Annotated in this window: 55 protein-coding genes and 1 rRNA gene (1 of these 56 only partly in view); 35 read left to right on the plus strand and 21 right to left on the minus strand. The window is 68.9% G+C overall.

Features of this window, described 5'->3' with window-relative positions; translation table 11 throughout:
* The first annotated feature begins 6 nt into the window (after window positions 1-6).
* The 4 genes from rrf to NRB56_RS39545 all read left to right on the plus strand — a co-directional run bounded on the left by rrf (window position 7) and on the right by NRB56_RS39545 (window position 2,545).
* Window positions 7-123: ribosomal RNA gene (gene rrf / locus NRB56_RS36175) — 5S ribosomal RNA — on the plus strand.
* Between the two features lie 617 nt (window positions 124-740).
* Complete coding sequence (locus NRB56_RS36180; RefSeq protein ID WP_153348885.1) at window positions 741-1,478, plus strand: rhomboid-like protein; 738 nt, start codon at window positions 741-743, stop codon at window positions 1,476-1,478.
* A 52-nt stretch (window positions 1,479-1,530) separates the two neighbouring features.
* On the plus strand, window positions 1,531-2,229 hold the full coding sequence (nucS, locus tag NRB56_RS36185) for an endonuclease NucS (protein ID WP_319944037.1): 699 nt from the start codon (window positions 1,531-1,533) through the stop codon (window positions 2,227-2,229).
* Between the two features lie 10 nt (window positions 2,230-2,239).
* Window positions 2,240-2,545 (plus strand): ATP/GTP-binding protein, encoded by a 306-nt coding sequence (locus NRB56_RS39545; RefSeq protein WP_227838630.1) that lies wholly within the window; start codon window positions 2,240-2,242, stop codon window positions 2,543-2,545.
* 91 nt (window positions 2,546-2,636) lie between these two features.
* Here NRB56_RS39545 and NRB56_RS36190 read toward each other — a convergent pair whose 3' ends face one another.
* Both NRB56_RS36190 and mce read right to left on the minus strand, forming a co-directional pair.
* Window positions 2,637-3,638 (minus strand): coiled-coil domain-containing protein, encoded by a 1,002-nt coding sequence (locus NRB56_RS36190; RefSeq protein ID WP_153348886.1) that lies wholly within the window; start codon window positions 3,636-3,638, stop codon window positions 2,637-2,639.
* Between the two features lie 88 nt (window positions 3,639-3,726).
* Window positions 3,727-4,206, minus strand: coding sequence for a methylmalonyl-CoA epimerase (gene mce / locus NRB56_RS36195; protein WP_319944038.1), 480 nt, complete (start codon window positions 4,204-4,206; stop codon window positions 3,727-3,729).
* Window positions 4,207-4,315: 109 nt separating this feature from the next.
* Here mce and NRB56_RS36200 point away from each other — a divergent pair, with 109 nt between their 5' ends.
* The 4 genes from NRB56_RS36200 (at window position 4,316) to NRB56_RS36215 (ending at window position 7,516) form a co-directional block, all read left to right on the plus strand.
* Entirely contained in the window at window positions 4,316-5,497 is a 1,182-nt protein-coding gene (locus tag NRB56_RS36200) for an acetyl-CoA C-acetyltransferase (RefSeq protein WP_319944039.1), read from the plus strand.
* A gap of 122 nt (window positions 5,498-5,619) precedes the next feature.
* Window positions 5,620-5,973 (plus strand): DUF3817 domain-containing protein, encoded by a 354-nt coding sequence (locus NRB56_RS36205; RefSeq protein WP_153348887.1) that lies wholly within the window; start codon window positions 5,620-5,622, stop codon window positions 5,971-5,973.
* A gap of 61 nt (window positions 5,974-6,034) precedes the next feature.
* Window positions 6,035-6,883: a tetratricopeptide repeat protein gene (locus tag NRB56_RS36210; RefSeq protein ID WP_153348938.1), complete on the plus strand. Its 849-nt coding sequence runs from the start codon at window positions 6,035-6,037 to the stop codon at window positions 6,881-6,883.
* 294 nt (window positions 6,884-7,177) lie between these two features.
* The gene (locus NRB56_RS36215; RefSeq protein WP_153348888.1) at window positions 7,178-7,516 is read left to right on the plus strand and encodes an SSI family serine proteinase inhibitor; all 339 of its coding nucleotides are present in this window, start codon (window positions 7,178-7,180) and stop codon (window positions 7,514-7,516) included.
* A gap of 4 nt (window positions 7,517-7,520) precedes the next feature.
* Here NRB56_RS36215 and glgB read toward each other — a convergent pair whose 3' ends face one another.
* Both glgB and NRB56_RS36225 read right to left on the minus strand, forming a co-directional pair.
* Window positions 7,521-9,674 (minus strand): 1,4-alpha-glucan branching protein GlgB, encoded by a 2,154-nt coding sequence (gene glgB, locus NRB56_RS36220; protein ID WP_153348889.1) that lies wholly within the window; start codon window positions 9,672-9,674, stop codon window positions 7,521-7,523.
* A 242-nt stretch (window positions 9,675-9,916) separates the two neighbouring features.
* Window positions 9,917-11,917 carry an alpha-1,4-glucan--maltose-1-phosphate maltosyltransferase gene (locus NRB56_RS36225; RefSeq protein WP_319944040.1) on the minus strand — a complete coding sequence of 667 codons (2,001 nt, stop codon included), beginning with the start codon at window positions 11,915-11,917 and terminating at the stop codon, window positions 9,917-9,919.
* Window positions 11,918-12,065: 148 nt separating this feature from the next.
* On the opposite strand from NRB56_RS36225, the gene NRB56_RS36230 reads away from it, so the two are divergent.
* Window positions 12,066-12,824 carry a dienelactone hydrolase family protein gene (locus NRB56_RS36230; protein ID WP_153348890.1) on the plus strand — a complete coding sequence of 253 codons (759 nt, stop codon included), beginning with the start codon at window positions 12,066-12,068 and terminating at the stop codon, window positions 12,822-12,824.
* Between the two features lie 10 nt (window positions 12,825-12,834).
* Here the strand turns inward: NRB56_RS36230 and NRB56_RS36235 are convergent, their stop codons facing one another.
* Entirely contained in the window at window positions 12,835-13,209 is a 375-nt protein-coding gene (locus NRB56_RS36235) for a DUF2255 family protein (RefSeq protein WP_153348891.1), read from the minus strand.
* Between the two features lie 215 nt (window positions 13,210-13,424).
* On the opposite strand from NRB56_RS36235, the gene glgP reads away from it, so the two are divergent.
* On the plus strand, window positions 13,425-15,992 hold the full coding sequence (glgP, locus tag NRB56_RS36240; protein WP_153348892.1) for an alpha-glucan family phosphorylase: 2,568 nt from the start codon (window positions 13,425-13,427) through the stop codon (window positions 15,990-15,992).
* 58 nt (window positions 15,993-16,050) lie between these two features.
* Here glgP and NRB56_RS36245 read toward each other — a convergent pair whose 3' ends face one another.
* Entirely contained in the window at window positions 16,051-18,093 is a 2,043-nt protein-coding gene (locus NRB56_RS36245) for an AMP-binding protein (protein WP_153348893.1), read from the minus strand.
* A gap of 268 nt (window positions 18,094-18,361) precedes the next feature.
* Here NRB56_RS36245 and NRB56_RS36250 point away from each other — a divergent pair, with 268 nt between their 5' ends.
* Window positions 18,362-19,726: an NCS2 family permease gene (locus tag NRB56_RS36250; protein WP_153348894.1), complete on the plus strand. Its 1,365-nt coding sequence runs from the start codon at window positions 18,362-18,364 to the stop codon at window positions 19,724-19,726.
* A gap of 155 nt (window positions 19,727-19,881) precedes the next feature.
* On the opposite strand, the gene NRB56_RS36255 is transcribed toward NRB56_RS36250, so the two are convergent.
* From NRB56_RS36255 to NRB56_RS36265, 3 genes are read right to left on the minus strand one after another with little or no spacing between them, the layout of a single operon-like run.
* Window positions 19,882-21,927: an ATP-dependent DNA helicase gene (locus NRB56_RS36255; protein WP_319944041.1), complete on the minus strand. Its 2,046-nt coding sequence runs from the start codon at window positions 21,925-21,927 to the stop codon at window positions 19,882-19,884.
* Between the two features lie 34 nt (window positions 21,928-21,961).
* The gene (locus NRB56_RS36260; RefSeq protein WP_153348895.1) at window positions 21,962-22,543 is read right to left on the minus strand and encodes a nicotinamidase; all 582 of its coding nucleotides are present in this window, start codon (window positions 22,541-22,543) and stop codon (window positions 21,962-21,964) included.
* 43 nt (window positions 22,544-22,586) lie between these two features.
* Window positions 22,587-23,912, minus strand: coding sequence for a nicotinate phosphoribosyltransferase (locus NRB56_RS36265; protein ID WP_319944042.1), 1,326 nt, complete (start codon window positions 23,910-23,912; stop codon window positions 22,587-22,589).
* A gap of 122 nt (window positions 23,913-24,034) precedes the next feature.
* Between NRB56_RS36265 and clpS the strand changes: the two genes are divergently transcribed.
* From clpS to rdgB, 10 genes are all read left to right on the plus strand, one after another.
* Window positions 24,035-24,379 carry an ATP-dependent Clp protease adapter ClpS gene (clpS, locus tag NRB56_RS36270; RefSeq protein ID WP_194291122.1) on the plus strand — a complete coding sequence of 115 codons (345 nt, stop codon included), beginning with the start codon at window positions 24,035-24,037 and terminating at the stop codon, window positions 24,377-24,379.
* Between the two features lie 22 nt (window positions 24,380-24,401).
* Window positions 24,402-24,971 carry an oxidative stress transcriptional regulator AosR gene (gene aosR / locus NRB56_RS36275; RefSeq protein ID WP_319944043.1) on the plus strand — a complete coding sequence of 190 codons (570 nt, stop codon included), beginning with the start codon at window positions 24,402-24,404 and terminating at the stop codon, window positions 24,969-24,971.
* 80 nt (window positions 24,972-25,051) lie between these two features.
* Entirely contained in the window at window positions 25,052-26,113 is a 1,062-nt protein-coding gene (locus NRB56_RS36280; protein WP_153348897.1) for a P1 family peptidase, read from the plus strand.
* Between the two features lie 477 nt (window positions 26,114-26,590).
* On the plus strand, window positions 26,591-27,019 hold the full coding sequence (locus NRB56_RS36285) for a M67 family metallopeptidase (protein WP_319944044.1): 429 nt from the start codon (window positions 26,591-26,593) through the stop codon (window positions 27,017-27,019).
* Between the two features lie 44 nt (window positions 27,020-27,063).
* Window positions 27,064-27,390: a MoaD/ThiS family protein gene (locus tag NRB56_RS36290; protein WP_153348899.1), complete on the plus strand. Its 327-nt coding sequence runs from the start codon at window positions 27,064-27,066 to the stop codon at window positions 27,388-27,390.
* Window positions 27,391-27,394: 4 nt separating this feature from the next.
* Window positions 27,395-28,357, plus strand: a complete 963-nt coding sequence (locus NRB56_RS36295) for a PLP-dependent cysteine synthase family protein (RefSeq protein WP_319944045.1) — start codon at window positions 27,395-27,397, stop codon at window positions 28,355-28,357.
* A gap of 47 nt (window positions 28,358-28,404) precedes the next feature.
* The gene (locus tag NRB56_RS36300; protein WP_319944046.1) at window positions 28,405-29,046 is read left to right on the plus strand and encodes a rhomboid family intramembrane serine protease; all 642 of its coding nucleotides are present in this window, start codon (window positions 28,405-28,407) and stop codon (window positions 29,044-29,046) included.
* A 60-nt stretch (window positions 29,047-29,106) separates the two neighbouring features.
* The gene (locus NRB56_RS36305) at window positions 29,107-29,874 is read left to right on the plus strand and encodes a cyclic nucleotide-degrading phosphodiesterase (protein WP_153348944.1); all 768 of its coding nucleotides are present in this window, start codon (window positions 29,107-29,109) and stop codon (window positions 29,872-29,874) included.
* A gap of 113 nt (window positions 29,875-29,987) precedes the next feature.
* Window positions 29,988-30,749: a ribonuclease PH gene (gene rph, locus NRB56_RS36310; RefSeq protein ID WP_319944047.1), complete on the plus strand. Its 762-nt coding sequence runs from the start codon at window positions 29,988-29,990 to the stop codon at window positions 30,747-30,749.
* On the plus strand, window positions 30,746-31,354 hold the full coding sequence (rdgB, locus tag NRB56_RS36315; protein ID WP_153348900.1) for an RdgB/HAM1 family non-canonical purine NTP pyrophosphatase: 609 nt from the start codon (window positions 30,746-30,748) through the stop codon (window positions 31,352-31,354). Before rph ends, rdgB begins: the two co-directional genes overlap by 4 nt.
* Window positions 31,355-31,366: 12 nt before the next feature.
* Here rdgB and NRB56_RS36320 read toward each other — a convergent pair whose 3' ends face one another.
* From NRB56_RS36320 to NRB56_RS36330, 3 genes are read right to left on the minus strand one after another with little or no spacing between them, the layout of a single operon-like run.
* The gene (locus NRB56_RS36320; RefSeq protein ID WP_319944057.1) at window positions 31,367-31,702 is read right to left on the minus strand and encodes a DUF3817 domain-containing protein; all 336 of its coding nucleotides are present in this window, start codon (window positions 31,700-31,702) and stop codon (window positions 31,367-31,369) included.
* Window positions 31,703-31,743: 41 nt separating this feature from the next.
* Window positions 31,744-32,202 (minus strand): transcriptional regulator, encoded by a 459-nt coding sequence (locus NRB56_RS36325; protein ID WP_319944048.1) that lies wholly within the window; start codon window positions 32,200-32,202, stop codon window positions 31,744-31,746.
* 40 nt (window positions 32,203-32,242) lie between these two features.
* Window positions 32,243-33,118: an oxidoreductase gene (locus tag NRB56_RS36330; RefSeq protein WP_153348902.1), complete on the minus strand. Its 876-nt coding sequence runs from the start codon at window positions 33,116-33,118 to the stop codon at window positions 32,243-32,245.
* Window positions 33,119-33,309: 191 nt separating this feature from the next.
* Here NRB56_RS36330 and NRB56_RS36335 point away from each other — a divergent pair, with 191 nt between their 5' ends.
* From NRB56_RS36335 to NRB56_RS36360, 6 genes are all read left to right on the plus strand, one after another.
* Entirely contained in the window at window positions 33,310-35,319 is a 2,010-nt protein-coding gene (locus NRB56_RS36335) for an MDR family MFS transporter (RefSeq protein WP_194291119.1), read from the plus strand.
* Window positions 35,320-35,564: 245 nt separating this feature from the next.
* Window positions 35,565-36,077 carry a DUF3558 domain-containing protein gene (locus tag NRB56_RS36340; RefSeq protein ID WP_153348947.1) on the plus strand — a complete coding sequence of 171 codons (513 nt, stop codon included), beginning with the start codon at window positions 35,565-35,567 and terminating at the stop codon, window positions 36,075-36,077.
* A gap of 54 nt (window positions 36,078-36,131) precedes the next feature.
* Window positions 36,132-36,641, plus strand: coding sequence for a hypothetical protein (locus NRB56_RS36345; protein ID WP_153348903.1), 510 nt, complete (start codon window positions 36,132-36,134; stop codon window positions 36,639-36,641).
* Entirely contained in the window at window positions 36,638-37,852 is a 1,215-nt protein-coding gene (locus NRB56_RS36350; protein ID WP_153348904.1) for a hypothetical protein, read from the plus strand. The genes NRB56_RS36345 and NRB56_RS36350 overlap by 4 nt, the downstream gene beginning before the upstream one ends.
* Window positions 37,853-37,855: 3 nt before the next feature.
* Window positions 37,856-38,608, plus strand: a complete 753-nt coding sequence (locus NRB56_RS36355) for an ESX secretion-associated protein EspG (protein ID WP_153348905.1) — start codon at window positions 37,856-37,858, stop codon at window positions 38,606-38,608.
* A gap of 199 nt (window positions 38,609-38,807) precedes the next feature.
* Entirely contained in the window at window positions 38,808-39,980 is a 1,173-nt protein-coding gene (locus NRB56_RS36360) for an epoxide hydrolase family protein (protein ID WP_153348906.1), read from the plus strand.
* Between the two features lie 22 nt (window positions 39,981-40,002).
* On the opposite strand, the gene NRB56_RS36365 is transcribed toward NRB56_RS36360, so the two are convergent.
* Complete coding sequence (locus NRB56_RS36365; RefSeq protein ID WP_153348907.1) at window positions 40,003-40,266, minus strand: LysR family transcriptional regulator; 264 nt, start codon at window positions 40,264-40,266, stop codon at window positions 40,003-40,005.
* 71 nt (window positions 40,267-40,337) lie between these two features.
* Between NRB56_RS36365 and NRB56_RS36370 the strand changes: the two genes are divergently transcribed.
* The 3 genes from NRB56_RS36370 to NRB56_RS36380 all read left to right on the plus strand — a co-directional run bounded on the left by NRB56_RS36370 (window position 40,338) and on the right by NRB56_RS36380 (window position 43,216).
* Window positions 40,338-40,808, plus strand: a complete 471-nt coding sequence (locus tag NRB56_RS36370; protein ID WP_194291120.1) for a nuclear transport factor 2 family protein — start codon at window positions 40,338-40,340, stop codon at window positions 40,806-40,808.
* 176 nt (window positions 40,809-40,984) lie between these two features.
* Window positions 40,985-42,499, plus strand: a complete 1,515-nt coding sequence (locus tag NRB56_RS36375; protein ID WP_319944049.1) for an FAD-dependent monooxygenase — start codon at window positions 40,985-40,987, stop codon at window positions 42,497-42,499.
* A 69-nt stretch (window positions 42,500-42,568) separates the two neighbouring features.
* On the plus strand, window positions 42,569-43,216 hold the full coding sequence (locus tag NRB56_RS36380; protein ID WP_153348910.1) for a CatB-related O-acetyltransferase: 648 nt from the start codon (window positions 42,569-42,571) through the stop codon (window positions 43,214-43,216).
* Window positions 43,217-43,339: 123 nt separating this feature from the next.
* Here the strand turns inward: NRB56_RS36380 and NRB56_RS36385 are convergent, their stop codons facing one another.
* From NRB56_RS36385 to NRB56_RS36415, 7 genes are all read right to left on the minus strand, one after another.
* Window positions 43,340-46,507: an ATP-binding protein gene (locus tag NRB56_RS36385; protein ID WP_153348911.1), complete on the minus strand. Its 3,168-nt coding sequence runs from the start codon at window positions 46,505-46,507 to the stop codon at window positions 43,340-43,342.
* A complete protein-coding gene (locus NRB56_RS36390; protein WP_153348912.1) occupies window positions 46,504-47,112 on the minus strand; it encodes a hypothetical protein in 609 nt (202 codons plus the stop codon). The genes NRB56_RS36385 and NRB56_RS36390 overlap by 4 nt, the downstream gene beginning before the upstream one ends.
* A 20-nt stretch (window positions 47,113-47,132) precedes the next feature.
* A complete protein-coding gene (locus NRB56_RS36395) occupies window positions 47,133-48,191 on the minus strand; it encodes a hypothetical protein (protein WP_153348913.1) in 1,059 nt (352 codons plus the stop codon).
* 6 nt (window positions 48,192-48,197) lie between these two features.
* Entirely contained in the window at window positions 48,198-48,710 is a 513-nt protein-coding gene (locus NRB56_RS36400) for a DUF4365 domain-containing protein (RefSeq protein ID WP_319944050.1), read from the minus strand.
* Window positions 48,711-48,889: 179 nt separating this feature from the next.
* Window positions 48,890-50,095, minus strand: coding sequence for an FAD-dependent monooxygenase (locus NRB56_RS36405; RefSeq protein ID WP_153348914.1), 1,206 nt, complete (start codon window positions 50,093-50,095; stop codon window positions 48,890-48,892).
* 184 nt (window positions 50,096-50,279) lie between these two features.
* Window positions 50,280-50,966, minus strand: coding sequence for a PadR family transcriptional regulator (locus tag NRB56_RS36410; RefSeq protein ID WP_153348915.1), 687 nt, complete (start codon window positions 50,964-50,966; stop codon window positions 50,280-50,282).
* A 75-nt stretch (window positions 50,967-51,041) separates the two neighbouring features.
* On the minus strand, window positions 51,042-51,830 hold the full coding sequence (locus NRB56_RS36415) for a helix-turn-helix domain-containing protein (RefSeq protein ID WP_319944051.1): 789 nt from the start codon (window positions 51,828-51,830) through the stop codon (window positions 51,042-51,044).
* Window positions 51,831-51,917: 87 nt separating this feature from the next.
* On the opposite strand from NRB56_RS36415, the gene NRB56_RS36420 reads away from it, so the two are divergent.
* Genes NRB56_RS36420 through NRB56_RS36430 form a run of 3 tightly spaced genes read left to right on the plus strand, consistent with a single transcriptional unit; the run spans window position 51,918 to window position 53,775 of the window.
* The gene (locus NRB56_RS36420) at window positions 51,918-52,355 is read left to right on the plus strand and encodes a hypothetical protein (RefSeq protein ID WP_153348916.1); all 438 of its coding nucleotides are present in this window, start codon (window positions 51,918-51,920) and stop codon (window positions 52,353-52,355) included.
* Window positions 52,352-52,765: a cupin domain-containing protein gene (locus tag NRB56_RS36425; RefSeq protein ID WP_153348917.1), complete on the plus strand. Its 414-nt coding sequence runs from the start codon at window positions 52,352-52,354 to the stop codon at window positions 52,763-52,765. The genes NRB56_RS36420 and NRB56_RS36425 overlap by 4 nt, the downstream gene beginning before the upstream one ends.
* Complete coding sequence (locus tag NRB56_RS36430; protein WP_153348918.1) at window positions 52,762-53,775, plus strand: zinc-dependent alcohol dehydrogenase family protein; 1,014 nt, start codon at window positions 52,762-52,764, stop codon at window positions 53,773-53,775. Before NRB56_RS36425 ends, NRB56_RS36430 begins: the two co-directional genes overlap by 4 nt.
* A gap of 1 nt (window position 53,776) precedes the next feature.
* Here the strand turns inward: NRB56_RS36430 and mmuM are convergent, their stop codons facing one another.
* On the minus strand, window positions 53,777-54,649 hold the full coding sequence (mmuM, locus tag NRB56_RS36435; protein WP_319944058.1) for a homocysteine S-methyltransferase: 873 nt from the start codon (window positions 54,647-54,649) through the stop codon (window positions 53,777-53,779).
* A 52-nt stretch (window positions 54,650-54,701) separates the two neighbouring features.
* On the opposite strand from mmuM, the gene NRB56_RS36440 reads away from it, so the two are divergent.
* Complete coding sequence (locus NRB56_RS36440; protein WP_153348919.1) at window positions 54,702-55,094, plus strand: nitroreductase/quinone reductase family protein; 393 nt, start codon at window positions 54,702-54,704, stop codon at window positions 55,092-55,094.
* A gap of 101 nt (window positions 55,095-55,195) precedes the next feature.
* Window positions 55,196-55,830 carry the 5' portion of a hypothetical protein gene (locus NRB56_RS36445; protein ID WP_153348920.1) on the plus strand. The gene runs 133 nt beyond the window's last position, so only the first 635 of its 768 coding nucleotides appear in the window; its start codon is at window positions 55,196-55,198; the stop codon falls past the right edge of the window.

Below are 55,830 nucleotides of genomic sequence, written 5' to 3' on the forward strand. Positions count from 1 at the left end.
TAGAGTTACGGCGGTTATAGCGGTGGGGAAACGCCCGGTCCCATTCCGAACCCGGAAGCTAAGCCTGCCAGCGCCGATGGTACTGCACTCGCCAGGGTGTGGGAGAGTAGGACACCGCCGGAACATACATTCCCGTGAGGGGGACCCGAGATCGGGTCCCCCTCACGGCGTTTCACGTGTAGACGAGGGGGACCCAGTGATGGGTCTCCTTCACTCGTTCCACGAGGAGACACGAACGGCCGCCGGCACACGTGCCGGCGGCCGTTACCTGTACCGACGGCTCCCAGCGCATCGCGGCCGGGAACCATCTTTCGCGTCCACAGTGCAATTCTCCGAGGATCTACTGCCACAACGCAGTTCATCAGGGGCCGTATCCGCGGGCTCACTGTGATTTATCGAGTGCCGGCGGCTGCCCGTCGGCGCCTTCGCCTCGAGGCCGATTGCGCGCCTGGCACGATCCGAACCGGCACGATTGCACCGTTCACGCGCCGCCTGCGATCGCCAGTGCACCACAGGTCATGGCTTGCCGCTATCTGCGCAGGCTGTGCGGGCTGCTCCGGGATCGGCGGCGGTTTCGATGGCCACCGGAGTGGTATGCCTCACCCACAACAGGCGGCGACCCGGGGGTTTGCGCACTTCTCAGAGTCCTCTCGAGGAACAACCAGCCCCTCGAAAGCCGTTTTGTGGATCATGGAAGTGTAGGTCCGGCGTGATCGGACAGTGATGGGGAAGGAGTGCTCATGGTCGTGCTCGAAGAAGCACCCGTCCAGCGAGCATCGCTGGAGAGCGGCGTGGTGGCAGTCCCGCGCTGGCGACGGTTCTTCCTCCCGGTCACGTATACCTATGCCGCTCTGCTGGTGGCCGTCACCGTGCTCGTTTCCGAGCTCAGCGACGTCGACCAGTCCCGCGTGGTCCTGCACGCCAGCACCAACCTGCACAACCTGTTGCACGGCCGCATCGGAACGCTGCTGTCGAGCGCGTTCGTCATCGGCGACAGCAATGCCGCCCTCATGATCATTCCGCTGCTCGGCTGCGTGCTGGCCCTGGCCGAGCTGAGATTCGGCTCGCGGCGCCTGTTGCGAGTCTTCGTCGCCGGCCATATCGGCGCGACCCTGCTGGTGGCGATCGGCCTGTGGGTGGCCGTCGAGGCCGAGTGGCTGCCGTGGAGCATCAGCCAGGCCGAGGACGTCGGTATCAGCTACGGCGCCATGGCCCTCATCGGGGCCTTCATCGCGCTGCTCCCGTCCCGCTGGCGGCCCACCTGGGCGATCTGCTGGGTCGCCGTGGCGGTCGCGGGGGTCGTCATGGGACGGACCTTCACGAATGTCGGGCATCTGCTCGCCGTGGCCATCGGGCTGGCCGCGGGTTTCTGGTGGATCCGCAGCGGCCGGCTCGACGCTCTGCGCCGGCTCAGCTGGCCGGAATCCGGACTTCTCGGAACCGGCGCACTTCTCGGATATCTGCTCCTGGTCGGATGAAATTGGCCTGCCGGATATCAATTTCATCGTCTATTGGCCTAGAGTTTCACGCGTGCGTTTAGTCATCGCTACGTGCCAGGTCGACTATGCCGGACGGCTCACCGCTCATCTCCCGATGGCCCGCCGTTTGATCATGATCAAAGCCGACGGTTCCGTTCTCATCCATTCCGACGGCGGTTCGTACAAACCGCTGAACTGGATGAGTCCGCCGTGCTGGCTGAAGGAGGAGGTCGATGCCGGCGGTGAATCCGGCGCTACCGAGAAGCCGCCGACTCGATGGATCGTCACCAACAAGGGTGGTGAGCAGTTGCAGATCACCATCGAGAACATCGAGCACGATTCGGCCTTCGAACTCGGCGTGGATCCGGGCCTGCAGAAGGACGGCGTGGAGGCGCACCTGCAGGTGCTGCTCGCCGAGCACATCGAGACCCTGGGGGCCGGCTACGAACTGATCTCCCGCGAGTACATGACGGCGATCGGCCCGGTCGACATCCTGTGCCGCGACGATCGCGGTGCGACGGTGGCGGTGGAGATCAAGCGCCGCGGGGAGATCGACGGCGTGGAGCAGCTGACCCGCTACCTGGAGTTGCTCAATCGCGATCCGCTGCTGACACCGGTGGCCGGGGTCTTCGCGGCCCAGTTGATCAAGCCGCAGGCGCGGACGCTGGCGGAGGACCGCGGAATCCGTTGCCTGACGCTCGATTACGATGCCCTCCGCGGCATGCAGAGCACCGATTTCCGCTTGTTCTAAGCTCGAAAGCATGCCCCGCCGGAAGCCGCGCCCACAGCAGCCCTCAGCGCGGTTCTCCTCGGAACCGCGTCCGATGGGTGATGTGTTCGGCCGCAAGGAAACCGGGCCGGACGGTGAGGACTACGCGGTCCGGACCGTACCGGGTGCGCGTGCGGTGAAGACATACCGATGCCCGGGGTGCGACCACGAGATCCCACCCGGGACCGCGCACATCGTCGCGTGGGCGGTATACGGCGGCGAGGACGATCGCCGGCACTGGCACACCGGGTGCTGGCGTGGCCGGAACACACGCTCCATCACCCGGCGCTGGTCCTGAAGGATCCCGACACGCCCGGAAGGCCGTCCCGGTAGGGGGCGGCCTTCCAGCGGTCGGTCAATCGTGTCGCCCGGCGGTGTTCGGGAGTCTGCTAGCCCGAGATGTCAACGTTCTGGCGGTGGTCGTCGAGGATGTCGTCCTCGTCGCTGGCAGCCTCCGGGATCGCCTTCTGCTGACGGCTCTGGGCGGGCTTGGGGGAGCCACTGTTCAGCGAGCGCGTCTCGGAGGACCCGTCGAGCAGCTCGCTCTCCCGGTTGACGGCTGCGAGCATGGCCGGCACCGAGTCGAGCTGGCCACGGATGCCCAGCAGCTGCGCCAGGACGCGGCCACGCAGCACCCGCATCTCCTCCGCCAGTTCCTTGGCGTGCGCGATCTTGCGATCGGCCTGCTGGGTGGCGGTGGAGACGAGCCGGTTGGACTCGTCGGTGGCTTCCTTGATGCGCTGCGCGGCATCGCTGCGGCTGGACGCCTCGAGCTCCTCCATGGCGCGCGTCAGCTTGGTGCGACGCTCGGCCATGGTGACCTCGAAGTCCTGCTGCGCGGCCTTGCGCTTGGCCTCGGCCTCCTTGGTGATCCGGTCGGCCTCGGCCTTGGCAGCCTCGTTGATCTTCTGAGACTCGTTGCGCGCGTTGGCGAGGGTCTGCTCGAACTCGACCTCGAGCGCCTCGCGCTTCTCCTTGGTCTCCGACAGCAGCGACTCGTACTTGCCGCGCATCTCGGTGGCCTGCTGCTCCGCGATGGAGATCATCTCGGCGGCCTCGGCCTGCGCCTGGGCGCGGACCTCGGAGGCCTCGTCGGAGGCCAGCCGCAGCATGCGCGAGATGCGATCGCTCATGCCCTCCGCCGTGGTCGGCGGTACGGACAGACGATCGACCTCCTTGCGCAGCTCGTCGATTTCGTCGCGCGCGTCCTCGAGCTGCGCGGCCAGGTTACGGGCCTGCGCGGCAGCGGCATCGCGGTCGGTTGCCGTAACTCTTAGTTCGGCATCGAATCGGTCGAAGTAATTGCGCACTTCGTCGCGGTCGTACCCTTTACGAACAACGGTAAAGGGCAACGCGACGAAGCGGTTGCGATCGGGCTCAGTGGACGACATGCCGAACAAACTACAGCCTGCCGACCGGCCATGGTGACCCGACCGCGAATGTCGTTACGAACAACTTTCCACGGTCGGACCAGGGGTACTAGTGAGTAGGATTGGCGGCCGGTTCGATGAGCTCGATGAGCACACCGCCAGCATCCTTCGGGTGTAAGAAGTTGATCCGCGCCCCTGCGGTACCGCCCTTCGGAACGTCGTACAACAGGCGCAGGCCACGACTGCGCAAATAGGTTGCTACGGCCTCCACATCGGTGACGCGATAGGCGAATTGCTGGATACCAGGGCCGTTGCGGTCGATGAACTTGGCAATCGTCGAGTTCTCGTTCAACGGCGCCAGCAACTGCACAGCAGTCGAGTCGTCGCCGGCGGCGGGCAGCGACAGCATCGCCTCGTGCACGCCCTGGGTCTCGTTGACCTCACGATGGGTTTCCACCATGCCGAGGTTCTCGCTGTACCAGGCGACGGCGGTGTCGAGATCCGGCACCGCGATGCCGACATGGTCGACGGCGATCACGTAGTCGGCCGGGATGAACTGGCTGGTCTCGGAAGAATCTGTGGTGCTCACCCTTATGACGGTAACTCCACCTGCGTGGAGGCCGAATGGTCGGCCGGGTTACCGTGAGAACGACGTTTCCGTCACCAGCTCTACTCGGAACAACGAAGCGAGGCCCCTCGTGACCACAACAGTCATCGTCTCCGGCGCCAGGACCCCGGTCGGCAAACTGCTCGGTGGCCTGAAGGATTTCAGCGGCTCTGCTCTGGGCGGGATCGCCATCAAGGCGGCGCTCGAGAAGGCCGGCGTCCGGCCCGACCAGGTCGATTACGTGATCATGGGTCAGGTGCTGCAGGCCGGTACCGGCCAGCTGCCCGCTCGTCAGGCCGCGGTGGCCGCCGGTATCCCGATGAGCGTGCCGGCGATCAGCCCGAACAAGGTGTGCCTGTCCGGCATCAACGCCATCTCGCTGGCCGACCAGCTGATCCGCGCCGGCGAGTTCGAGATCGTGGTGGCCGGTGGCCAGGAGTCGATGTCCCGGGCCCCGCACCTGCTGTTGAAGGGCCGCGAGGGTGTCAAGCTCGGTGACGTCACCCTGCACGACCACATGAACTACGACGGCCTGCACGACGTGCTGACCGACCAGGCGATGGGCCTGCTGACCGAGGAACGTAACGATCTGGACAAGATCGCGCGCGCGGACCAGGACGCCTTCGCCGCCGCCTCGCATCAGCGCGCCGCGGCCGCGTGGAAGAACGGCCTGTTCGACGACGAGGTCGTGCCGGTTCCGGTGCCGCAGCGCAAGGGTGACCCGATTCCGTTCACCAGCGACGAGGGCATCCGTCCCGACACCACCGTGGAGTCGCTCGGCAAGCTGCGGCCGGCGTTCCGGAAGGACGGCACCGTCACGGCGGGCTCGGCGTCGCAGATCTCCGACGGCGCCGCCGCGGTGGTCGTGATGAGCAAGGAGAAGGCGCAGGAGCTCGGGCTGAGCTGGATCGCCGAGATCGGCGCCGCCGGCGCGGTGGCGGGCCCCGACTCCACCCTGCAGGACCAGCCGGCCAACGCCATCGTGAAAGCCTGTGAGCGCGAGGGTATCTCGCCTTCGGATCTGGACGTCGTGGAGATCAACGAGGCGTTCGCCGCCGTCGGTGTCGCCTCGGCCCGCAAGCTCGGCCTGCCCGACGACAAGGTGAACGTCAACGGCGGTGCGATCGCGATCGGGCACCCGCTGGGCATGTCCGGCGCTCGCATCGTGCTGCACCTGGCCCTGGAGTTGAAGCGTCGCGGTGGCGGCGTCGGCGCGGCGGCGCTGTGTGGCGGTGGCGGTCAGGGCGACGCGCTGATCCTCCGCGTCCGATAGTCCTCCTGACGACACCCCGCCCGGCCCGTTTCCGCGGGTACCGGGCGGGGTGTCGTCGTTTCCGGGACCCTGTGACGCAGGTCAACTACGGACCGTCGTAGCGGTTGGGCAGAATGGAGCGCATGGGCGAATTCTTCGATGTGCGCACCGCCGCGACGCGGGTGCGGCTGTTCGGCACGCTGGAAGCGGTGTCGTGGGTGCTGTTGCTGACCGGTTCGGTGCTGAAACGACTGCCGGACCCGATCACCTGGCCGGTGATGGTGTTCGGGATGCTGCACGGCATCGTCTTCGTGATCTATCTGTTCAGCGTGCTGCTCGCGTGGCGCGAGTTCGAATGGCCGGGCCGGACCGTGCTGCTGGGACTGTTGTCCTCGGTGGTGCCGTTCACCTCGATCTGGTTCGAGCGCTGGGCCATCCGCTCCGGGCAACTGGGTGACTCGAGCCAAGCCCCGGCGCCTGCCGCGGCGCAGGCGTGACACACTGGAGATCGTGACTCGACCTGCTGCACGTCGTCCCTCGCCTGCCGCTGCCGCTGCCATGTCCGGTGCGGTGGATCTGTCTGCTCTGAAGCAGCCCGCCGCCACGGATGTGCCGCGGGGCCACGCGGTTACCGAGGCCGATTTCGAGACCCAGGTGCTGCGGCGCTCGCTGCAGGTGCCGGTGGTCGTCGCCCTGTACTCCCAGCGCAGTCCGGGCAGCGTGGAATTGGTGAAGCTGCTGGAGCGGCTCGTCGCCGAGGGCGACGGCAGCTGGGATCTGGCCACGGTCGAGGCCGAGGCCAACATGCGGATCGCGCAGGCGTTCGGGGTACAGGGCATCCCGACCGTCATCGCCGTCGCGGCGGGTCAGCCGCTCGCGGATTTCCAAGGCGCGCAACCGGAACCGCAGGTGAAGCAGTGGCTGGCCGCTGTGGTCGAGGCCGTGCGCGGCCGGCTGCAGAGTGCGGACGGCGAGGCGCCGGAGGAAGAGGCTCCCGAGGATCCGCGTTTCGTGGCCGCGGAGGAGGCGCTCGAGCGCGGTGACATCCCCGGCGCCGAGGCGGCCTACGAGAAGATCCTGGCCGAGGAGCCGGGCAACGTCGAGGCTCGGTCCGCGCTGCGTCAGGTGCGGTTCTTCGACCGCGCTCAGGGCCTGCCCGACGACGCGATCGCGCGCGCCGACGCCGCCCCGGACGATATCGAGGCCGCGTTCGCCGCCGCCGACATGGAACTGTTCAACCAGCTGCCCGAGGAGGCTTTCGATCGCCTCATCGCGCTGATCAAGCGGACCGCGGGCGACGACCGTAATCGGGTTCGTTCCCGGCTGGTGGAGCTGTTCGAACTGTTCGACACCGGGGAGCCCGTGGTGGTGGCCGCTCGCCGCCGGTTGGCCAGCGCGCTGTACTGAGGCGGAAGGCCCCGAGCTCCGGGCCGCCACCGCTCCCCGGATCCGGTCGCGCCGAGCCCGGGGACAGCGGACCGGCTTCGGGGGGCCGGTGCCTGCGATGTCCGACCCGTGGTGCGGGTGTCCGCGGGGCTCGACGCGCATTTCGATGTCGGGTCGTAGCCGCTCGACTCGGAATCTGGCAGTCTGATTCGGCACGGCCGGATCCGTGCGTATCGGGGTGCCGTGCCGGGATCGGGTGTATGGAAGGCGGTAGCTGTGCGCAGGACATCGGCGGTCGTGTGGTCGGTTGGTGTGATGGCGGCTGCGCTGATGGCGGTGCCCGCAGGGGGTGCGGCGGCCCAGGATCGACTCACCGACCTCACCTTCACCCGGGACGAACCCGACCATCCGGTGCGGACGGTGACCCTGGGATGTGACCCGGACAGCGGTTCGCATCCCAACATCGCCGCCGCGTGCCGATACCTGGCGGCCGACGGCGACCTCGTGCTGCCCGAGGAGAACCCGGACGTGCACTGCATCCGGTACCACCCGGTGTCGTTGCACGTGATCGGGACGCTGAACGGCCGGCCGGTCAGCGCCCATCGCACCTACGGGTGCGTGGTGCCGGACCTGCCGGCGCCCTGGCAGTTCTGACCGATCACTCCGCCGCGAGCCAGACGGCGCTGTTGGGCGCCAGCGTGATCGCGGCCGAGGCGGGCCGGCCGTGCCAGTGCTGACCGGTCGCCGCCACACCGCCGAGATTTCCGGTGCCGCTGCCGGCGTACGCCAGCGCGTCGGTGTTGAGGATCTCCCGCCAGCGGCCGGTGGTGGGCAGCCCGATGCGGTAGTCGCGATGTTCGGACCCGGAGAAGTTGAACACGCAGGCGACCGCCGAACCGTCGCTGCCGTGCCGCAGGAACGCGAGGACGTTGTTGCCGCGGTCGTCGGCCTCGATCCAGGAGTAGCCACCGGGCGAGGTGTCCTGCGACCACAGCGCCGAATGGGTGCGGTAAGCGGCGTTCAGGTCGCCGACCAGGGTGAGGATGCCGCGATGCAACGGGTTGCCCAGCTCGTCCCAGTCCAGCCCGCGATCGTGTGACCACTCCCGGAACTGACCGAACTCCTGACCCATGAACAGCAACTGTTTGCCCGGGTGCGCCCACATGTAGGCCAGCAGGGTCCGCACCCCGCAGGCTTTGGTGTAGTCGTCGCCGGGCATCCGGGTCCACAGCGTGCCCTTGCCGTGTACGACCTCGTCGTGACTGATCGGCAGCACGTAGTTCTCGCTCCACGCGTACACCGTGGAGAAGGTGATCTCGTTGTGGTGCCAGCTGCGATGCACCTGGTCGCGGCCGAAATAGCCGAGGGTGTCGTGCATCCAGCCCATGTTCCACTTCATGGTGAAGCCGAGGCCGCCGACCTCGGTCGGGCGGGTGACGCCGGGCCAGGTGGTGGACTCCTCCGCGACGGTGACCACGCCGGGGTGGTGTTTGTGCACGGTCGCGTTCATCTCCTGCAGGAACGCGACGGCCTCCAGATTCTCCCGGCCGCCGTGCACGTTGGGCTCCCAGCCGCCGGCGGGGCGGGAGTAGTCCAGGTAGAGCATCGAGGCGACGGCGTCGACCCGCAGCCCGTCGATGTGGAACTCCTCGATCCAGTACAGCGCGTTGGCGACCAGGAAGTTGCGCACCTCGAACCGGCCGAAGTCGAAAACGTAGGTGCCCCAATCCAATTGCTCGCCGCGACGTGGGTCGGGATGCTCGTAGAGCGGGGTGCCGTCGAATCGCGCGAGGGCCCATTCGTCGCGCGGGAAGTGGGCCGGCACCCAATCGAGGACGACCCCGATGCCGGCGGTGTGCAGGCGGTCGACAAGGGCCCGGAAGTCGTCCGGCCCGCCGAAGCGCGCGGTGGGCGCGTAGTAGGAGGTGACCTGGTAGCCCCAGGATCCGCCGAACGGGTGCTCCGCGACCGGTAGCAACTCCACGTGCGTGTACCCGTGGTCGAGGACGTACTCGGCGAGTTGATCGGCCAGCTCCCGGTAGCCGAGGCCGGGGCGCCACGAGCCCAGGTGTACCTCGTAGATGCTCATCGGGGCGCGGGTCGGGTCGGTCTGCGCCCGGGTGGTCAGCCACGCCTCGTCGTGCCATTCGTAGTGGCTCTCGGTGACCACCGACGCGGTGGCCGGCGGTATCTCCGTGGCGAAGGCGAACGGATCGGCGTGGTCGGCGGTGCGGCCGTCGGCGCCGTGGACGCGGTACTTGTACTTCGTCCCCGGTGTCACGCCGGGGACGAACAGCTCCCAGATGCCGGAGTCGCCGAGTTTCCGCATCGGCGCCGACTGCCCGCTCCAGGCGTCGAAGTCCCCGATGACCGCCACGCCGCGGGCATTGGGCGCCCACACCGCGAACGACGTGCCGGTGACCTCGCCGTCGAGCGTTGTGTAGCTGCGCGGATGGGCGCCCAGCACCTCCCACAGCCGTTCGTGCCGGCCCTCACCCATCAGGTGCAGGTCGAGGTCGCCGATGCTCGGCAGGAACCGGTACCCGTCGGCGTCGAGCACCGTCTGACCGCCCGGATAGGACACCAGCAGCCGGTAGTCCCACAGGTCCGGGTGCGGGATCACGCCCTCGAACACCCCGTGCGCGACGTGTTTCAGCGGATACTCCTCGCCGCCGACGCGCGCGCAGACGCCGTCCGCGTGCGGCCGCAGGGCGCGCACGACGGTGCCCTCGGGATGCGGATGGGCACCGAGCACGGTGTGCGGATCCGCGTGCGTCCCGGCTGCTAGCAACATCAGATCGCGGCGATTCATCCGCGCTCCCTCCGGTTCGGGCCGCCGACGGCAGTGATTTCTCATAACTTACCCACAAGATCGCCGTTCGACCGTTCGAGTGGGTGACTGCGGGGTCACGTCTGGGCGTGTCCGGCCGGACGACCGTTCCGTTCTCGGCTCGGGGTGCTCGGAACGGGTCCGCGCCCGCCGCTGCCGATTACGAAAGGTGTTGCTGCTCAAGCCATACCGGGGCGCTGTAGCTCCGCCGTCACGGCTTGTGCTCAGAAGGTGCGGCGGTAGGAGAGTTCGGTGCGGGCGGGGGACGGGACCGGGGGAAGGGACAGGATGTGGGCTACCGATCTCGCGGGGTCGAGGCGGATGTAATTGGTTTGGGCCCAATGGTATTCGTCGCCGGAGACCTCGTCGTGGACGACCGGGTGGTCATGCCATTCGCGGCCGATCGCGGGGAGGTCGACGGAGATCATGCCGTCCTCGGTGCCGTACGGGTTCAGGTTCACCACCACCAGGACCGCGTCGCCGCTGGCGGGGCACACCTTGGAGTAGGCGAGCAGGGCGTCGTTGTCGGTGTCGTGGAAGGCGATGCAGCGCAACTGTTGCAGGGCCGGGTGGGCGCGGCGGATCTCGTTGAGGCGGGTCAGCCAGGGTTCCAGGGATTCGCCGTGCGCGGCGGCCTCGGCGAAGCGGCGGGGGCGCAGCTGGTACTTCTCGGAGTCCAGGTATTCCTCGCTGCCGGGGCGTACCGCCTGGTGTTCGAACAGTTCGAAGCCGGAGTAGACGCCCCAGGTGGGGGCCAGGGTCGCGGCCAGGACGGCGCGGATGGCGAACATGCCGGGGCCGCCGTGCTGCAGGCTCTCGTGCAGGATGTCGGGGGTGTTGACGAACAGGTTGGGGCGCGCCTCGTCGGCCTTGGCGGCCAGTTCGCGGCCGAACTCGGCGAGTTCGTGTTTGCCGGTGCGCCACGTGAAATACGTGTAGGACTGGGCGAATCCGCGGCGGGCCAGGCCGTAGAGCCGGGCCGGGCGGGTGAACGCCTCGGAGAGGAACAGCACGTCCGGGTCCGTGTTGCGCACCGCGGCGATCAGCCACTCCCAGAAGTCCGCGGGTTTGGTGTGCGGGTTGTCGACGCGGAAGATGGTGACGCCCAACGAGATCCAGTGCCGGACCACGCGCAGCACCTCGGCGTAGAGGCCGTCGGGATCGGTGTCGAAATTGATCGGGTAGATGTCCTGGTACTTCTTCGGCGGATTCTCCGCGTAGGCGATGGTGCCGTCGGGCAGGGTGGTGAACCACTCCGGGTGGGAGGTGACCCACGGATGGTCGGGGGCGCACTGCAATGCCAGATCGAGGGCGACCTCGAGTCCGAGTTGCCTTGCGGTGTCGACGAATTCGGTGAAGTCCTCGGCGGTGCCGAGTTGCGGGTGGATGGCGTCGTGGCCGCCCTCGGCGGAGCCGATCGCCCACGGCGAGCCCACGTCGCCGGGCTCGGCGGTCAGGGAGTTGTTGGGGCCCTTGCGATTCACCGCGCCGATCGGGTGGATCGGCGGCAGGTACACCACGTCGAAGCCCATCGCGGCGATGCGCGGCAGCTCCTTCGCGGCGGTGACGAAACTGCCGTGGACCGGATTGCCCGCGGCGTCCCAGCCGCCGGTGGAGCGGGGGAAGAACTCGTACCAGGCGCCGTACAGGGCGCGCCGGCGCTGCACCAGCACGGTGTACTGCGGGCCGCGGGTCACCATCTCCCGGACGGGGTGGTCGCGCAGGATCTCGGTGACCTCGGTGCTGAACGCGGGCGCCACGCGGGCCGGTAGCTGCCCGTCGCCGCGCAGGGCGGCGGCCGCGGCGCGCAGGCGCTGCCACTGCTGTTTCGGGACCGCCTGGGCGGCGCGTTCCAGCAGGCGGGCGCCGATCTCCAGATCGTTGGCCAGGTCGGCGGCGTTCTGGCCGACGGCGAGTTTGGCTTCCACCGCCGAGCGCCAGGTGGCCAGCGGATCGCTCCAGCCCTCGACGCGGAAGGTCCACAGACCCGGGCGATCGGGGGTGAAGGTGGCGTTGAACACGTCCGGCTCGTAATCGGGCGTCATCCGGATGCGCTGGATGCGGCCGCTGCCCGGGCCGCGCACGGCGAGGTTGGCGGCCACCGCGTCGTGCCCTTCGCGCCACACGACGGTCCGGACGGGGAAGATCTCGCCCACCACCGCCTTCGCCGGGCGGCCACCGGGGATGGCGGGGGAGGTGTCATCGATGGCGATGCGACCGGTCACTGCACAACCCTACCGAGAAATCGGACACGATCGGATGTCGAGGGTGACGCTGCCAGGTTTCGGTGTGTGCGAATGTGCGAGGGTTGCCTCGCTCGCACCGAGGCGGAACGGTTGCCCCGGATCGATCGACGGCATGGAGGTTTTCCCAATGACGGCTGTACAAGGCGATTCGGTCGACATCCGGACTCCCGACGGGGTCGCGGACGCGTACCTGGCCCATCCGGACGACGGCGCCGCGCACCCCGGCGTGATCCTGTTCGTCGACGCGTTCGGGCTGCGGCCCGCGACCCGGGAGATGGCGGATCGGCTCGCCGCCGGCGGTTACACCGTGCTGGTTCCCAACGTGTTCTACCGGCACGGCCGCGCGCCGGTCGTCGACCTGCCCGACTTCATCGATCACGGCGATCGCACCGGCACGTTCGCGAAGATCGGCCCGATCATGCAGAGCCTGACCGCCGAACTCGCCATGCGCGATGCCGGTGCCTACCTGCAGTGGCTCGCCGACGATCCGCGGGCCACCGACGGCCCGGTCGGCCTGACCGGGTACTGCATGGGCGCCCGGCTGGCGCTGCTCACCGCGGGCACCTACCCGGATCGGGTCGCGGCCGCCGCCGGCTTCCACGGCGGCCGGCTGGCCACCGACGATCCGCACAGCCCGCATCTGGTCGCCGACAACGTGACCGCGGAGCTGTACTTCGGTCACGCCGACGGGGACCAGTCGATGCCGCCGGAACAGATCGAGCGGCTCGACAAGGCGCTGGACCAGGCCGGGGTGCGCTACCGCGCCGAGGTCTATCCCGGGGCGTCGCACGGTTACACGATGCCCGACACCTCCGTCTACCAGGAGGAGGGCGCCGAACGGCACTACACCGAACTGCTGGCCCTGTTCGGCCGCACGTTGGGATGACGGCCGACGGCTAGCGGGGGATCAGCTGCATGGTGGTGGCGGACGCCTGGGGGCCGGTGATGGAGTCGATGATGTTCGCCGCGTAGCGGCGGTATTTGTTGCGGTAGGCGGCGTCGATCCGGTCGTTCACGTCCGGGCCGGCGTCCACGAAGGTCACATCACGCTCGACTCCGTCGGTGCTGAGGTGGCCTTCGTGCTGTTTACGGGTGCCGCGGTACCAGATCGCGGTCGGCCCGTTGACCGAGCGGACGTAGACGGCGTCGCCGTCGCGGACGGCCCAGATGACCCTGGGGCTGCTCAGCGAGCCGTCGGAACGCCGGGAGGAGATCTCGAATTCGTCCTCGTGGTCGAGGCGGGTGAGTTCGTCGGTGGTCCATGCGGTCATGAGTGCCTCCGTCCTGTTCGGTCTGCCGCGGGTCTCCGTATCCGTCGTCGGTACCGTGCCGGAACCCCGATCGGGTCCCTTCTGCGAGTGTGGCAGAAGTACGCCGACGCCGCTGCGGGGGTCCGGTCGGCCGGGGCTGCGGACCGGTGTCGATCCGGTGTGTGACCGGCCGCTGAACCGGCGCGTAGCCTGCGCTGACGTGTAGGGTTCGGCAGATGAAGGCTCTGCGTAGATTCACCGTCCGCGCCCATCTGCCGCAACGATTGGCTGCGCTGGCCGAGCTCGCCACCAACCTTCGCTGGTCGTGGCACACCCCCACGCAGGACCTGTTCGCGGAGCTGGATCGGGAGCTCTGGTCCCGGGTCGGTCACGATCCGGTCCGCATGCTCGGCGAGGTGCCCGCCGCCCGGCTCGACGAACTCGCCGGTGACGAGGCCTACACGTCGGCGGTCGACGCCGCGGCCGCCGATCTGCAGGACTATCTGACCAGGCCGCGCTGGTTCGGCCGGCAGGCGTCGGGGCCGCGCGCCATCGCCTACTTCTCGATGGAATTCGGCGTCACCGAGGTGCTGCCGAATTACTCGGGCGGCCTGGGGATCCTGGCCGGCGACCATCTGAAGGCCGCCTCCGACTTGGGGCTTCCGCTCATCGGCATCGGATTGCTGTATCGCTCGGGCTATTTCCGGCAGTCGCTGACCGCCGACGGCTGGCAGGTGGAGCACTATCCGGCGCTGGATCCGCAGGGTCTGCCGTTGCGGTTGCTCACCGAATCGGGCGCGCCGGTGCTGGTCCACGTGCCGATGTCCGAGGGCCGGGTGCTGCGGGCGCGGGTGTGGATCGCGCAGGTGGGCCGGATTCCGTTGCTGCTGCTGGATTCCGATATCGCCGAGAACGATTCCGAGCTGCGCGCGGTCACCGACCGCCTCTACGGCGGCGACCAGGACCACCGGATCAAGCAGGAGATCCTGGCCGGCATCGGCGGGGTGCGCGCGGTGCGGGCCTTCACCCGGGCGCACGGGCTGCCCGATCCCGACGTCTTCCATATGAACGAGGGCCACGCCGGATTCCTCGGCATCGAACGGATCCGCGAATTCATGACCACCGGAATGGATTTCGACGCGGCGCTGACGGCGGTGCGGGCCGGCACGGTCTTCACCACCCATACTCCGGTGCCCGCCGGCATCGACCGGTTCGCCGCCGCGCTGGTGCGCCGGTACTTCGGCGGCTCGCACGGTGAACGCGAATCCTCGGCCCTGCCGGGCGTTTCCGTCGATCGGATCCTGGCGCTGGGCCGGGAGGCCGATCCGTCGGTGTTCAACATGGCCCACCTCGGCCTGCGGCTGGCCCAGCGGGCCAACGGAGTGTCCCGGTTGCACGGCGAGGTCAGCCGCGCGATGTTCGCGGCGCTGTGGCCGGGCTTCGACAGCGCCGAGGTGCCGATCGGGTCGGTCACCAACGGCGTGCACGCCCCCACCTGGGCCGCGCGTGAATGGGTCGACAAGGCAAGGGAATTCGTCGGCCCGGAGCTGGTGGAGGAGGCCCGCGGCTGGGAACAGTTGCAGGATGTCGATCTGCGCGAGTTGTGGTCGACGCGAAATACGTTGCGCGCCACCCTCGTCGAGGAGATCCGCCGCCGCCTGCGCGCCTCGTGGCTCGAACGCGGCGCCGCTCCCGCCGAATTGGGCTGGATCGACGAGGCTTTCGACCCCCGCGTGCTCACCGTCGGCTTCGCCCGCCGTGTCCCCACCTACAAGCGGCTGACCCTGATGTTGCGCGACCCGGACCGCCTGCGCGCCCTGCTCCTGGATCCGGAGCGGCCCGTGCAGTTGGTGGTGGCCGGCAAGAGCCATCCCGCGGACGACGGCGGCAAGGCGCTGATCCAGCAGGTGGTGCGCTTCGCCGACGATCCGGCCGTGCGCAACCGTATCGTGTTCCTGCCTGACTACGACATGTCGATGGCCCGCTACCTGTACTGGGGTTGCGATGTGTGGCTGAACAATCCGCTGCGCCCGCTCGAGGCGTGCGGCACCTCCGGCATGAAAGCCGCCCTCAACGGCGCCCTCAACCTGTCCATCCGCGACGGCTGGTGGGACGAGATGTTCGACGGCGAGAACGGCTGGGCCATCCCGACCGCCGACGGCGTCCGCGACGATCACCGCCGCGACGACCTGGAAGCGAACGCGCTCTACGACCTGCTGGAACGGTCGGTCCTGCCGCGCTTCTACGATCGTGACCAGTCCGACCTGCCGGTGCGCTGGCTGGAGATGGTCCGGCACACCCTGCAGACCCTCGGCCCGAAGGTGCTGGCGTCCCGCATGGTCCGCGACTACGCCGTCGACTACTACCAGCCGGCCGCGGCCGCCTATGGCGAGATCTCCGCGAACGATTTCACCGGCGCCCGCGAACTGGCCGAGTACCGCCGCCGAGTCGAAACGGCATGGCCGCAGGTGAAGGTCGTACAGGTCGACAGCGCCGGTCTACCGGACACCCCGGTGCTGGGCAACGACCTGTGGCTGCGAGCCCGCATAGCCCTCGACGGCCTGTCACCCGCCGACGTAGTGGTGCAGGCCGTCCTCGGCCGCGTCTCCGGCGACGACAACCTCTCCGACGTCACCACCGTGGAAATGTCGCACACCGAAACCGACAGCGGCACAGAGATTTTCACTGTCGAAACCCCGGTCCCGCTGTCCGGCGCCGTGGGCTACACCGTCCGAGTCCTGCCCCGCCACCCCCTACTGTCCTCCTCGGCCGAACTGGGCCTGATGGCCGCAGCCACCCCCTGACACCGCCGACCCGGCAAACACCGCTCCCGCAGCGTACGACCCGGATCAGCCCACACTCTCAAGCCAACGTACGTTTCAAGATCTTCCCCGTGGCATTACGCGGAAGGCTGTCCAGAAAGGTGATGTCCCGAGGCACCGAGAACCGCCCCAACCGGTGCCGAATGTAGTCCCGAACCATATCCGCATCGAGCCGAGCCCCCGCCCGAGCCACCACGAAAGCAGCCAACCGCTCCCCATATTCGTGATCCGGCACCCCCACCACCGCAACCTCGCTGACCTGAGGCAAGTGTGCCAGCGCCTCCTCCACCGGCCGAGGAAACACGTTCTCCCCACCCGAGATGATCATCTCGTCGTTGCGCCCGGCCACGAACAGCCGCCCACCCGCGTCCAGATACCCCACATCACCGGTGTCGAGCATGCCGTCGGCCGCGGCGGGAGCGTCGGCATCGGTGTACCCGTCGAACAGCATGTGGTTCCCGACGAAGATGTTGCCGGTAGCCCCCACCGGCACCGGCCGCCGGTCCGTACCCAGCACCGCCACCCGCGTGCCGAGCGGTGGCCGCCCCGCGCACGCCGGCGACAACCGCAGATCGTCCGGGTCCGCGATAGTGGCCCAGGAGACCTCGGTCGATCCATACACGTTGTAGAGGATGTCGCCGAAGCAGTCGAGAAACCGCAGCACCGAGGCCTCGGACAGCGGTGCCCCGCAACTGGCGACCACCCGCAAACCGGAAAGATCGTAGCGATCGCGCACATGCGACGGCAGATCGAGAATCCGATTCACCATGACCGGCACCACGATCAAACTGCTGACCCTGTGCTCCTCGACCAGCCGCAGGCAGTCCTCGGCGTCGAACCGGTCGGGCAGCACGACGGTCGCGCGCAGCGGCGTGCTGATCTGCAGCGCGGCCAGGCCCCAGGTATGGAACAGTGGCGCCGGGATCAGCATGGTCTCGTTCATCCGCAACGGGATTCGCGAGAGCAACGCCGCGACCGTGCTGAACCCCTTGGGCTGCGGCCGCCGGGCACTCTTCGGAGAGCCACTGGTGCCGGAGGTGAGCACGATCTCCCGCCCCGGCGCCTCCGGCCGCTCGAATTCGCCGGTGCCGGCGGCGATCAGGTCCTCGACGGTGAGCCGCTCGGGGGGCACCGGCACGCCGACGGTGCAGAACCGGGGGATCTCCGGCGGTAGATACCGGACCAGCCATTCCAGACCGGGATCGGCGAAGACGGCCGACATCCGGTGCTTACCGGCGATCTCCTCGAACCGCGCGGCCGCCATCCCGGTGTTGAGCAGGACCGCGTCGACGCCGAGTTTTCCGGCGGCGACCATGATCTCGACCATCTCGGCGTGGTTGCGCGACAGCACGCCGACGGTGTCGCCGGGCCCGTAGCCGAGATCGGCGAGCGCGGCGGCCAAGGCGTGCGTGCGGCTGTGCATCTCGGCGAAGGTACGGTCGGCGCGGTCGTCGATGATCGCGAGCCGGTCCGGTGAATGCGCCGCGGCCGCCGCGTACCCGCCGGCCAGGGTGAAACCCCATTTGGCCAGCCGCCCCAATTGCCGCAATCCGCGGTCGGGCCGGTAGGTGCGCACCACACCGGTGGCGACCATCTGCCGGGCCACCTCCGCCTGGTGCCGCAGCGGGGTGTCCTCACCGTTGACCACGGTCGAGGTCGGAGTGCCGCGGATCAGATCGGCGAGCCGGTGCAGCCCGCCGGTCACCCATTCGGTGACCATGCGCTTGTTCGCCGAGGCCGCCGGATGCACCCGATGAGCGGCGAAGACGGTGACAGTGACCCGGGTGCGGCGGCCGCTCTCGTCGTGCAGCCGCACGGCGGCGAAGGCGCCGTCGGTGCTGCGCAGGTCCAGGCTCTCCAGCTCACGCCCGAAGGTCAGCCGGGCCTCGACGACGCGGACGTCGGCGGCGTCCCCACCGACCCGCAAGCGCAGGTGGAGGCCGTCGGGTTCGGCGCCGAGTTGTTCACACGTGCCGATCCCGGGAAATATCCGGGGATAGATCTGCGGGTCGCGCAGCAGGTCCCACACGGCGGTCCGGGCGACCGGAAGGTCCACAGTCGCGTCGACGATATCGGTAACCAACAGCTTGCACTTCTCACTCGGTCGGGCGCGAAGGCGCGGATGGCCGGAATAACGTATTTGTAACGGCGCTACCGGATCCGGTCAAGGAAAGTCGGATTTTAGGTGAATTCTTCGGTTAATTGCCCGGTAATTGCATGTGACCCGAGGTGCCGCACATCCCGTGGCAAGGTCGATTGCCGGTGAGTAACTACAGCGATTTCCCTCCCGCGTGTCGCGGCGGCTACCGTGCCGGGGGCAGCTCATTCGTTCGGCGGGGTGGAGACCTCAGATGACAACAACCGACGTCCAGCCGGAGCCCACCGGTCGCGTCGACGGGTACTTCGGGATCTCCCGGCTCGGATCGACCGTGCGGCGCGAGATCATGGCCGGGACGGTCACCTTCCTCGCCATGTCCTATGTGCTGGCGGTCAATCCGGCGGTGCTCGGCGACCACGGCCCGCTCGGCGCCCGCGGCATCCCGACGCAGGCGGTGTTCACCGCCACCGCCGTCGCCGCCGTGGTCGGCACGCTGGTGATGGGATTGTGGGCGCGTTATCCGGTGGCGCTGGCGCCGGGGATGGGGCTCAACGCCTTCTTCGCCTACTCGGTGGTGCTCGGGATGGGCATCCCCTGGCAGGAGGCACTGTCGGGCACCCTGCTGTCCGGCGTCATCTTCTTCGTGCTGGCGATCACCAGGATCCGCGAGAAGATCATCGACGCGATCCCGTTGCAGATGAAGCTGGCCGTCGGGGCGGGGATCGGCATGTTCGTGGCCTTCCTGGGCCTGAAGAACTCCGGCATCGTGGTCGCCAGCGACGCCACCCTCGTACACCTCGGCGACTTCACCGCGGGCGGTACGCTGCTGGCGCTGTTCGGGCTCCTGGTGACCGTGGTGTTCCTCGTGCTGGGGTGGCACGGCGCCGTGCTCTACGGCATCGTCGCGACGACCGTGGTCGGCGTCGTCAGCGGGCTGGTGCACCTGCCGCACGGGGTCGTGGACACCCCGCACGGTCTGGATCGGACCTTCGGGCAGGCGATCGTGCACCTGCCGCACGCCTTCACCGGGCAGATGGCGATCGTGGTGCTCACGATGCTGTTCGTCGACTTCTTCGACGCCTCCGGCACCCTGATCGGCATCGCCAACCAGGCCGGGCTGCTCGGCGAGGACGGCAAGCTGCCGCGCGCGGCGCAGGCACTGGCCGCCGACTCGATCGGGACCACGGCCGGCGCGATCATCGGAACCTCGACCACCACCGCCTACGTGGAATCGACCGCCGGGGTCAGCGCGGGCGGTCGCACCGGGCTGACCGCGGTGACGACCGCGTGCTGGTTCGCGGTGGCGATGTTCTTCTTCCCGGTGTTCGCGGTGGTCGCGGGCGCACCCGCGGTGACCGCTCCGGCACTGATCGTGGTGGGTGTGCTGATGGCGCGCGCACTGGGCGATATCGAATGGAACAAGCTGGAGTACGCGATCCCCGCGTTCCTCACCGTGATCATGATGCCGCTGACGTACTCGATCGCGAACGGCATCGCGATGGGGCTGCTGTTCTACCCGGTGGTGATGGTGGCCAAGCGGCGGATCCGTGAGGTGCACCCGGTGATGTGGGTGCTGATGCTGGTCTTCCTCGGCTACTTCTTCTTCCTCGCGGACTAGCGCCGAGGGGATTCCCCCAGGTCCCCGCGCCAGGTTGCAGGGCGCGGCGCGGGGACGGCGATACACCGATGGGGAATTGGGGGTTCACCGGAGTACCACCGTCCAGTTTACTTCCGTCCGAAAGCTCCTCGGGCGAATGTGAATTTTCACATGATTCACACAGCGGCGGCCGTCAGTCGCCGCAGCGCCTTGGCCACGACCTCCGGATCGGAGGTCTCCCAGTAGGGCGGCAGCGACGCCCGCAGATACGAGCCGTAGCGGGCGGTGACCAGGCGGGGGTCGAGGATCGCCACCACGCCACGGTCGTCGACGCTGCGCAGCAACCGGCCGGTGCCCTGCGCCAGCAGCAGGGCCGCGTGATTGGCCGCGATGGCGAGAAAACCGTTGCCGCCGCGCGACTCCACCGCTTTCTGCCGGGCCACCAGCAGCGGATCGTCGGGCCGGGGGAACGGGATGCGGTCGAGGATCACCAGGCTCAGCGACGGGCCCGGCACGTCGACCCCCTGCCACAGCGACAACGTGCCGAACAGCGAGGTGGCCGGATCCTCCGCGAACCGGCGCACCAGCACGCCGGTGGCGTCCTCCCCCTGGCACAGCACCGGGGTCTCCAGCCGTCCGCGCAGCGCCTCGGTGGCGGCCTTCGCCGCCCGCATGGAGGAGAACAGGCCGAGCGTGCGCCCACCGGCGGCGTTGACCAGCCGCTCGATCTCGTCCAGGTAGGCCGGCGGCAGCCCGTCCCGGCCCGGGGTGGGCAGATGTTTGGCCACGTAGAGGATGCCCGACTTGGCGTGGTCGAACGGCGAACCGACGTCGAGGGCGTTCCAGCGCACCGAACCGGCGTCCGACGGCGCCTCCGCGCCGTTGGCCAGCGCCGGATCGACGGTGTGGCCCGACTGCGGCGGCAGCCCCCAGGTGACGGCCAGCGCGTCGAACGACCCGCCGATCTGCAACGTCGCCGACGCCATGATCACCGTGGACGTGCCGAACAACCGGCTGCGCAACAGTCCGCCCACCGACAGTGGCGCCATGTGCAGGCCGCGGCGGGCGATCCCCCGCACCTCCTCCGAGGACAGCCAGACCACGTCGCGGCGGGTCGCGGGATCCTCGTCGTCGAAGGTGGTGAGCACCCGGACCGCGGCGTCGTGCACCTCCTCGATGCCGGACAGCGCGAGATTGCGGGCCGCGGCGCCCTCGGGATCGGCCGCGGCGGCGCCGCCGTTCTGCGGGCCCAGGGCCGTGCGGCAGTTCCAGGCGGCGTCGCGGATCATCGCCAGCACCGGCGCGGCGCCCTCGGGCAGCCGGTCCCAGCGGCCCGGGGGTAGCTCCTCCAGCAGCTGATGCCAGGACTCGGCCGCGGCCTCCAGCCGGTCGACCTCCTGCTCGTCGATCAGTTTCGCGCAGCGGCGGGCGGCGGCGCTGATCGCGGCGGTCGACAGTTCCGCCGTCGCCACGCCGGTGACGCGGTCGACCAGTTCGTGCGCCTCGTCGACGACCACCACATCGTGCTCGGGCAGGACCTGCACGCCGCTGATCGCGTCGATGGCCAGCAGCGCGTGGTTGGTGACCACGACATCGGCCTGGCCCGATTCGGCGCGGGCCTTCTCGGCGAAGCAGTCCACCCCGAACGGGCAGCGGCCCTTGCCCAGGCATTCCCGTGACGACACGCTGACCTGCCGCCAGGCCCGATCGGTGACGCCGGGAACCAGCTCGTCCCGGTCGCCGGTCTCGGTGTCGGAGGCCCACTCGTTGAGCCGCTGCACCTCGCGGCCGAGCTTGGAGATGGCGAACGCGTCGAACAGCTCGGCCTCGCCAGCCTCGTCCGGGATGACACTGTTGATCTTGTTCAGGCAGAGATAGTTGTTGCGGCCCTTGAGGATCGCGTACTTCGGTACCCGGCCCAGCGCCTTGGCCAGCGCCTCCGACAGCCGTGGCAGATCCCGGTCGACCAGTTGCCGTTGCAGTGCGATGGTCGCGGTGGAGACCACCACCGTGCGGCCGGTGTGCACCGCATGCCGCAGGCTGGGCACCAGATAGGCCAGCGACTTGCCGGTGCCGGTGCCGGCCTGTACCGCCAGATGCTCCTTGGTGTCGATGGAGTGCGCGACTGCCGCCGCCATGGTCTGCTGACCTTTGCGCGCCTTACCGCCGAGCGCCTCGACGGCGGTTGCCAGCAGGGCCGGGACGGTGGGGAGTTCGGGCACCCAGGCAGATTACTGCCATCCGCCGACAAGTCGTTCAGGACTCCAGACTACCGGCGAGTTCGATTCCGGCGGAACGCATTTCGTCGAGAACACGATCGACCGTGGCCGGGGTGACGGCGGCGGTGAGACCCAGCAGGACCCGGGTGCGCAACCCTGCGGACCGCGCGTCCAGGGCGGTTGCCCGGACACAGTGGTCGGTGGCGATCCCGCACACGTCGACGGCGTCGATGTCGTTGGCGCGCAACCACTCCGCGAGGCCGGAGCCGTCGCCGGCGCTGCCCTCGAAGCCCGAGTACGCGGCGCTGTACGCGCCCTTGGAGAAGACCTCGGCGACCCGCGCGGTGTCGAGATTCGGGTGGAAGTCGGCCCCCGGCGTCCCCACCCGGCAGTGCGGCGGCCAACTGTCGACATAATCCGGCCGCGCGGAGAAATGTGCGCCCGGATCGATGTGATAGTCGCGGGTCGCGACGACAGCGGCGTAGTCGGCGACGCCGAGGTACTCGCTGATCCGCTCGGCCACGGCGGCCCCGCCGGCGACGGCCAGCGAGCCGCCCTCGCAGAAGTCGTTCTGCACGTCGACGACGATGAGTGCCCTGTTCCCGTCCGGGGAGTTCATGGTCTCGCACACCTCGTTTCGCCCGCACCGAGCGGGCACGGCTTCATTGTAGGAAGGTCGTGGGGATCGCGGGCTCCCCGGCGGACAGTTTCAGGCCCTCCCAGGGCAGGCTGACCAGTCCGCGCGCCACCAGATCGCGGCTCTCCCGCAGCGTGGGCCGATCGTCGAGCACCCGGCCCCCGCGGACCAGCGGAACCGACAGGTCGCGGGCCTCGAAACCGTCCGGCTCCGGCGCCGGCCCGGCCATCGGATATACGATCTCCTCCACGATGGTCCCGGTCGGCCGCGCCAGCCGCACCGCGGACTTGGCGCCGCCGCGGGACTCCTTGTGGCTGGAACGCTTGGCCACCGGCGTGCCGTCCACCTCGACCAGTTTGTAGACCATCCCGGCGGTGGGCGCGCCGGATCCGGTCACCAGCGAGGTGCCGACGCCGTACACGTCGACCGGTTCGGCGCGCAGCGAGGCGATCGCGTACTCGTCCAGATCCCCCGACACCACGATCCGGGTGCCCGTCGCGCCGAGCGCGTCCAGCTGATCGCGGACCTGCCGGGCCAGCACCCCCAGATCACCGGAATCGATCCGCACACCGCCCAATCCGGGCCCGGCGACCTCGATCGCGGTGGCCACACCCTTGGCGATGTCGTAGGTGTCGACCAGCAGCGTCGTCCCGAGTCCGAGCGCCTCGATCTGGGTGCGGAACGCCGCCGCCTCGTCCGCTCCGTCCGGCCCGCTGTGCAACAGGGTGAACGCGTGCGCGCTGGTGCCCGCGCCCGGGACGCCGAACCGCCGCACCGCCTCCAGGTTGGACGTGGCGTCGAAACCGGCCAGATAGGCCGCCCGCGAGCTGGCGGGCGCCGCCAGTTCGTGGGTGCGCCGCGAGCCCATCTCGATCATGTCGCGGTCCCCGGCGGCGCTCACCATCCGCGCGGCCGCCGACGCGATCGCGCTGTCGTGGTTGAGGATCGACAGGATCAGCGTCTCCAGCACCACGCATTCGGCGAAGCTGCCCCGCACCGACAGGATCGGCGAACCCGGGAAATACAGGTCACCCTCCCGATATCCGTCGATGTCGCCGCCGAATCGGTACCCACGCAACCATTCCAGGGTGCGGTCGTCGAGGAAACGGGCCACCACCGCGAGCTCGGCCTCGCCGAACCGGAAGTCGGCCAAGGCATCCAGCAGCCGGCCGGTGCCGGCCACCACGCCGTAGCGCCGGCCGTTCGGCAATCGCCTGGCGAATACTTCGAAACTGCACCGCCGGTCCGCCGACCCGTCGGTCAGTGCCGCAGCGAGCATGGTCAATTCGTACTGATCGGTCAGCAACGCGGTACTGGCCGCGGCGGTGCCGGAGGCATCCGAGGTGTCCACCAGGCCACTGTAGACAGCGCCGCGCCGGTGGTGGCGGTCGTCATCTCGAAAAGGACAATCCGCATGCGGCGGGTGTTGTTTCCCGCGAGCCGAGTCGTACCCTGAAGGTTATGGGTCTGTGCATGGAGGACGCTGTGCTGGTCGCCGTCGGTCCGGCCGACGTGGTCGTACGGATGGCGGCTCCGCAGGCGACGCCCGAGACGGTCGAGGTCACCGAGATCCTGGAGGCCGAGGATCGGCCGTGGGTCACGGTCGTCTGGGACGACCCCGTCAACCTGATGCACTACGTGACCTACATCTTCCAAAAGCTGTTCGGCTACAGCAAATCCAAGGCTACGGAGCTCATGCTCAAGGTCCACAACGAGGGCAAGGCGGTCGTCTCCTCCGGCTCCCGGGACAAGATGGAGCACGACGTCCAGCGACTACACGCGGCGGGCCTCTGGGCCACCATGCAGCGGGACGGGTAGTCGGGGCGACTACCGTAACCCCGTGCGCAAATGGAGCAGGAAGAACTCGCTGAGCGGGCTCAAGCTGCGGTCCGAAATGGATGCGCGGGAGGCCGAGGTACTGCGTTCGCTGGTGGGCGCGGTGACCGGCCTGCTCGCCGACCGGGCCCGATCCGCCCCCGAAGACGATCTGACCGCCCTCACCGGGTTACGGACCGGCAACAGCAACCCGCCGGACGACCCGAGACTGGCCCGGCTGCTACCCGAATTCCATCGCAGTGAACCCGGCTCGCCGGATGCCGACCGCGCGGATCTGAACAGCGCGCTACGCAGCCTGCACGAGCCCGACATCATCGAGGCCAAGGTGGCCGCGGGCTCGGTCGTGCTGGACACGCTGCCCGCCCAGGGCGGCAAGATCCTGCTGACCCCCGAACAGGCCGACGCCTGGCTGATCGCCCTCAACGACGTCCGGCTGGCCCTGGGCACCGCCCTCGGCGTGGACGCCGACACCCCCGACCACCTCGACCCGCACGATCCCCGCGCCCCGCACCTGGACGTGTACCACTGGCTCACCTGGATGCAGGACTCCCTGCTGCAGGCGATGAACTCCTGAACCTGCCCGGCTGCCGTGCCCACGGTCCCGGCCGGCCGGTCGCGCGGCGATTGTCGGTGACAGCTCGAGAGGAGATCCCGATGAAGGTCGAAACCGGGCCTCGCAACGCCCTGACCGACGTGCCCGGGCTGCTGGTGGGCCATCACCAGGTCCTGGACAAGGTCGTGACCCGGGGCGCGGGAGCCGCGACCGGATGCACGGTCGTTTGTGCTCCCGGTGGCGCCACGGCCGCGGTCGACGTCCGGGGCGGCGGCCCGGGCACGCGGGAGACCGATCTGCTCGACCCGCACAACACCGTGGGCCGCGTCGACGCGATCCTGCTGACCGGCGGCAGCGCCTACGGGCTGGCCGCCGCCGACGGTGTGATGCGGTGGCTGGAGGAACACGGCCAGGGCGTGCCGATGGATCCCGCCGACCCGGCCAAGGTCGTGCCGATCGTGTCCGGCGCGGTCATCTTCGATCTCCCGCTCGGCGCGTGGGACATCCGGCCCACCGCCGAATTCGGCTACCGCGCCGCCGCCGCAGCCGGCACCGAGTTCGAACGCGGCTGTGTCGGCGCCGGTACCGGGGCGCAGGCCGGCGTGCTGAAGGGCGGGATCGGCACGGCGAGCATCCACATCCTCGACGGGCCCGCCGCCGGCTGCACGGTCGCGGCGCTGGTGGCCGTCAACGCCGCCGGGTCCGCGTTCGACCCACGCACCGGACTGCCGTGGGGCGCCGGCAGCGACGGCGCCGAACATTTCGGGCTGCGGCCCGCCACGCCGGAACAGCTGGCCCGGGCTGCGGCCCTGCCCCCGAAGGCGGCCTCGCTCAACACCACCATCGGCGTGGTCGCCACCGATGCGGAACTGAATCCGGGCGAGACCGAGCGGCTGGCCATGTCCGCCCACGACGGGTTGTCCCGTGCCGTCCGGCCCGCCCACACGCCGCTCGACGGCGACAGTCTGTTCGCCCTCGCGACCGGAGCGCGGGTCCTCGATCCCGAGGCGTACGGGCCGAAGACACCGTTGGCCCGCACGCTGCGAGTCGCCGACCTGTGCGCCGCCGCCGCGCTGGCGACCGAACGGGCGATCGTCGACGGACTGCTGTCGGCTCACGGAATCGCCGGAATACCCTCTTACGCAGAGGTTTTCGCCCACTGAACAGCGCCGCTGCCGAAACCGGTGAGCGCTGCCGCCGCTCCGGATGCCCGGTGCCGACCCCGGCGGCGGAAACGGTATCCGCCGACGTGAGGCGGCTCGAAGCCGAGCGTCGAGGCGGCGGGTCGGATGCGTTGCCGGTCTGCCGAGCCTGTCGGCTCATCGGCGAGGGCGGTCCACCCAATCGCCGCCGGAGATCCGGTGCCGCGTCGGTTTCGCCGCCGTACCCGGCAGGATGGTCCGCCGGAAGCGATTCCGGGACCGCCCGGCCGACTCGTGGCCGGGCCGGCGCGACGACGTAATCGACTGCGCGCTCTCGAAGGCGGTTGCCCGACCCGGGGTGACGGCCGCGACGACCCACGTCGCCGGGCGCGACGGCGTGGTACCTGGCGGCGGGGTGCCGGGAATAGGCGAATATTCTGGTCCGTTGACGACAGCGACGCGACCCGGTTCGCGGCGGCGGACGGAAGGATGGCGACTGTGCTGGTGATCAGAGCGGACCTCGTGGACGCGATGGTGGCGCACGCCCGCACCGACCATCCGGACGAGGCCTGCGGCATAATCGCCGGTCCCGAGGGCTCCGATCGGCCCGAGCGGTTCCTGCCGATGGTCAACGCCGAGCGCTCGCCCACCTTCTACCGGTTCGACTCCGGTGAACAGCTGCGGCTGTGGCGGGAGATGGACGACCGCGACGAGGAGCCGGTGGTGGTCTACCACTCGCACACCGCCACCGAGGCCTATCCCAGCCGCACCGACGTCTCCTACGCCGCCGAACCGAACGCGCACTATGTGCTGGTCTCCACGCGCGATCCGGAGCAGTACGAGCTGCGCAGTTACCGCATCCTCGACGGCGTGGTCACCGAGGAACCGGTGCAGGTCGTCCCCGCCTACTCCGACACCGTGGCCTGACGCCTGTCGGATCGACAACCCGGAACGCGAAACAAGGAGTCCTCATGCCGGTGACCGTGTCCATCCCGACCATCATGCGCACCCTCACCGGAGGTGAGAAGCGGGTGCAGGCCAGCGGGAAGACTCTGGCCGCGGTGATCGACGATCTGGAGACCAACTACGCCGGCCTGCGGGAGCGGCTGCTGTCCGAGGGCAAGCTCAATCGCTACGTCAATATCTACGTCGACGACGAGGACGTTCGCTTCGCCGGCGGGCTGGAGGCCGAGGTGCCGGAGAACGGCACCGTCACCATCCTGCCGGCCGTCGCCGGTGGAGCGCACCCGGCTGTCGCCGGCGAAGCACACCCGGCTGTCGCCGGCGAAGCACACTGAGCCCGTGGCCCGTTACGAATCGCTGATCGAGACCCTCGGCAACACGCCGCTGGTGGGCCTGCGCTCGCTGTCGCCACGCTGGGACGGTGACGACCACGTGCGGCTGTGGGCCAAGCTGGAGGACCGCAACCCCACCGGCTCCATCAAGGACCGCCCGGCGCTGCGGATGATCGAGCAGGCGGAGGCCGACGGCCGGTTGCGGCCGGGCTGCACGATTCTCGAGCCGACCAGCGGCAACACCGGTATCTCGCTGGCCATGGCGGCCAAGCTGAAGGGCTACCGGCTGGTGTGCGTGATGCCGGAGAACACCTCGGTCGAACGCCGGCAACTGCTCACCATGTTCGGCGCCGAGATCATCGGCTCACCGGCCGCCGGCGGCTCGAATCAGGCCGTGGCCACGGCGAAGAAGATCGCCGCCGAGAATCCGGACTGGGTGATGCTGTACCAGTACGGCAATCCGGCCAACGCGCAGTCGCACTACGAGGGCACCGGCCCGGAGATCCTCACCGACCTGCCGGAGATCACCCACTTCGTCGCGGGCCTGGGCACCACCGGCACCCTGATGGGCGTCGGACGCTACCTGCGCGAGCACGTGACCGACATCAAGGTGGTCGCGGCCGAACCGCGCTACGGCGAGCTGGTGTACGGCCTGCGCAATCTCGACGAGGGCTTCGTGCCCGAACTGTACGACGAGTCCGTGCTGACCTCACGCTTCTCCGTCGGCCCCTACGACGCGGTGCGGCGCACCCGCGAACTGGTGCTGGCGGAGGGCATCTTCGCGGGCATCTCCACCGGCGCGATCCTGCACGCGGCGCTCGGCGTCGGCGCCAAGGCGCTGAAGGCCGGCACCCGCGCCGACATCGCGTTCGTCGTCGCCGACGGCGGCTGGAAATACCTGTCGACCGGCGCCTACGACGGCACCCTGGAAGAGGCCGAGGAGAAGCTCGACGGGCAGCTCTGGGCCTGACCCGGCGGGTACGCTCGTGGGAGATCCCCGCGAGGAGGTGGTGGGCAGTGACGCTCGACAACGCCGATCGGCGCCCCGGCACATTGGCCCGGTTGTGGCAGCAGTCGATCGTGCTGACCCTGGGTTTCGTTGCGCTGCTCTACGGTATCGAGGGCATCGACACCGTGACGAACCACGATCTCGATCAGGGCGGGGTGCGGCCCCGCTCGATCGAGGGCCTGGAGGGCATCGCGTTCGGCCCACTGCTGCATGCCAATTGGGAGCACCTGATCGGAAACACCGTGCCGGTGCTCGTGCTCGGCATGCTCACGCTGCTCACCGGCATCGGCCGCGGCCTGGCGGCGACCGCGATCGTCTGGGTGGTGGGCGAATTCGGTACCTGGCTCACCGGCGCCTCCGGCACGATCCACCTCGGCGCGTCGGTGCTGGTGTTCGGCTGGCTGACCTATCTGATCTCGCGCGGGCTGTTCGCTCGCAACCTCTGGCAGATCTTGATCGGCGTCATCGTCGGCGTGCTCTACGGATCCATTCTGTGGGGTGTGCTGCCCGGCCAGCCCGGAATCTCTTGGCAAGGTCATCTTTTCGGCGCCGTGGGTGGATTGCTGGCGGGGTGGGTACTCTCCGGAGATGAACGTCGTCGCCGCCGAGGCACCGTGGGCCCAGCAGTGTCGCCCCTCGGACAGTCCTAGCGGCCGGCTGGTTGGGGGGATCGCGTCGTGAACGAACCGGCAGCGTGGCAGCATGTGGGGATGCGCCTCACCGTCCTCGGGTGCTCGGGCAGTGTGTCCGGCCCGGATTCTCCCGCGTCGGGTTACCTGCTCACCGGGCCGGGGATGACTCCGACGGTGATCGACTTCGGGCCCGGTGTACTCGGCGCTCTGCAACGGTTCCAGGATCCCGGCGCGGTCGACATCTTCCTCACCCATCTGCACGCGGACCACTGCCTGGATCTGCCCGGGTTGCTGGTGTGGCGGCGCTACCACCCGAATCCGCCGACCGGCCGCGCGACCCTGTACGGGCCGGCCGATTCCGCGCTCCGCATCGGCAACGCGTCGGCCGAGGTCGGCGGCGAATGCGACGACTGGTCCGACGTGATCGACCTGCGGACCTGGTCCGAGGGCGTGACCTCCGCGTTCGGTGAGGGCTACACCGTCACCGCCCGCCGCATGTACCACCCGCCGGAGTCCTACGGCCTGCGGATCACCGGCCCGGCCGGCCGCACCCTGGTCTACACCGGCGACACCGCCGTGTGCCCGGCGGTTTTCGAATTGGCCGCCGGCGCCGACGTGTTGCTGTCGGAAGCGTCCTGGACGCACGACCCGGCCAACCGGCCGCCGGGAATCCATCTGTCCGGCACCGAGGCCGGTCTGATCGCCGCCGAGGCCGGCGTCGGAGAGCTGCTGCTCACCCACATTCCGCCGTGGACCTCCCGCGAGGATGTCATCGCCGAGGCGAAGGCGCAGTTCAGCGGCCCGGTGCACGCGGTGTCCCCGGGCGAGGTCATCGACCTGGCCTGAGCGGGCCGAAACCCCTGCGCTCGAGTGTTTTCGAGCCGATCCGGCGCGCGCGGCCGACCCGCTCCGCGCGGCCGTGCGCCAGGCGGTCGCGGGCACCGTCTAGGGTGAGTGCCGTGTCGAGACGAGCCGATGGCAGGGCGGACGACGAGCTCCGCGAGGTCAGGATCACCCGGGGTTTCACCACGCATCCGGCTGGGTCGGTGCTGGTGGAATTCGGGCAGACGCGGGTGATGTGCACCGCGAGCGTCACCGACGGCGTGCCACCGTGGCGCCGGGATTCCGGATTGGGTTGGCTCACAGCCGAATACGCGATGCTACCGGCGGCCACCCACACCCGCAGCGGCCGGGAGTCGGTGAAGGGCAAGGTCGGTGGCCGTACCCAGGAGATCAGCCGGTTGGTCGGCCGCTCCCTGCGGGCCTGCATCGACCTGGCCGCGATCGGGGAGAACACCATCGCCATCGACTGCGACGTGCTGCAGGCCGACGGCGGTACCCGGACCGCCGCGATCACCGGCGCGTACGTGGCACTGGCCGACGCGGTGACCTATCTCGGCGCCGCCGGGCAGCTCGCCGATCCGCAGCCGCTGTCGTGCATGATCGCCGCGGTCAGCGTCGGCGTGGTCGACGGCCGGGTACGCCTCGACCTGCCGTACGAGGAGGATTCGCGCGCCGAGGTGGACATGAACGTGGTCGCCACCGATACCGGCACCCTGGTGGAGATCCAGGGCACCGGCGAGGGCGCCACCTTCCCGCGCTCCACCCTCGACACGATGCTGGATTCCGCGCTGGCCGGCTGCGAGCGGCTGTTCGCCGTCCAGAAGGAGGCGCTGGCGCTGCCCTATCCCGGAGCATTGCCGGAGAAGAAGAAGAAATGAGCCGCCGGGTCCTGGTCGCCAGCCGTAATGCCAAGAAGCTGAACGAACTACGCCGCATCCTCGCCGAGGCCGGCGTGGAGGGCCTGGAGATCGTCGGCCTGGACGAGGTTCCGCCCTACGAGGAGGCCCCGGAGACCGGCGCCACCTTCGCGGAGAATGCCCTCGCCAAGGCCCGCGACGGCGCTGCCGCCACCGGATTGGCTTGTGTCGCAGACGATTCCGGGCTCTCGGTGGACGCGCTCAACGGTATGCCGGGTGTGTTGTCGGCGCGCTGGTCCGGCGGTCACGGCGCGGACGCCGCCAACAACGAGCTGCTGCTGGCCCAGTTGACGGACGTGCCCGACGAACGCCGCGGCGCGCGCTTCGTCTCCGCCTGCGCGCTGGTCGCCGACGGCCGCGAGGTCGTGATGATCGGTGAATGGCCCGGCCGGGTCGCCCGCGAACCGGCCGGCGACGGCGGTTTCGGCTACGATCCGCTGTTCGTCCCGGACGGGGGAGCGGTCTCGGCCGCCCAGCTCACCCCCGCCGAGAAGGACGCCGCCTCGCACCGGGGCCGCGCCCTGCGGGCCCTGCTCCCGGCGCTGGAGGAGTTGGCCGTCGGCTGAGCGGAACCTCGGTCAGAGGTTGTAGGCCTGCTTGACCTGCTTGGCGTTCCGATGCTCGACGAAGAACGAGAGCAACGGGATCGTGCCGGCCAGCAGGGTGCCGATGGTGCGGGCCAGCGGCCAGCGCACCTTGATCGCCAGGTCGGCGGTGACGATCAGATAGACGAAGTACACCCAGCCGTGCACGACGGCGATCCAGTTCGGGGTGTGCACATCGAAGCCGTACTTGGCGATGATCTCGGCGGTGAGCAGCAGCAGCCAGATACCGGTCGCCCACGCCAGCGTGCGGTAACGCAGCAGGGCGGGTTTCACCTTGGCGGCGCCGGCCACCGGGCCCGGTGCCCGCACCTCGGTACGGCCGGCGGCGGTGTCGGTGGAATTGTCGGCGCTCAACCGGCGCTCCTCTCGATGTCGCGGGCTTCGAGCCCGGCGGCGCGGATCTGCGTCCGCAGTTCACGCGCGTTCAATGCGGCCAGGTACTGGTTGTATTCGGCGACCACGGGATCGTCGGTGCGCGCCGCGGCCGGTCGCTCCGGCAGGATGCCCGCCGGGATCTCGCGCGGCCCGGACGGCTTCGACAGCCTGGCGAGCCGGCCCGGTTGCGGCGGTTCGGTCTCCTCGGCGGGCTCCCGGGCCTCGCGCTCCAACCGGATGAAGCGCACATACGCGAAGACCACGAACCCGGCGAACAACGGCCACTGCAACGCGTAGCCCAGATTCTGGGCGGTACCGCTCGCGGATTCGAACCGGCCCCACTGCCACCAGCCGAGCGCGAGACACCCGAGTGCGGCAACGACCACAAACAGGATCAGCGCCGGGCGGCGGCGTGGAGCGGGCACGACTACCACGGTACCCGTCTACTACATCGGAGCGTAGGGCTGGGCTCGCTCAGAACTTGTAGCCGACGCCGGTGCGCTGCTCGGACTCCTCCCACAGCCGCCGCTGCAGGTCGCGGTCGCGGGACAACCGGCTCGACGGCGACGGCCGGACCGGGCCGCGGGAACCGAACAACCAGGTCGGACCCCAATAGGTGTCCGGATCGGCATCCGCCGTGGTGGCCGCGAACAGGCTGGACTCGGCCGCGTGTTTCGGCGAGTGACCGATCACCGCGATCGCCGGCTTGGCCACCCAGTCCAGCGGCGTCTCGGTCCGCGTGAACAGGTCGGTCGCCGAGACCCCGGGATGCACGCCGTACGAGCGCTTCGGCGATCGGGCCTCGGCGAGCCGATGCTGTAGTTCGCGGGCGAACATCAGGTTCGACAGTTTGGCCTGGGCGTAGGCCAGGTTGCGCTGGTAGCGGCGATGCTCGTAGTTCAGATCATCGATCCAGAGCTTCGGGGTCTGCCGATGCGCGATGCTGGCCAGCGTGACGACCCGGTCGCCGATCCGGTCCAGTAGCAGCCCGGTGAGTGCGAAATGACCGAGATGGTTCACGCCCCACTGGGTTTCGAAGCCGTCGACGGTCCGGGAGAACGGGATGTTCATCAGACCGGCGTTGTTGATCAGCACATCGAACTCGCCCGTGTCCTCGGCGAAGGCGCGGACCGACGCGAGATCGGCCAGATCCAGCGCCCGCACCCGGACGTCGCCGGGAATCCCGTCGGCCACCTGCTGTGCCTTCGCGGCGTTGCGGCAGGCCATGATCACGGTCGCGCCCTTGGCGGCCAGCGCCTCGGTGGTGTGCTTGCCGATGCCGCCGTTGGCGCCGGTGATGACGAAGGTGCGCCCGGTCTGATCCGGGATGTCACTGGGCTTCCACGCCATGGTTGTCGGACCTCACTGCTGCCGGAGTGGTCGGAGATGTGTCGTCACAATCCCTCGGTCCCGACCTTACTTGAGAGTAAGTTCGAGCGGTAGCGAAGCGGCGGAAGGACGGGTCGCCGAGGGTGAATGCCCTGGTCACGATGCCGTGTCCCTGCCCGGGGATCGCCACGGCCACACCCATACTGAAACGCATGGCCGGTGCCCACGCAGCGCAGACGAGCTCGAGCCGGATCGTGGTGTTCCTCACCATCATGCTCGGCATGTTGATGGCCGCACTCGACCAGACCATCGTCTCCACGGCCCTGCCGACGATCGTGGCCGACCTCGGCGGCGCGGGCCACATGGCGTGGGTCGTGACCTCGTACCTGCTGGCCGAGGCGGTCACCACGGCGCTGGCCGGAAAATTCGGCGACCTGTTCGGCCGCAAACGGGTGTTCCAGGTCAGCGGACTGATTTTCATCATCGGCTCGATCGTGGCCGGGATGGCCCACGGAATGTTCCTGTTGATCGTCGCCCGCGCGATCCAGGGGGTCGGCGCCGGCGGGCTCATGGTCACCTCGATGGCGCTGATCGCCGACGTCATCCCGCTGCGCGATCGCGGCAAGTACCAGGGAGCGATGGGCGCGGTGTTCGGTGTCACCACCGTCCTCGGGCCGACGCTGGGCGGACTGTTCACCGACCACATCAGCTGGCGCTGGTGCTTCTACGTCAATGTGCCGGTGGCGCTGGTCATGCTGGTGGTCGCCGCCCGGACCATCCCGGCGATGCGTGCCGCGGCGCGCCCGGTGATCGACTACCTCGGCATCGCGCTGGTCGCCGTCGGCGTCAGCTGCCTGATCCTCGCGCTGGAATGGGGTGGCAACGAATATCCGTGGAAGTCGGCGACGATCATCGGATTGTTCGTCGTCGCGGCGATTCTGCTGACCGCGTTCGTGTTCGTGGAGTTGCGGGCCGCGGAGCCGATGCTGCCGATGCATCTGTTCCGGTCCAACGTCGTCACCGTCTGTTCCATCCTCAGTTTCATCGTCGGATTCGCGATGCTCGGCGCGATGACCTATCTGCCCGCCTACCTGCAATACGTGAACGGCGTGACCGCGACCGCCTCCGGCATCCGGACGCTGCCACTGGTGGTCGGTCTGTTCACCACCTCGATCCTGTCCGGGCAGGTGGTCGGCCGCACCGGGCAGTACAAGATGTTCCCGATCATCGGTACCGCCGTGATGGGTGTCGGCCTCTATCTGATGTCGACGATGGGCCGCACGACGGGCGTGTGGAAGGAATCGCTGTACATGCTGATCCTCGGGCTCGGGATCGGCCTGTCGATGCAGGTGCTCACCATCGTCGTGCAGAACACGGTGCCGTACGCCGACCTCGGCACCGCGACCAGCGCCGTGACCTTCTTCCGGACCCTCGGAAGTACCTTCGGCACAGCTATTTTCGGCACGCTGTACAACAATCGGATCGGCCCGAACCTGCGCGGCGCCCTGGCCGAGGTGCCGCAGGTCCCGCCCGCCGCCGCCCAGAATCCTCAACTGCTGCGGCGGCTTCCGTCCGCCGAGGCGATCCCGATCATCGACGCCTACGCCGCCACCATCGACTACGTGTTCCGCTGGGTCCTGCCGGTGATCGTGCTCGGATTCGTGGTCGCCTGGTTCCTGAAACAGGTGCCGCTACGCGACAGCGCGCGGGCCGAGGCCTCCGACGTCGGGACCGGATTCTCGATGCCGGAATCACCGGACCGCCTGGTGTTGCTGGAGAACGCGCTCGGCGCCCTGCTGCGGAAGGTGCGGACCCGGGAGGTGCCCGCGCCCAATCTGCTGGAACTGGCGGGCAGTTCGCTCAGCCCCGGGCAGGCGTGGGTGCTGGGGCAGGTGCGGAAGTACAACCGGGTCCGCGGCCACGTCACCCTGGTCGACGTCGCCCGTTCGCACCATATGCCGCCCGATGTCCTGCAACCCGCCTTCGGCCGGGCCGTGCAGGAGGGCCGCATCGAATTCTTCGGTGACCGTATCGAATTCACGCCCGCCGGGCAGGCGGAGTCGGACCGGTTGCGCGCGGCGCTGCGCGACTGGGTGGGTGGCCGGTTGCAGGACTGGGATTGCCCGGACGCCGGCGACCGCGCCCTGCTCGATCAGGCGATGGACAATATCGCGGCGCGCATGCTCGATGAGGAAGAGGACCAGCTCCGGATAGCTGCGTGACCACTGAATCGGGTGCGTGAGGGCCGGAATCCGGTGCGGAATGTGCGCGGAGTGAATGTTCGTTCGGATGGGTTGCAGGGGTTACGCACCGGCGAGTATGGTCGGCCGCAGCCGATCTGGGGGCGGAGAGCCGGCCGACCCCGGTGACCTGGTCTGTTGCGCCGGCGCCGAGGGGGATTCGCATGAACGGTTGGGGGCGGGTTCTCGGGAGTGTTTGTGTGCTCGGTGTTGTGGGGGGTGGGGTGATGGGGTGTGGGAGTTCTGTAGATGGAGATGCTCATCCGGCTGGTAGCACGGTGGTGTCGTCCACGGCGTTGCCGCCTGCTCCGACCGGGTTCGATCCGTGCTCGGATGCGTTGAAGCCGGTGCTGGATTCGGAACAGTTGCACGGCAAGGAAAGAGACGATTCCAACGGGAATGGTGGCACGCAGTGGAGGGGGTGCGGCTGGGTTCAATCCGACGGTTACTCGGTGTCGATCCGGGCTACGAACGTCACGTTGTCGATGGTTCGTGCCAATCCCGGCCTCAAGATAGCCGAGGAACTGACCGTCGGTGGCCGCGCCGCAATCACCTACCACGACAGTGACGCAACGGATCTTCAGCACGGCTGCATTCTCGATGTGGAACTCAAGAACGGAAGTCTGGAGTTTTTTCTCGACAACCCGGCCTCCCGGCGTCTGACCGGCTCGATGGATACCTGCCTGATCGCGAAAACTCTCGCAGCCAAGGTCGTTCCGCTGGTTCCCACGTCGGTGTGACCTCGAAATGTTCATGACAACGCAGCTGTTCCGCTGGGGAGAAGGTGAAAACCGATGGCAGAGCCCACACCGTCACAGCCGGTACTGGGGGATCTGATCTCCGAGGCGAAAGCAGGGCGGTTGACGGTCAACTTCAATGCCGATATGCGGGTCAACGCCGAAGAATTTGCCTACATAGAACGTGATTGCAGGGATTTCAAGGAGTCGATTCAACGTCTGCAGCGGGTTGCACGTGAGATTGCAGCACAGAAGAAGTGGGGGCTGGGCGAAGATCAGTCGATCTTGACCTCTGCCAAAACTGTCGTCCATCGGTTCCGTGCAAAGGCGGGGATCGTCGATGCGGGTCAGGATTCGAACAACAACGTGTATGACATTCTGGACCAGCACTATCGAATAGTCGACAGCCTCCAGGAGCTGCACCGTACGATCGCGCAGCGCTACATCGAAACCGATGAGGTGTTCGCCGCGCGGTACAACGAGTTGATGGCGAACATGCCGCCGAGTGGGATCGGGACGGCTGCGATCCAGGGGCCGATGCAGGCCGGGGAAGGGAAGTGGCGATGAGCATCGTGAACGAACCTCCGCATATCGCGGACAAGGAGAATCCGTCGTCGTTCGAACACTGGGACCTCTACCGCGCTTTCCATCCTCAGGACACCACCGACGCTCACAACGCGGCGGAAAAGTACGACCATATGGCCCGGACGTGGGCCGCCGATGTCGCCACTTTCGCCGCTCGGATCCAGCGTTCCAGTGCGTCCGCCTGGGAGGGGCCTGCCGCCGAGGCGTCTCGTGCGGCGATCAACAACTACGCGCAGCGCGCCCAGGATCTGACCCCCGCGCTGATGGCGCTGGCCGAGCAGGTGACGACGGCGGCGACCGGAATCGTCAACACCAAGAAGGGTGTCGAACCGGAACCGCAGTCCACGGTCGGCCCCTGGTACGAGCATGCTTTCAACACCGACGGCTGGGATTTCCTCCACCACGGATCGCGCTCGGTGACGAAGATCAACGAGGCCAAGGCGAAGGCGCAGGCCGCGATGCAGAACAACTATCTGGTCGACTTCGTGCACGCGGATTCACGCATACCCGTTCTCCCCGAACCGGTTTCGCCGACCAGTCCGCTGTATTCGTGGCAGCCGGGCCAGGCCGGTGTCGAGCACGGGCCGGTCGGCGTTGGTGGCAACGGGTACAGCGGCCCGAACGGTACCGGGGGCCTCGATGACGGCACGGCTCCCGGCGGTGACACCGCGCCGGGTGCTCAGGACCAGCCCGCCGACACGAGCGGCCCATCGGCGGATGCCGCCGGATCGGATCATCCCGTCGACGGGCAGGCGCAGGGCGGTCACTCGAATCGAGACGAAACCCGTTCGGCCGGAACAGTTCCCGGTGAAGTCACCACCAGGCCGACGAGCTTCGGCCCGTCGGCCTACCCGGGTGGCGGCGGCTACGGTAGCGCCGGTCCCGGCGGGGATGTCAATGGTCCCCTCGGCGCGTCCCCCGGTCGGGCGATCCCCGGAAATCCCACTGCGGCAGGGGCTTCCGTGCGGCCGATGGCCGCACAGGCGGGCCTGCCGGGCGCCCCCGGTATGGGGATGCCGGGTATGGTCCCGCCGGGCCGGGGGAAATCCGAGGAGGACGAGCGCGCTCACAAGTCCCCGGAGTGGCTGAAGGACAAGAAGAACACCGAGGAGCTCCTGGGTACTCCGCCGCACACTCTCCCCGAGGGTGTGATCGGAGTCGACGAGCCCGCACCCGCCCCGGAAACTCCCTGATCGATGACAACCGAATGGGATTGGGACCCGGATGATTTCGCGGTCCTGTGGAACAGTGACGCGCACGACCGCTTCCCTCGGCCGTTGGACTACACGAGTCGTTTCCGCACCACGAACCAGGTTGCCGCACACCGCGCCGCAGTGCGCGCCGGCTACAGCCGTGACGAGACCGACCTCATCCGGCTGGCGTTCCACACCCTGGACACCGCCGACCTGCGGATCGAAATCCTCGGCGACTCGGCCACTCTCGGAAACGGCGAGGTCCGGCGATACCGAATCCTGGGTGCTCGCACCACCGATCACGCCGTCCTGCTGACCCAGACCGCCACCGCCACCGCGCACGGCCGTATCCGCTGCCGGATCTTCACCCCCGCCGAACTGGCCCCCCGCCTGGCCCACATCCTGCCCCGTCACCCGGCGGGCACCGAACCGCCGGAAACCTTCCACCGCGCCGACCTGAGCGCCACCGCCGCACCCGACGACCATCGTCCCGACCCGCGACGTCGCCTGCGCCGCCGCATCCGCCGCGCCGCCGGCGGCGGGGTAGCCGCCCTGGTCACCGGCCCGCTCTACGCGGAGCCGATCCCGTTGTTCACCGGTCAATGGCTCGATATCCCCGAGGACGGCCGGTACCTGCAACTGATGACCCGCGACCACCTCACTCTCCGCCCGGCCGCCGTCGGCGACCTCACCGACCTCTTCACCACCTGGATCGACCACACCCTGCAACGCCGGCGCCCCGACGAAGCCTGGTAACGGGCGATTGCCACGATGGTCCGGCCGGGGTCCCCCGTGTGGCTTTCGCCGAAATGTTACCGAGAGCGGCAGTTGGGTAACCCCGCATGGAACCGAGAGGACTGGGAGGTCTCATGCGCACACAGTGGTTCGGCTCCGCAGTACCGCCCGTCGGGCGTGGCGTGGTCACCGCGGCAGCAGGCATCGGCGACCGCATCTCATGAGTCTCGCGACGAGCGACGTACGGGCATTCGAGGCCCGCGCGTCCGATGCCGATCTCGATGATCTGCGTGCGCGATTGGCCGCGGCGCGACTGCCGGAGGCCGAGACGGTCCATCCTACCGCGCCCGGTCGCGGCCGATGGGATCAGGGCGTCCCGCTGGCGGACCTCATCGATCTCGTGAACTACTGGCGCACCGAGTACGACTGGCGTTCGTTCGAAGAACGCCTGGACGAGATCGGCCAATTCCGCACGACCATAGATGGATTGGGAATCCACTTCCTGCACCGTCGGTCCGCGCGCGCGGACGCCACGCCGCTCGTCCTGACCCACGGCTGGCCGGGCAGCATCGCCGAGTTCGTCGATATCGTGGACGAACTGGCGAATCCGAGAGATGCGGGCACGCCGGCATTCCACGTCGTGGCTCCGTCGCTGCCGGGCTTCGGTTACAGCGACAAGCCGGCCACTCCCGGATGGGGCATCGAAAAGATCGCGGCCGCATGGGTGGAACTGATGGGAAGACTCGGCTACGACCGGTTCGCGGCCCAGGGCGGCGACTGGGGCGGCGTCATCACGACGGTTCTCGGCGGCCGGTTCCCGGCGCACGTGCTCGGTATCCACACGACGACCGCGCAGGCCCCGCCCGGGTTGCCGATGGACGGGCTGACCGCGACCGAACGCGAATGGGCCGAGGAGACAAGGGATTTCTGGCTCCACCGCGCGGCGTACGCGAAGCAGCAGGCGACCCGGCCGCAGACCATCGGTTACTCGCTCGTCGATTCGCCGGTCGGCCTGCTCGCCTGGATCCTCGACAAGTTCGCCGAGTGGACGGACACCGAGGACAGCCCGTTCGAAACGATTTCCAGGGACCGGATTCTCGACGACGTCACCCTGTATTGGCTGACGCGGACCGGCGCATCCGCTGCCCGCATCTACCACGAGAGCCACAACTCGCTCGACCCCGAACTCCGGGTCGACGTCCCCTCGGCGATCAGCGTCTACCCCCGCGACATCGAGAAATGCCCGCGCCCTTGGGCGCAGGAACGGTTCCGGCGGATCGTGCGATGGGGGTCGCCCGATACCGGAGGTCATTTCCCGTCGCTGGAGGTTCCCGAGTTCTTCGTCGGAGATCTGCGGGAAGGACTGGCGGCGGTGCTGGCCGCCGACCGGTGAACCCGGCCTATCCGAGTTCGCGTCAGGAACGGTTGTCGCGCAGCGTATCCCGGATATCGTGCACCAGGCGGGCAGCCTCGTCACGCACCACCCGGCCCGCCTCGGTGGGCCGCACCCCGCGGGCCAGCCGCTCGAAAAGCGGCCGTCCGGCGGCCTGTTCCATCAAGGTCACCTGCCGCGACACCGCGGATTGGGTGTAGCCCAGCCGCTCCGCGGCACCGGAGAACGACCCCGTGCGCGCCGCTTCCCGCACCACTCGCAGGCCCGTCACCGTGAACTCACCCATGCGTATTACTGATACCAGCTGTGCGAGATCCTCGCTGGTTGCACAGCTCCGCTGGTCGTAGATTCGGGTCCGTGAACAACCGGGAATTCATCGCAGAACTGTTCGACCAACTGGCACAAGGGAATTCGCAAGCACTGGGTGCGGCGATGGCCGAGGACTGCCGCTGGGTGTTTCCCGGCGACTGGTCATGGTCCGGCGTCTGGGAACCGAGGTCGGCGGTTGTCGACGGCCTGCTCCGTCCGCTCGCCCGGCAATTCGCCGACGGCTACCGTAACGAGGCCGACCTGATCGTCGCGGAAGGTGACCGCGTCGTCGTCCAGGCCCGCGGTTACGCCACCACCACGCGCGGCGAGCCGTACCACCAGACCTACTGCTTCATCTTCCGCATCGCCGGCGGCCGCATCGTGGAAGTGATCGAACACTGCGACACCGCGCTGGTGGAGCGAGTGCTCGACCCACTGATTCCGGCGCCGCTGATCCACCAGGCCGAGGCGGAAGAGGAACTACGCGCTGAAAGTGGTCACGCGAGAGTAGGGAAGTAATCCTTCCGTTATCAATGTATATCGCACACCGGGGCTTGCGGCAAGACCCGGGCTGTACCGCAAAATCATCGCCCTGGGCCGAAACCGGCCGGAACGGGAGGACCGAGATGCGTGCAGTGCCGACGACGGGAACGGACAGGGCCGCGGCGAACAGGCCGGTAGTGGTGGATGCGGACGTGGTGATCGTGGGTGCGGGCCCGACCGGTTCGATGCTGGCGGCCGAACTGGCGCTGGCCGGTGTGCGGCCGCTGGTATTGGAGCGGCAGCCGCAGCGCCGTGACACCCCGAAGGCAGGCGGCCTCGGTGGGCAGATCCTGCAACTGTTGCGCTTCCGCGGATTGCTGGAGCGGTTCGAGGCCGCCTGCACCGATCCCGTGCCGGCGCCGCGGTTCCCGTTCGGCGGGGTACACGTGGACTTCACCGGCCTGACCGATTCGCCGATGCACGCCCTGCCGCTGCCGCAGCAGACCCTCGAACGGCTGCTCGACGAACGCGTCGGTGAACTCGATGTCGAGATCCGTCGCGGGCATCGGGTGATCGGCGTGAGCCAGGACGCCACCGCGGTCACCGCCCACGTGCGCGGACCGGCGGGGGAGTACCGGGTGCGGGCGCGTTATCTGGTGGGCTGCGACGGGGGCCGCAGCCGCGTCCGCGAGCTGGCCGGAATCGCCTTCCCCGGCAGCACATATCCGGAGGTGAACCGGCTGGCCCAGGTCACGCTGGCGGATTCGGTGACCGGACTCGCCGACGGCAGTCTCGATGTCCCCGGATTCGGCACGGTCCGAACGGGTTTCACGCGTACGGATCGCGGACTCTTCGGCCTCGGCGGATCGGCCGATTCTCCTGTGCTGTCCCTCTTCACGACCGAGGACGAGACCGTCGAATACGACGACGACGTACCGATGACGGTGGACGAACTGCGGGACAGCATTCGGCGGGTGCTCGGCGTGGATCTCCCCGTGGCGGAGGCGATGCGGTTGTCCCGCTTCACCTTCAAGGATCGGCAGGCCGAGAATTACCGCGCCGGCCGGATTCTGCTGGCCGGTGACGCCGCCCACCTGTTCCCGGCCACCGGGGTGGCGATCAACGCGGGCATGCTCGATGCGGTGAACCTGGCCTGGAAGCTGGCCGCCGACGTCCACGGCTGGGCACCGGACGGTCTGCTGGACACCTATCACGACGAACGCCACCGCGCGGGGGCCCGGGTCATGCTGCACACCCGGGCACAGGCGGCGCTGCGACGCGGGCACGACCCCGCCGCCGAAGCCTTGCGCTCGGTGTTTCAGGAACTGCTCACCGACGAGCAACCCTTGCGGCGCGTCGCGGCGCTCATCGCGGGTTCGGACAGCCGCTACGCATCACCGAACCACAACGGCCACAACCTGACCGGTACCTTCGTGCCGGATCTCACGCTGCACACCGACCGCGGCGCCGGCAGCGTGGCCGAACTCCTGCACACCGCACGGCCGGTCCTGCTCGACCTCGCCGACCGCGCCGATCTGCGAGAAGCCGCCCAGGAATGGCACTCTCGCATCGATATCCGCACCGCGAAGACCGGCGACCCGCAGGCCGACGCCCTGCTGATCCGCCCGGATGCCCACATCGCCTGGGCCGCCGCGATCGACGAACCCACCGGCACAGCGGTATCCGGACTGCGCCGAGCCCTGTCCCACTGGTTCGGCACCCCCTGAGAACACGCCGCCCGGCCGCGCGGCGGCCGGCGCCCATACCCGATCATCACCGCACAGAAGGAGTTTCGGATGCCCACCGGTCCCGCCGACCCGACCGTACTGCACCCCATGCCCGGACAGCCGCGAGTGGTGCTGCTCCGGCCGATGATCACGTCACCGCTGATCGAGGTCGGTGAGTTCACCTACTACGACGACCCCGACGACCCGACCGCCTTCGAAACCCGGAATGTGCTGTACCACTACGGTCCCGAGAAGCTGATCATCGGGAAATTCTGCGCGCTGGGCACCGGCGTGCGATTCATCATGAACGGGGCCAACCACCGCATGGACGGCCCGTCGACCTTCCCGTTCCCCACCATGGGCGGCTCGTGGTCACAACACTTCGACCTGCTCACCGATCTGCCGAATCGGGGTGACACGGTGGTCGGCAACGACGTCTGGTTCGGCTACGGCACCACGGTGCTGCCCGGCATCCGGATCGGGCACGGCGCGATCATCGGAGCCGGCGCGGTCGTCACCGGCGATGTGCCCGACTACGGCATCGTCGGCGGTAATCCGGCCCGGCTCATCCGTACCCGTTACGACGATGCCGACATCGCCCGCCTGCTCGCGCTGGCCTGGTGGAACTGGCCGGTGGAACACCTCACCGACCACATTCGAATCGTCATGTCCGGCACCGTCGCCGAACTCGAAGCCGCCGCACCGGCTTCCCTGTGACCCCGTGTCGTTCCCGGACGTGTTGCCACGTCCCGAAAAGGAGTACGGCTCATGCTTTCTCGGTCCGCACATATCGCGATGCGACGGCACGGGCGATGTCCGCCTCGGCTCGCGGCATCGCGCTCAGTCGTTGCGCCGGCGGGCGCGCTCGATCACTTCCTCTTCGGTGAGTGCGCTGGGTGGATGGTGGCTCAGGCACATCGGCACATCGATCTTCTCGAAACCCGAACCCTCCGTGGCTCCGTAGAAGCGGCCGGCTTTGAGGTGCGAAATGTCGTCTATCCGGCCACCTTTGGCGCGGGCCAGTTCGGTGGCGGCCTGGATCTGCACCGCCGCGTTCAGTAATCCGAAGAATTGGGTGGCGGCGTTGCCGGTCACCATGTTGTGCAACGCTTTCGGCGCCTGGGTCGCGTACACCATGCCGAGTCCGTACTTGCGGGCCTGGGTCGCCAGCTTCAGGGTGCTCTCGGTGGACGCCGTGAAGCGTTGTGACGGCACGAACGTCTGCGCCTCGTCCAGTACGAGCAGGCCACCCAGGGGGCGATCCCTCGCCGGGTTGCGCTTGATCCACGCGAACAACGCCAATTGCAGCTGGTTGACGAACGTCTGCCGTTGCTCGTCGGTCGGCAGGCCGATGAAATTGACGACGGACACCCTCGCGCGTCTGCCCGCGGTGGGGGTCAGCAGTGCGCCCGGATCCAGCCGCTCGCCCGCGCCGCCGAACACCGGGTCGTTGATCATCGCCGCGGTGAGGCTGTCGGCCATCTCGGCGGCCCGCCGCGGTGCGTTCGCGATGATGCTCACTCCCTCGGGCAGATTCGCGAGCAGCGCCACGAAATCGCGTAGTTCGCTGCCGCCGTTGGTGGCGAAGTGGGTCAGTGCCTCGCGTAGTACGGCGGCGCCCTTGTCGACCTGACGAGCGGTCAATCCGGCTCTCGGCAGCAGGCCGGCGACCGAGGCGTCGACGGAGGTGCGGAATTCGTCGGGATCGTCCAGTACGTCGCGGAAGTCCGGCAGTGGGTTCAGCGCGAGCGGGCGTCCCGCCGCACGCCGTGGCGTCCACACGACCACATCGGTGTTCTCGAGGTACTCCGCGGCGCGATCCGCATCGCGCGGACCCCAGCCGATCGGCGGTTCGGGCCAGGGGTCGCCCAAGCGCGCCAGGTCGTTGTTGCTGTCGATCAGGATCGCTGAAACACCTTGCAGTGCGGCTTCTTCCACCAGGCGCCGGAGCAATACCGTCTTGCCCGAACCGCTGCCGGCGAAAACGGCTGTGTGCTTGCGCAACAGGACGAGCGGGACCCGGAATTCGTTCCGGCCGTCCATGCTGCGGCCGAGCGGAACCGCCGCCGGGGTCTCGGCCGGGTCGGCCCGAGGGATGCGTTCTTCGGGCGACGGTGCACCGGGATGTGCTGCCGCGGAATTGGTTTCGCCGGGACGGGTCGGGACCGGGTCCGGCTCGGTGAATCCGTCGAAGGACGATTTCCGCGTTCCGTTCGGCGGATCGACCGGGACGGCGGGGATCACCCGGCTGAGCAGTCGCGACCGGCTCGCCGGTTTCCGGATCGCGAGCCAGTCGGCGAAGCCGGGCGCGGAGTCGATGAGCATCGCGTCCAGCGCGGCGAAGACCCGGAGGTCCTCCTCCGAGATAGGCACCGCGACACCGCCGGCCGCCTGGAATTCGGTGAGCATCTCGGCGGTGACCCGGCCGGAGGAGAACGGCATGTTGCGTACCACCACGAGATGCCGTTTGTCCGTGCCGGGTTGGATTCCCGCCTCGAGGGACGCCGAGCGCAACCGGGTCTGCACGGCGCGCGCATGGGTGTGGCCGATGGATCGGAAGCTCCAATGCTCTTCGTCCTCGGTAGCCTCGTCCAGCGTGCGGCGCAGCCGGGCATGCAACGCCGACTGCAAGGTGGCCGCCTGATCGACGATCAGCTCCGTCCCGCTGCCGCGCTGTTCCAGCGCGAAGCATCGCAGTGCCGCGTTGAGCAGGGCGAACATTCGCTCGTCCTCGTGCCGGGGATCCAGTGGCGCAACCACATCCGCGGAGCGGCACAGACGCTCGAACTGAGCGTCGAGCACGGCCATCTCGCCGGGAGCGGGCGGGGCGGGATGCGGCAGCACGCTGTCGCCGGGTGTTTCGAAGGCTTCGAGCTCGATGATCGTGCCGCGGTTCAGGCATCGCTGGACGTGCTCGTCGACCTGCTGCAACAGCCGGCGCGGCGTGTAGTCGGACACCTCGCGAGCCTCGAACGCCGGAGGCGCGACCGGCCAGCTCGGATAGGGTGGTTCGAACCCGATCTCGCCGTACTGAGCCGCGAGATGCCGCTCGACGATCGTTCGCGCCATATCCGAGCTCGGCATGTTGGTCGACAGTTCGAGCACGGTGAAACGGTCGGCGGCGGAATTGATCGCGCGGTGGGCCAGCAGTTCCCACGATTTGGGGATGCAGGCGGCCACGATGATGGTGCGCACGGTTTCCTCCCGCATCCGCATCAGGCCGTCGGCGAGCCCGTCCGCGAGCCGGTTCTCGCCGCCGTGTCCCGACTGCGCGATCACGGAGTCGATCTGATCGATCGCCAGCACCACCGGGCCGGTGAGCGCGAACAACCAGGACAGATCGTTGAAGATCTGCTGCGGGCTGCGCCGCCGGCCTCGGAAACCCCATGCCGCGCGGTCGGTTTCGTCGATACCGTCCTCCAGCAGCAGAAAGCTGTGCCCGACATCGCGCACGTCGCGCTGGTTGGCCTGATACAGCACGAGCGCGCGCAGCGTGTCGTGATAGTCACGCATCGACTGACGGTCGAAATCGTCCACCTGGCCGATGAATTCGTCGAGATGTTCCCTGCCGACGGTGAGCGTGCCGTGCAACCGGACCCGCAATTCCCGGTCGCATCCGGCGATTTCGCTCAGCGTATCGATGATCCGGCCGAGTTGCCCGCCGTCGGCCCCGCGCAACTGGTTGACGATGCCGTGCACCGCGCCGGCCCAGAACGACGCGCCGTCCAGCAGTTTGGGCATGAAGAACGATCCGCCCTGCTCCTGAACGTAGGCGCGCAGCCAGCCGAGCATGTGCGTCTTGCCGACACCGCGCTCACCGCTGAGGATCAGGCCGGTCGGCTGGCTGCGCGGCCGGCTCGCGGCCGCCTCGACCGCGCGCCGGATCTTCGCGGTGGCCAGCGGGTGCAGCCCGTCGACGTGGTAGCGCAGCGGTGTCCAGATGCCCTCCGTGCCGAGCACGCTGCCGAATTGGATCGCGGCCAGTGCCCGGCGCTGATCCTCGTTCATTTCGGCGCCTCGATGGTGAGCAGATGTCGTGGCGTGCCGCCGAGCCGGACCGCGGCCGCACGATCCTCGTCGGTGAGAATCTTCTGATCGGCCTCGGCGCGCACGTGCACGTCGGGGCGGCGCGCCATTTGCTCCAGCGCGCGGTCGACATCGTCGCGGGGCAGCCCGGACAGGGTGGCCCGCAGTACGGCCAGTCGCACGGGTGTGCCACTGCCGCCGGTCAATTCCGCGTAGGCGGTCTGCACCTGCCGCGCCACATCGGGCCGGAAGACATCGGCCAGGGTGTGCCCGCTGTCGGTCAGATGCCGGCCGACCCCGGCCAGCACGGTGTACAGCGCGCCGCCCGCGCAGCCGGAACGCGCGGGGCGGGAACGGGTCAGCTCGGCGGCACACCATTTCGTGCCGCGATCGGTGAGTTCGTGGACATAAGCCCGGTTCACCTTCACGCTGCTGACCAGCCCGAGGTCGTTGAGCCGCAGACGGTATCGGCCGTCGAGTTTGACGCCGGCGAGCGTGAGCAGATCCGCGTTGGTGAGCTCACGGGCCTCGGCCATCAGCACGAGCAGGACGCAACGCTCGGTCAGTGTCAGCTGATCTTCGGGCATATCGCCTCTTCTTTCGGGGTCTAGGGATGGGTGCGATCGATGGTGATGAAACCGGTTTCCGCGGTGGTGATTTCGCGGGTCCGCCGGGTCCGGGCGAGGGAGCCGGTCGCGCGCACGAGCCGGCCGTCGCGATGTGCGGCCAGCGCCGCGGCGTACTGCGTGGCGTCGGCCAGCCGTACCGCGACGAGTTGCCGTGGCGGCGCGGGTTCGGCGTCGCCCGTGGTGAGCGTGCCGCGTACCTTGACGCGCCAGCGGTCGCCCTCCTCGTCGTCGGACAGCTCGGTGACCAGTCCTTCCACCGTGGCGGTGTCGACGACCTGCGCGGTGCGCCGGCTCACGGCCCGGATGCGCTCACCGGCGCCGGCCGGGAATCGCAGCGCCGTGTTGTCCCGTGGAATGAGTTGTGACCAGCGGAAGCCGAGTTCGAACGGGGCGGTGTGCCCGCCGCCCGCCAGCTCGGCCAGCGCGCCGCAGATCGCCTCGGAGACATCGTGCCGCGAGACTCGTTCCACGGCATCGGTTTCCGACTCCACCGCCGACAGCAAGCGGGCCGAGCTCCGGAGCAGGCGCAGTGTGGTCCGGCGGCCCAGTGGCTCGGGTTCGCCGCCGTCGATCGGTACCCGGACATCGATCCCGAACGTCTCGGTGGACACGGCGAGCAATGATCGTTCCAGGAGCGAGCGCACCGCCTCCGGCGGCCGGCCGGGCTGACCGGAGCTGTTCTCGTCCAACGACTCTCGCGCGCACGCCGCGAACAGATCGCGCACCCCGCTCAGCGCGCCGGCCCCGGCGGTGAGGGTGAGGGCAGTGTCCCCGTCCGTTCGATAGGACACGATATCGACTGCGGGAGTGAGCATGTCGTGCCGGACGTCGGCGGCGGAGCGTTCCTCGGCGGAAGCGACACACCGGATCAGCTCACGCAGCCGTGAGCGCGCATCGGCCACGGTATCGGAGGGCGGCAACAGTACGTCGTATTCGTCCCGGCTCCAGACCTCCGCCCCGCGCCAGCGACCGCTGACGATCCAGCCGTGCGTTCGCAGATAGCCGGTCACGTCCTCGATCCGAGGTGGCTGCGTCATCGGCGGTCACCCGATCGGGGTGACGACATTGCCGACGACGAGCCCACGCAGGCTCTCCGCGGTCAGCACATTGCTCATCGGCAGTTTCACCCGGATGCGCCGATCGCGCCGGGACGACGGCAACGGCGAAAGATCGCTCAGCGACACGTAATACCCGATATGACGGAGCAACAGCCCGAATGTGCTGAGGTCCGCGTAACTGGTGGCACTACGCGGAACATGAACCACGAAAAGGTATCTCGGCACCGTGAAGTCCGGGCCCGCGAGATTGTTGAACTGCGCGTGGCTCAGTCCGTCGTAATTGACCACACCGCTCGTGGTGTCGAGCGTGGAGACGGTCTTGACCTGGACGTCGATCCGCGGCGAGAAGCCGCGCGGCGTGCGGCCGGGCAGTTTCAGGCACAGGTCGACGGTGTCCAGGTCCACATCGTCCTGCGACCAGATCAGCCCGGCCGCGGAGGCCAGGACCCGAATGTAGTCCGCACCGAATTTCCCCTGCTGATTCTTTGGATCCAGCACTGTCCCCTCCGACCGGCCGGAATGTTGCTCGTGCACCCCCGGCTGCGCGCCGATCGATACTGTAGCGATTCCGTGCCGTTCGCAGGGCGCATCCGGGCAATCCTGTGGCACATCGGTCCGAACGGTGGTGAAGCGGGCCCGGAATCAGATCATGATTCCGGGCCTGCGCACAATTATCTTCAGGCCCAGGCGAGTTCGGCCTTCTCGTCGACCGGTGCGGCCCAGTCGATGCGGTAGCCCTGCTCGCGGCGCATGATCTGCTGGAGTTTGGCCGAGCCGAACATCAACGGCATCAGGGCGGGCATGACCTTGCGCATCACCGGTCCTGGGGTTTTGGCGTGATTGATCTTGGCGCCGCGGGCGGCGATGGCCTCGACGCGGGGGCGGCGGAATCGTTCGTAGGCGGTGAAAGCCGTTGTCGGGTCGTCGAAGTCGCGCAGGCAGCGGGCGAGCTGGATGGCGCTCTCGATGGCCAGGGAGGCGCCCTGGCCGGTGCTGTTGCTGGGGGCGTGCACGCTGTCGCCGACCAGCACCATGCGGCCGCGGTGCCAGTGCGGGACCGGGGGCATGATGTGCAGACCGCCGGAGACGACCAGGTCCTCCGGGCGGGTGTGCCGGACCAGGTCGGCGCCGGGGACGTCCTCGCCGTAGGTGTCGCGCATGGTGCGCAGCCACTGCTCGCTGGGGATCGCGCGGGCCTCGCCGACGGTCATGTAGCGCTTGCTGGGCAGGTTGGCGCCCCAGCCGACGCGGCCGTCCGGGCCGACCCAGTACAGGTAGTAGGCGTTCTTGCCGAAGGCGAAGATCATGGTGTGGGCGGGGACGTCCACCGTGGCGCCGGAGGGCGCGCCGAAGCCGAGCATGCCGGTGTAGTTCGCGCCGGGGGCCTTCGGATCGATCAGGGTGCGGACCGTGGATTTCACACCGTCGCAACCGATCAGGATGTCGGCGGTGGCGCTGGTGCCGTCGGCGAAGTGCGCGGTGACGCGGTCGGCGTGCTCGTCCACCCGCACCAGGCGCTTGTCGTATTCGAACGAGATGCCCGCGGCGACAGCGTGATCGTGCAGCGCGGTGTGCAGATCGCTGCGGTCGACCAGTTGCTGTGGTTCCAGGTCGGCGGCGGTGGGCATCTCGATTGTCTTGTGGCCGAGGGACATCGCGCTGTGACGGATCGGCAGCGCGAGCCGGCGGACCGCGTCGCCGGCGCCGACGACGTCGAGCGCGGCCAGGCCGTTGGGGGCGAAGCCGAGGCTGGAGCCGATGTTGACGGCCGGGCCGGAGTACGCCTCGAAGACGCGGGCCTCGATGCCGGCCATCTGCAGTGCGGTGGCGGCCACGGGCCCGGCGACGCCGCCGCCGATGACGAGTGCGGAACGGATGGACATGACGAATTTCTCCCTGCGATTGCGTGTCGGAATGCCCGAACCGGGGAGTGCAGGGAGCGCGGTTATCCTTGGTTTGCCAGCCTTGGGCCGGATTCGCCTGCACGAATGTGGTTCGAGACGGTAATTCGATCGGGCTCGGCGCAGGTGTTGCCGCACCTCGCCGGGCCCGGTTGCGGAAGGCGGGTCAGTGGCCCGCCGGTGGGTGGGGGTCCCCCCTTTCGATCGAGTTCGCTGCCGCGGTGAAGTCGATTTCGCCGCTTCCCGCCTCGGCCAGGAACCCCTCGGCGTGCATTCGCCGCCAGAAGTCCACGCCGGGGAAGGTGCCGGAGCTCAGTTCGTCGCGGAAGCCGCGGACCCAGGCGGCCTCGGCCTCGAGCATCGCGACCCCGAATTCGGCCTCGATCATGAACAGCCGGGGGAGCACCCCTTCCTGCTCGGCGATCTCCTGCCGGGCGATCGTGATCTGCTCGGCCAGCCGCGTCAGCCGCACACCGAGCAGTTCGATCAGGTCGTCGGGCGGCACCATGCCCACGATGGACAGGCCGGCGACGAAGCGGTGATGCTCGGGTTCGGGAGTGGAGATGAGCTCGCGGGTCCAGTCGATCGCCTCGTCGCGGCCGGCGGTGGTGAGGCGGTAGATGACCCGCTCGGGGCGGGCGCCCTCGCGTTCACTGCCGACCACCTCGAGGAAGCCGTGCTTCTCCAGGTTCTGGACGACCGTGTAGAGCGAGCCCCACTTGATGTCCATGTCGCGGTCCTTGCCGCGCTCCTTCAGGACCGCGGCGATCTCGTAGCGATGCATGGGCCGCTCGATCAGCGCCGCCAACACGGCCAGGGCCAGCAGATTGCCGACCTTGCGCTTCTGTGCCATCCGGGCCCACCTCCTTACTCGTCTACGAATATACGTCTACGAGTATTCGTCGGCAAGTAGGGGTGGATATCCGTCTCAGGCCTGGAACCGGTCGCGCAGCCGGGTCGCGGTGGCCTCGTCGGCCGGCAGGAACGCCTCCAGATGCAGTTCGGCCAGCGCCACGTCGGTGGCGGTGGCGAACGAGGTCAGCGTGGTGATCAGGCGCAACTCGCCGCCGCCGGTGCGCAGCCGCAGCGGCACGGCGAAGCCGAGGTAACCGGGTCCGAGCTCGGCCGGCGGCAGGTACGACTCCAGTTCCTCGATCATGGCGTCGAGTTCGGGGTCCGGGCTGACGCGGGCCCGGTGCCGCAGCGCCTCGGTCACGTGCCGGCCCCATTCCGGCAGGTTGCGGACCCGCTTCGCCAGGCCGTCCGGATGCAGGGCCAAGCGGCGCACGTTGATCGGCGGCCGCAGCAACTCCGGGGCGCAATCCTCGGTGAACAGCGCGAACCCGGCATTGGCCTCCAGCAGGGTGCCGTACCGGTCCACGATGATCGCCGGATACGGCAGGTGGCCCGCGAGCACGGTGCGCAGCGCCTCCCGCACCGGCGCCAAACTCGGTGCGCCGAAATCGGATTCGGTGAAGGCGGGCGCGTAACCGGCCGACATCAGCAGTGCGTTGCGCTCGCGCAGCGACAGCCGCAGCGATTCGGCCAGCCGGACCACGATCGCGCGGCCGGGCTGGGATCGGCCCTGCTCGAGGAAGCTCAGATAGCGCTGCGTGGTGCCGGCGCGGATCGACAGATCGAGCTGGCTCAACCGCCGCACGCCGCGCCATCGGCGCAGCTCACGGGCGAACGGTCCGGTCTCGGCCACGGTGGTCACGGCACCATCCTGACCCGCCGCGGTGACATCCGGCCATACCCTGCGGGGAATCGCGCGGCCCCCGTCGCCCGGCCCAGACTCGTCGGCATGACCGATCGAGACACCGACATCGACCTGAAACAGCTGGCCGAGCGCTGGGTCGCCCAGTGGAACGAGCCCGATCCGGCCGAGCGCCGGCGGTTGATCCGCGAGTTGTGGGCCGAGGACGGCTACCAGCTCATGGTGAATCCGCCCGAGGAGATGCGCGCGGCGGCGGCCCGGCTGTCCGTTCCGTTCCCCGCCCTGGAGATCCGGGGTCACGACGCGCTGGCCGAGCGCGTCGGCCGCGCCTACGAGATGTTCGTCGGCACCGGCGAATTCGTTTTCGTGCAGCCGGGCGAGCCGGTCCGGCACGCGGGCGGCGCGGTCGCGGTGACCTGGGAGATGCGTTCGCGGGCAGACGATTCCGTCGCCGGATCCGGACTCGAGGTGCTCACCTTCGCCGCCGACGGCCGGGTGCGCAGCGATCACCAGTTCGTGGCATGACCGCGGCGGGCCCGGCCCCGCGGCCGGACATCCTGCGCTACACCGCGATCGTGACCGGCCCGGACGGCGGATCACGGTTCGCCGACGCCGATCTCGCGCTCACCGCCCGCGAGATCGCGCCGGGGGTGCCGCCGATGCGGGTCGGCGGACTGCCCTCGGCCGCCGGGGTGGCCTACGTGCGCAGCGAATTCTTCGACAGCGCACCGCATCCGGCGCCGGCTCGGCAGTGGGTGGTGATGTTGCGCGGCACGATCGAGGTGACCACCACCGACGGGGCGCGGCGGCGCTTCGGGCCCGGCGATCCCGTACTGGCCGTCGATGTGGACGGCGCCGGGCACAGCACCGCCGCGGTCGGCGAGCCGCCGTTCGAAGCTCTCTTCATCCCAGCCGATTCCGGAGTGGACTCATGAATTCTGTTGCGTATCAACTCGTTCCCCGCGAGGGCCCGGACGGACTGCGGCAGGTGTCGCGTCCGGTGCCGCGGCCGGGTCCGACCCAGGTCGTCGTGCGGGTGCGGGCGGCGTCGTTCAACCGGCGGGACCTGATGCTGATGGACGGCAGCTACCCGCTGCCGGCGACGCCCGGCGTCGTCCCGTTGTCGGACGGGGTCGGCGAGGTGGTCGCGGTCGGCGACGGTGTCACGCGGGTCGCGGTCGGCGACCGCGTCACCGCCACCTACTACCTGCACTGGTTGCGCGGCCCGCAGCGGCTCGCGCATGTCCGCGAGCAGTACGGCGCCAACCACGACGGCTGGCTGGCCGAACACATCGTGCTGGAACAGGATTCGGCCGTCGCCGTACCGGATCACCTCACCGATGCGGAGGCGGCGAGCCTGAGCTGCGCCGGGGTCGTGGCGTGGAAGACGCTGGCCGACCCGGCGCCGGTGCTGCCCGGGGAGTCCGTGCTGACCGTCGGCACCGGCAGCGTCGCCCTGTTCGCGGTGCGGTTCGCGCGGCTGCGCGGGGCGCGCGTGCTGTCGATCACCTCCAGCGCCGAGAAGGCCGGGCGGTTGCGCGAACTCGGCGCCGACGAGGTGATCGACCGCACCGAATTCCCGGACTGGGAGCAGACGGTGCTGGAACGCACCGGCGGCGCCGGGGTCGACCATGTCGTGGAGGCGGTGGGCCGCCCGACCCTCGCGAAATCCGTTGCGGCATCGGCCTTCAACGCCCGGGTCACGGTGATCGGGGTGTTCCCGGCCGACGGCGCGGCCGGGGATCCGTTCGGCGGTGGATATCTGTCGATCCGCCGGATCGCGGTCGGCAGCCGGGCCGACTTCGAGGACATGAACCGCGCGATCGCGGCGCACCGGCTGCGGCCGGTCGTCGGCCGGGTGTTCCGCTTCGAGGACGCCGCCGAGGCGTATCGGTACTTCCGCGACGGGGATCCGTTCGGGAAGGTGGTGATCGAGCGCGGCTGAGTCACGGACACCCGGCCGAGATCCGGGCCAGCCCGGCGATCTCGGCCGGGCCGACCCGGCAGCAGCCGCCGATGATGTCGGCCCCGGCGGTGATCCATTCGCGCACCAGCGATTCGGCGAACGCCGAGGCGCCGGTCCAGCGGCGCGCGACCGGATCCCAGCCCTCACCGCTGTTCGGATACACCACGATCGGTGTGCCGGTGGCGGCCCGGGCGGCCGCGATCGCCGGGGCGACATCGGCCGGGCGGCAACAGTTCACGCCGACCGCCACCAGATACGGGGTAACCTCCGCCACCGCGAACGCCTCGGCCAGCGGCTGACCGGCCCGGGTGCGATCGCCGTCGACGGTGTAACTCAGCCAGGCCGGGTAGCCCGCCTCGGCCACCAGATCGGCCAGCGCCACCGCCTCGTCGACATCCGGAATGGTCTCCAGCGCAAGCAGATCCGGCTCCGCCGCGAGCAGCGCCTCGAACCGGGGACGGTGCCGTTCGCGCAGTGCGGCGGCGCCGAGCCCGTATCGGCCGCGATATTCGGAACCGTCCGCGAGCATCGCCCCGTACGGTCCGACGGAGGCCGCGATCCAGCGTGGCCGGCCGTCGCCGGCGACCTCGTCGCGGGCCTCGCGGGCCAGGGCCACGCTGCGGCGCAGCAACCGAGTGCCGGCCGCACGATCCAGCCCGCGGGCGGCGAAGCCCTCGAACGACGCCTGATAGCTCGCGGTGGTCGCGATCCGCGCGCCCGCCCGGAAGTAGGCCGCGTGCGCCGCGCGGATCTCGTCGGGGGCATCGAGCAGCAGCCGGGCCGACCACAACGCGTCGGTCAGATCGTGCCCGCGGGCCTCGAGTTCGGTGGCCAGACCACCGTCGGAGATCACCGGACGCGCGCTCGGGTCGAAAACCACGGCACCACTGTATTACGGTCGGCACATGGCCGGCAGACGAGATCTCCAACATCGGTTGGTAACGACTTTCCAACGACACATTGCCAATCCGATTTCGCGTCGGATGGGTATGCAGACACTTCTGGAAACCACCGGTCGAATCAGCGGCAGGCCGCGCATCACACCACTGGGCGGACGTCGTGTCGGCGATTCATTCTGGTTTGTCTCCGAATTCGGCGAGCGGTCGCAATATATTCGTAATATCCGGGCGGATAATCGCGTTCGGCTGCGTCTGCACGGTCATTGGAAATCCGGTGTTGCACATATCATGACCAGCGACGATGCCAGGTCGCGGCTGAAGGAATTGCCGCGTGCGAACAGTGCCGCCGTGCGCGCGGTGGGTACCGATCTGCTCACGGTCCGGGTCGATCTGAACTGATCGCGCGTCACAAATGCTGCAATATAGTCTTCTTGGTATCGTGCCGAAGTGATGGGCTTTCGTATCGGTGGTAGTGCACTGGTCGACGAAAGGTTCCGACAATGGAGTCACCGGAGGATTCGCAACCGGCCCGCCCGGCGGGCGGGAACGGCACGACCACACGCACCGTGGCGGTTGTCGCGGTCGCCGTCGCGATCGTGGCGGTCGCGGCATTGATCGGGGTGCTGTTCGACCGATCCGGCAAGGACGTCGACCCGGAATCGGTCGCGGCCACCGGCGAGATCGCGAACGCACCGTCCGCCGACGGCCGCCACAACGGTGACGACTGCTCCGAGGGCGAGGTGAGCGGCCAGTGGGCCGTGCGCAACAGCCACTGGGAATGCCTGCCACTGGTCCGGATGGAGGAGCACCGGCTCGGCGAGGACTGTAGCCACGACGGTCTCGTCGCGCAGTGGGGCCTGGTGATCGGCCGCGGCTGGGAATGCGTCTCGCAGGTGGAAAGCGGCGGCAACCAGCGCGACGGCGCCGACTGCTCGCACAACGGCATCACCTCGCACTGGGAACGCCCGGCCGGTCACGGCTGGGAATGCGTCCCGGGGCCCGCGCGGACACCGCAATCGGTGCAGGGAACCCCGTCGGGCACGGTCACCCCGGGTGTCCCGGTCTCACCCGTACCCGGCGCACCGGAGCAACTGGGCGCGCCGCCGGCACCGGGGCCGGGCACCGTCCCGCCGGT

It is taken from the genome of Nocardia aurantia (assembly GCF_009604425.1).
Lineage (GTDB): Bacteria > Actinomycetota > Actinomycetes > Mycobacteriales > Mycobacteriaceae > Nocardia > Nocardia aurantia.

Bases quoted from the DNA above. Each gene is read 5' to 3' on its own strand.
- NRB56_RS39545 (WP_227838630.1), top strand. From the start codon at position 2,240: ATGCCCCGCCGGAAGCCGCGCCCACAGCAGCCCTCAGCGCGGTTCTCC.
- NRB56_RS36385 (WP_153348911.1), bottom strand. From the start codon at position 46,507: ATGAACGAGGATCAGCGCCGGGCACTGGCCGCGATCCAATTCGGCAGC.
- rdgB (WP_153348900.1), top strand. From the start codon at position 30,746: ATGAGCCGCCGGGTCCTGGTCGCCAGCCGTAATGCCAAGAAGCTGAAC.
- clpS (WP_194291122.1), top strand. From the start codon at position 24,035: ATGGAGGACGCTGTGCTGGTCGCCGTCGGTCCGGCCGACGTGGTCGTA.
- NRB56_RS36250 (WP_153348894.1), top strand. From the start codon at position 18,362: ATGACAACAACCGACGTCCAGCCGGAGCCCACCGGTCGCGTCGACGGG.
- NRB56_RS36365 (WP_153348907.1), bottom strand. From the start codon at position 40,266: ATGGGTGAGTTCACGGTGACGGGCCTGCGAGTGGTGCGGGAAGCGGCG.
- NRB56_RS36235 (WP_153348891.1), bottom strand. From the start codon at position 13,209: ATGACCGCATGGACCACCGACGAACTCACCCGCCTCGACCACGAGGAC.
- glgB (WP_153348889.1), bottom strand. From the start codon at position 9,674: ATGAATCGCCGCGATCTGATGTTGCTAGCAGCCGGGACGCACGCGGAT.
- NRB56_RS36190 (WP_153348886.1), bottom strand. From the start codon at position 3,638: ATGTCGTCCACTGAGCCCGATCGCAACCGCTTCGTCGCGTTGCCCTTT.
- NRB56_RS36230 (WP_153348890.1), top strand. From the start codon at position 12,066: ATGACGGCTGTACAAGGCGATTCGGTCGACATCCGGACTCCCGACGGG.
- NRB56_RS36440 (WP_153348919.1), top strand. From the start codon at position 54,702: ATGGCCGGCAGACGAGATCTCCAACATCGGTTGGTAACGACTTTCCAA.
- glgP (WP_153348892.1), top strand. From the start codon at position 13,425: ATGAAGGCTCTGCGTAGATTCACCGTCCGCGCCCATCTGCCGCAACGA.
- NRB56_RS36350 (WP_153348904.1), top strand. From the start codon at position 36,638: ATGAGCATCGTGAACGAACCTCCGCATATCGCGGACAAGGAGAATCCG.
- NRB56_RS36335 (WP_194291119.1), top strand. From the start codon at position 33,310: ATGGCCGGTGCCCACGCAGCGCAGACGAGCTCGAGCCGGATCGTGGTG.
- NRB56_RS36425 (WP_153348917.1), top strand. From the start codon at position 52,352: ATGACCGCGGCGGGCCCGGCCCCGCGGCCGGACATCCTGCGCTACACC.
- NRB56_RS36420 (WP_153348916.1), top strand. From the start codon at position 51,918: ATGACCGATCGAGACACCGACATCGACCTGAAACAGCTGGCCGAGCGC.
- NRB56_RS36390 (WP_153348912.1), bottom strand. From the start codon at position 47,112: ATGCCCGAAGATCAGCTGACACTGACCGAGCGTTGCGTCCTGCTCGTG.
- NRB56_RS36215 (WP_153348888.1), top strand. From the start codon at position 7,178: ATGGCGGCTGCGCTGATGGCGGTGCCCGCAGGGGGTGCGGCGGCCCAG.
- NRB56_RS36345 (WP_153348903.1), top strand. From the start codon at position 36,132: ATGGCAGAGCCCACACCGTCACAGCCGGTACTGGGGGATCTGATCTCC.
- NRB56_RS36180 (WP_153348885.1), top strand. From the start codon at position 741: ATGGTCGTGCTCGAAGAAGCACCCGTCCAGCGAGCATCGCTGGAGAGC.
- NRB56_RS36395 (WP_153348913.1), bottom strand. From the start codon at position 48,191: ATGACGCAGCCACCTCGGATCGAGGACGTGACCGGCTATCTGCGAACG.
- NRB56_RS36280 (WP_153348897.1), top strand. From the start codon at position 25,052: ATGAAGGTCGAAACCGGGCCTCGCAACGCCCTGACCGACGTGCCCGGG.
- NRB56_RS36360 (WP_153348906.1), top strand. From the start codon at position 38,808: ATGAGTCTCGCGACGAGCGACGTACGGGCATTCGAGGCCCGCGCGTCC.
- NRB56_RS36290 (WP_153348899.1), top strand. From the start codon at position 27,064: ATGCCGGTGACCGTGTCCATCCCGACCATCATGCGCACCCTCACCGGA.
- NRB56_RS36405 (WP_153348914.1), bottom strand. From the start codon at position 50,095: ATGTCCATCCGTTCCGCACTCGTCATCGGCGGCGGCGTCGCCGGGCCC.
- NRB56_RS36340 (WP_153348947.1), top strand. From the start codon at position 35,565: ATGGGGTGTGGGAGTTCTGTAGATGGAGATGCTCATCCGGCTGGTAGC.
- NRB56_RS36430 (WP_153348918.1), top strand. From the start codon at position 52,762: ATGAATTCTGTTGCGTATCAACTCGTTCCCCGCGAGGGCCCGGACGGA.
- NRB56_RS36330 (WP_153348902.1), bottom strand. From the start codon at position 33,118: ATGGCGTGGAAGCCCAGTGACATCCCGGATCAGACCGGGCGCACCTTC.
- NRB56_RS36260 (WP_153348895.1), bottom strand. From the start codon at position 22,543: ATGAACTCCCCGGACGGGAACAGGGCACTCATCGTCGTCGACGTGCAG.
- NRB56_RS36355 (WP_153348905.1), top strand. From the start codon at position 37,856: ATGACAACCGAATGGGATTGGGACCCGGATGATTTCGCGGTCCTGTGG.
- NRB56_RS36380 (WP_153348910.1), top strand. From the start codon at position 42,569: ATGCCCACCGGTCCCGCCGACCCGACCGTACTGCACCCCATGCCCGGA.
- NRB56_RS36410 (WP_153348915.1), bottom strand. From the start codon at position 50,966: ATGGCACAGAAGCGCAAGGTCGGCAATCTGCTGGCCCTGGCCGTGTTG.
- NRB56_RS36205 (WP_153348887.1), top strand. From the start codon at position 5,620: ATGGGCGAATTCTTCGATGTGCGCACCGCCGCGACGCGGGTGCGGCTG.
- NRB56_RS36305 (WP_153348944.1), top strand. From the start codon at position 29,107: ATGCGCCTCACCGTCCTCGGGTGCTCGGGCAGTGTGTCCGGCCCGGAT.
- NRB56_RS36210 (WP_153348938.1), top strand. From the start codon at position 6,035: ATGTCCGGTGCGGTGGATCTGTCTGCTCTGAAGCAGCCCGCCGCCACG.